This window comes from Streptomyces spinosus (genome assembly GCF_020400655.1).
Taxonomy (GTDB): Bacteria; Actinomycetota; Actinomycetes; order Streptomycetales; family Streptomycetaceae; genus Streptomyces; species Streptomyces argyrophylli.
Genome location: NZ_JAINRC010000009.1, coordinates 282,131 through 339,801 on the forward strand (window position 1 = coordinate 282,131; position 57,671 = coordinate 339,801).

A 57,671-nucleotide genomic window follows, 5' to 3' on the forward strand; every position below is an offset into this window, starting at 1 on the left:
CGCTGCCTCGGGGGAGTGACAGCGGGGTCCGCGCGGAGGGGCGCCGGGTCAGGAGGGTCCGGCGCCGGGGCTGAACACCGTCAGACGGACGGTGGAGGAGTTCCCGGAGACCGGTACCGGCCCGCCGTTCCAGGCCACCTTCAGCTGGTCCCGCTCGTCCGGCGGGGTCACCAGCAGCGCGGCCGGCGTGGCCGTCTTCGCCCCGCTGACCCCCGGGTTCGAGAAGGTCAGCCCGGCCCAGGCGCTCTGCCCGGGCCCGAGCCTGACGGTCACCGGGGTCCCCGGGGACCGCTTCGGGTCCGGACCGAGCTGGGCACCGGAGGCGCCCACGAAGGCAGCGCCCGGATAGCCGTGCACGGTGCAGGTCCGGGCAGAGGCGTTGGTGAGGACCACGGGGAAGTTCTCCTGGCCGGCGCCCGGGTCGTTACGGCCCACGGCTGCGCGCAGCTCGGAGGTGTGGCAGCGGGTGCCCGCCGCGGCCGGGGTGGTCGTGCCCGTGGCACCGCCCGGGGACGCCGTCGTCCGGGGGGTGTCCGGCAAGCCGGTGCCGGTACCGGTGGCGGAGGAGGGCGTGGCGGGCGGCGCCGGGCTCGTCGTGCCGTCCGTCGCGGGGGCGGCCGTACCCGAGACGGTGGCCGGGGCCTCGCCCTGCGCGCTCGTGCCGTTGCCGCAGGCGGTCAGCAGGCCCAGCACGGCGACCGTGCCCACGAGCAGGGCCCCGTGCCGCGCGGACCGGGGGGCGGACCGGGGGGTGTACACCATGTCGCTCAACACTCCTGGAGGTCACGGCACGCGACGGGAACGCGTGCCTGCGGCGCCGGGTGCGCCGTCCTCTCCGTCCGATGCACGGACCGCCGGAAAAGTTCGGGACGCGCCGGGTTCTGTCGGATTCATTTCCCCGCTCCGCTTCCCGGAAGCCCCCGTTCAGGCCACTCGCAGCGAACGGAGCACGCCGTCGGTCCCGTCGCCGTCGCCCCGCTCGCGCACCTGCACGTACACCTGCGGCCGCGCCGCCCCGCCCGCCGGGACCAGCGCGGACTCGGTGATCGAGCCGCCGTCCGGGCAGCGCCTCCAGGCCCGGACCAGTCCGTGCCAGTCGGCGTCCGTGAAGCTGTGGGCGCCCGCGTAGCGGCAGCCGGGGTGCGCGAGCGCCTTCACCTTCGCGGTGACGTCACCGTGCCCGCCGGCCCCGACGAACACCCCGTCCACGGCCGCCTTCGGATCGGACCAGCGGGACAGGTCGTCGGCCACCACCAGACCCGGCTCGTGCCCCGCCGCCAGCCCGAGCGCGCGCGGGTCCCAGCCGGAGTCGCGCAGCTCGCGGCCCCAGCCGGCGGGCACCCGGAGGGTCACCCGCCCACTGGCGTCCGCGATACGCACCCCGTCGTCCCCGCTGTCGTCCCGGTGCAGCGCCACGGTCACCGTGGCCGCGGCGGCGGTGGCGGCGAGGACCGCGGCCACGGTCAGCGTCACGGTGCTGAGCCGGCCGCGCACCCCGTCCAGGCGCCGCGCGGGCCGCACCGACGGACCCGCGGCCAGCCGGTCCAGCTCGTGGGCGAACGCCAGCGCGCCCGGCCAGCGCCGCGCCCGGTCCGGTTCCAGCGCGCGCAGCAGCACCCGCTCCACGTCCGCGCCGAGTTCCGGCCGCAGCCGCCGGGGCGGTAGCACCTTCCCCGGCGGTCCCGGCACGGTCCCGGTGAGCAGTTCGTAGCCGACCGCGCCCAGGCTGTAGACGTCGGCCCGCTCGTCGATGCCCCCGCCGGGTTCGGCCTGCTCCGGCGGCTGGTAGCCGGCCGAACCGGCCGCCAGGGTCAGCACCGACGCCTGCGCGAGGCTCTTGGCCAGCCCCAGGTCGGCCAGCAGCACCCGCCGGGTGCCGTCCGGGGCGGTGTGCAGCAGCACGTTGGTCGGCTTGATGTCGCGGTGCACTATGCCCGCCTCGTGCAGCGCGGCGGCACCGCGCGCCGCCTCGGCGGTCAGCGAGAGCGCCTCCCGCACCGGCAGCGGGCCGCCCGCCGGCAGATCGGCGAGGGTGCCCCCGGCGGCGTACTCCATCACGAAGTACGGCCTGCCGTCCGGGAGTTCACCGATGTCGTAGACCTGCACCACCCGGCTCGACCCGGCCCGGCGCAGCAACCGCGCCTCGGACAGGAAGCGCTCCCTGATGTCGAGCCGGTGCGACCAGTTCTCGGCGAGCACCTTCACCGCCACCGGGGCCTGGAGCTCGGGGTCGTGCGCGAGCCACACCGTGGCGAAGGCGCCGCTGCCCAGCGGCCGTTCGAGGTGGTGGCGGCCGATCCGCTCCAGGGGGTGCATACGACTATCATGCCTGGCCTGGGATCGACGTGGAGGGGAGCCCGTCCGTGCAGGACCAGGCGCCGATGGAAGACCTCGCCCGGCGCGCCGCGGCCGGCGACAGCGAGGCCCTGGACCGGCTGCTGACCGGCATCCGGCCCGAGGTCGTGCGCCGCTGCGCGCGCTTCCTGCCCTGCCGGGAGGACGCCGAGGAGGCCGCGCAGGACGTGCTGCTCCAGGTCGCCCGGCACATCACCGCCTTCCGGGGCCGCAGCCGCTTCGGCACCTGGCTGTACACCGTCGTCGCCAACTGCTGCCGGCAGAAGTACCGCGAGCTGAAACGGCGGGCCGCCGAACAGCCCGCGGCCATCGAGCCCGCACACGCCGTCGACCCGCGCACCACCAGCGTCATCGCCGGTTCCCGGGTGGACCTGCTGGAGGCCCTGGACCGGTTGGAGCGCGAGCACCCGCATCTGGTGGCGCCGCTGGTCTACCGGGACATCTGCCAGCTGGACTACGCCGAGGCCGCCGAGCGCGCGGGCATCCCGCTCGGCACCCTCAAGTCCCGTCTGCACGAGGCCCGCAAGCAGGTACGGCCCTGGCTGGCCGCATCCTGAGGCACCGCCCCGGGCCTACTGGTCCTCCTCGTACAGCGGCAGCTCCGCCCAGATCGTCTTGCCCTCCGGGGTGTGCCGGCTGCCCCAGCGCTGGGTGAGCTGGGCGACCAGCAGCAGTCCCCGGCCGCCCTCGTCGAACGTCTTCGCCCGGCGCAGGTGCGGCGCGGTGTGGCTGGTGTCGGAGACCTCACAGATCAGCGTGGTCGCGTCGTGGATCAGCCGGAGCCGGATCGGCCGCGCCCCGTAGCGGATGGCGTTGGTGACCAGCTCGCTGACCACCAGCTCCGCAGTGAACGTCGCCTCGCTCAGCGACCAGGCGTCCAGCTGGTCCACGACCTGCTTGCGGATCGGCGCGACCAGCGCCGGGTCGGCGGGGATGTCCCAGGTCGCCACCTGCGAGGCGGGCAGGCCCCGGGTGCGGGCCAGCAGCAGCGCCACGTCGTCCGGTGCGGCCCCGCCCGGGAGCAGGGCGTGCAGCACGCAGTCGCACGCCTCGTCCAGGGAGCCGGCGTCCTGCCCCAGCGCCCGGTACAGCAGCTCGCGGGCGGCGTCCAGGTCCCGCTCCCGCGACTGCATCAGACCGTCCGTGTACAGGGCGAGGACGGTGCCCTCGGGCAGGTCGACCTCGGTGGACTCGAACGGCAGCCCGCCGAGGCCCAGCGGGGGACCGGCGGGCAGGTCGAGCAGTTGCGGCCGGCCGCCCGGCCGCAGCAGCACGGGCGGCGGGTGCCCGGCGCGGGCCAGCGCGCAGCGCCGGGACACCGGGTCGTAGACGGCGTACAGGCAGGTCGCGCCGACCTCGCCGGGGCTGCCGTCCGTGCCGGCGTCCTCCGACAGCCGCAGCACCAGGTCGTCCAGGTGGGTGAGCAATTCGTCCGGGGCCAGGTCGATGTCGGCGAGGGTGCGCACGGCGGTGCGGAGCCGGCCCATGGTGGCCGAGGCCTGGATGCCGTGTCCGACGACGTCCCCGACGACCATGGCGACCCGCATCCCGGACAGCGGGATCACGTCGAACCAGTCCCCGCCCACGCCGGCGCGCGCCGCGGGCAGATAGCGGGAGGATGCCTCCAGCGCGGCCGTGCGCGGCAGCGAGCGGGGCAGCAGGCTGCGTTGGAGCGCGAGCGCCGTCTCCCGCTCGCGCGAGTAGCGGCGGGCGTTGTCGATGGAGACGGCCGCGCGCGCGGTGATCTCCTCGGCCAGCAGCACGTCGTCCGCGGTGAAGGGGTCCGGGCGGCGGTGCCGGGTGAGCACCGCGACCCCGAGGGTGAGTCCGCGTGCCTGGATCGGTACGGACATCGAGGAGTGGATGCGGAACCGCCGTACCCGCTCGCCGCGCTCCGGGTGCCAGGTCAGCCACCGGTCCATGTCGCCGGTGGAGACGCTGGCGGTGATCGTGCGGCCGACGGTCAGCGAGTCGGCCTGCGGGGAGAAGGGCGGGTACTCCTCCGTCGTCCCGGGCCGGACCACCACCTCCGGCAGGCCCGGCAGCACCGACTGGTGGGCGGCGCGGCGCAGCCGCACCGGCGCGGTGACACGGGCCGGCGGTTCACCGCCGTACTCCTGCGGGTCCAGCAGGTCGATGGTGACGAAGTCGGCGAGCGCGGGCACGCACACGTCGGCCAGTTCCTGCGCGGTACGGGTGACGTCGAGCGTGGTCCCGATGCGCACGCTCGCCTCGTTGAGCAGGTGCAGCCGCTGGCGGGCGCGGTGGTTGTCGGTGACGTCGTGCGCGGCCAGGCACACGCCCCGGACCCGGCCGGCCGGGTCCCGGACCGGCGCCATGCTGGCGAGCCAGGCGTGGGCCCGGTCCTCGCCGCCGGTCCGCATGAAGGTCTGCACGTCCAGGGGCCGGCCCGAGGTCAGCACCCGGAGCATGTCCTCCTCCAGCTCCTCGCTCTGCGGTCTGCCGCCGATCTCCGCGAGCCGCAGCCCCCGTACCCGCTCCTCGGGCAGCCCGACGACCTTGGCCATCGCCTCGTTCATCCGGCGCAGCCGCAGCCGGTCGTCGTACACGGCGACCGGGCACGGCGACTGGATCAGGCCCGCCCAGGTGAACGGGTCGTTCCCGCCGGGCGGACCGGTGCCGGTGAGCGGGGTGACCACGAGCCAGTCTCCCGGGTGTTCGCCGTGCGGCGGACGGTGGTGGGCGAGCAGCCAGACGGGGACGGTACGGCCGTCCCGGTGGCGCAATCCGACCGTTCCCGTCCAGCGGGGGCCGGTGGGCGGCACCGGGGTGCCGGCGTCGGCCAGCAGCTCGGCGGCGGGGCGGCCCAGGACGGCGTCGGCCGGGTGGCCGAGCAGGCGGCGGGCGCCCTCGTTCCACTCCACCAGCGTTCCGTCGGGGCCGATGACAGCCCGGGCCGTAGCCGCATCGTCGAACGGATAGACCCGGCTCATCGTCGCCGCTCCCAAGCGCACACTCACAGTGAACAGGTGGCACCACTCGCGTACCAGCCTAGTGCTTCGCGTCCGCCCATGAGCGCCGATCCGGGCCACCGGGCCGACCCGTCGAACACGTCGGGGGCACGGTCAAGGGCGAGATCCGGCCGATGTGCCATCGGCGGTACCCGTGCGGTACCCGACCCTTGACGGTCGCGTGTGGCAGGACGTCAGAATCTGTTTGTTCACGATCAGTTGTGAGTACTTCTGGGCCCTGATGAGGGAGAGCCGCCCATGTCGGTCACACGCAGATCGGTCCTGGCCGCCGCCACGGCGGCGCCCGCGGCCGGGACGCTCCTGAACATCTCCGCGGCTCCGGCCGCCCTCGCCGCCGGGGCGCCCGCCGCCGGGGGACGCCACACCGTGCCCCTCAGGGACGGCTGGCGCTTCGCCCTGGCCGACCCGGACGGCATCACCGACCCCGCCGGCGCCTACGCCCGGGCCGCCGAGCCGGGCTACGACGACTCGGCCTGGCGCCAGGTCGCCGTACCGCACGACTGGAGCATCGAGCAGACCCCCACGACCGACCACGGCACCACCGGCGGCACCGGCTTCCTCCCCGGCGGCCTCGGCTGGTACCGGCTCGCCCTCACCCTCCCGCGCGACTGGGCGGGCAAGCGGATCTCGGTCGAGTTCGACGGCGTCTACATGGACGCCCACGTGTACTGCAACGGCACCGAGGTGGGCCGCCACCCCTACGGCTACACCGGGTTCGCCTTCGACCTCACCGACCTCGTCCACACCGACGGCACCACCGCCGACGTGCTCGCGGTCGAGGTCCGCAACCAGCTGCCCAGCAGCCGCTGGTACTCCGGCAGCGGCATCTACCGCGAAGCCCGTCTGGTCGTCACCGAGCCAGTGCACGTGGCCCGCTGGGGCACGTACGTCACCACGCCGGAGGTCTCGGCCGACCGGGCGCTGGTCCGGGTGCGGACCACCGTGCGGAACGCCTCAGGCACCGGCGCGGACGTGGAGGTGCGCTCCCGCGTCGTCGCCCCGGACGGCCGGACCGTCGCCCGTGCGGCCACCACCGTCGCCGTCCCGGAGGAGGCCACCGAGACCCACGAACTGACCGTCTCCGAGCCCCTCCTGTGGGACTTCGCGAGCCCGGACCACCGCTACACCCTGCACACCGAGCTGCGGGTCGGGGGCCGCACCACCGACACGCACCGCACGTCCTTCGGCATCCGCGCCTTCCGCTTCGACCCCGACGAGGGCTTCTCCCTCAACGGCGCGTACACCAAGATCAAGGGAGTCGACCTCCACCACGACCAGGGCGCGCTCGGCGCCGCGATCAGCATCGACGCCGTGCGCCGGCAGATGCGGATCATGAAGTCGATGGGCGTCAACGCCTTCCGCACCTCCCACAACCCGCCCTCGCCGCAGATGATCCAGGTCTGCGAGGAGCTGGGCATCGTGATGATGGTGGAGGCCTTCGACTGCTGGCGCACCGGCAAGACGACGTACGACTACGGCCGGTTCTTCGACGAGTGGTGCGAACGGGACGCCACCGAGATGGTCCTGGCCGCCCGCAACTCGCCCGCCGTGGTGCTGTGGTCCATCGGCAACGAGATCCCCGACTCGACGTCCACCGCCGGACTCGCCATGGCGGACCGGATCATCGCCGCCGTCAGGGCCGCCGACGACACCCGGCCGCTCGTCATCGGCTCCGACAAGTACCGGCACGTACCGGCCAAGGGCTCGGCGGCCGACCTGATGCTCGCCAAGCTGGACGGCCTGGGCCTCAACTACAACACGGCCAGGTCGGTGGACGCCCTGCACGCGGCCTACCCGCACCTGTTCCTCTTCGAGTCCGAGTCCTCCTCGGAGACCTCGACCCGCGGCACCTACCAGGAGCCGGAGCACCTGAACACGGGGGAGAACCACACCCCCGGCAGGCGGGAGGTCTCCTCGTACGACAACAACCTCGCCTCCTGGACGATGAGCGGCGAGTACGGGCACAAGAAGGACCGGGACCGGAAGTGGTTCGCGGGCCAGTTCCTGTGGTCCGGCATCGACTACATCGGCGAACCGACGCCGTACGACGTCTTCCCGGTCAAGGCGTCCTTCTTCGGCGCCGTCGACACCGCCGGCTTCCCCAAGGACATGTACCACCTGTTCAGGAGCCAGTGGACGACCGAACCGATGGTCCATCTGCTGCCGATGACCTGGAACCACGAGGAGGGCGACACCGTCGAGGTCTGGGCGTACGCCAACGTGCCCACCGTCGAGCTGTTCCTCAACGGAGAGTCCCTGGGCGTCAGGGAGTTCGACGTCAAGCGGACCACCGACGGCCGCGGTTACCTGGAGACCACCGAACCCACCGGCGACGACAAGACCTTCACCGACGGCCCCTACCCGGGCAGTTACACCAGCCCCAACGGCAGCGCGGGCAAGCTGCACCTGACCTGGAAGGTGCCGTACCGGCCGGGCGAGCTGAAGGCGGTGGCCCGGCGCGGTGGCAAGGCCGTCGCCACCGACGTGCTGCGCACGGCCGCCGCCCCGCACGCCGTACGGCTCACCGTCGACCGCGCGTCCCTCGCCGCCGACGGCCGTTCGCTGGCCTTCGTCACCGCCGAGATCGTCGACGCGTACGGCGTGGTCGTGCCCGACGCGGACCACCTCATCGCCTTCGACGTCACCGGCGGCTCCCTGGCCGGTGTCGACAACGGCCGCCAGGAGAGCGCCGAGCGCTACCAGGCGAGCACCCGGACCGCCTTCCACGGAAAGGCCCTCGCGATCGTCCGTTCCGGCACCAGGCCCGGCACCCTGAAGGTCACCGCCCGGGTGGACGGCCTGCGCACGGGCACCGCCCGTCTGGTCACGAACCCGGCCCGCTCGGCCTCGACGACCGCACCCTCCCGCTTCCGGCCCGCTCACCCGGCGCCGCCCCGCCCCCCGCAGGCGGACGCCGGTTACTCCGGCCGTCCGGACACCCTGCCCGCCGCCATGCTCGACGGCGACCCGGCCACCGGCTGGTCCAACGCCTTCGTCAAGGCGGCCACCGCGCTGCTGCCCGCGTTCGGCGGGGCCCGGCCGAAGGACTGGGTGTCGGTCGACTTCGGACGCACCCGGACCTTCGACCGGGTGGCGGTCTCCTTCACCGTCGACACCGGCCACACCCTGCCCGAGCGGGCCGAGGTGGCGGTGTGGGACGGCCACGCGTGGGCCCCGGTGACCGGGACGAGGACGCAGTGGGCCACCGCCTCCGACAGCCCGACCGTCATCACCTTCGACGCGGTGCGCGGCTCCCGGCTGCGCCTGACGCTCACCAGCGCCTACCCGGGACAGCCGAAGGGAGCGGTGCGGATCAGCCGGCTGGACGTGTGACGGGTACGGCGTGCGCTTCCGCGCTCCCGCGCTCCCGCCACCGGGCCGGGGCGCGGGGCCGCGGTGGCGGGTCGGACAGCCCCTGCTGCCACCGCGGGGGTCGTGTGGATCAGCGTGTGCCGGTACGGCGTGTCTGTCCGCGTTCCGCCGCCGGACCGGGGCGAGCGGGGCCGCGGTGGCCGGTCACCCGACTCCTCGTGCCGCTGCGGGGTGCCGTGCCGTCGGGGCCGGGCGGTTGGTAGTGGGGCGGCCCGAGGGGCAGGCGGCGTCGTGGAGGACCGGGCCCAGGGTGCGTCGCCGTTTCGACCGCACCGTGCCGACCCCGTGCCGCGTCGCCCCGGCCGACCAGCCGCGGCGGATGCGCGCGGGGGCGCTCCCGGGTGGTGGACACCAGCCCGTGGCCCTGCCGCGGGACGCTCGCCGACGGCGGGAACCGGACATGGCTCCAAGCCCTGGCCGGTACCGCATGTAACCCATGGTGACCTGGGCATATTTACGGGGGAGTACCCGCGCGGTACCGTGAGCGGCATGCCAGCTCTCAACGTGGAGTTCAGCGAACGGGAACTTGAGGACCTGCGGCAGATCGCCAAGGAGCGCGGTACCTCGATGAAGGCCCTCGTGCGCGAGGCCGCCGCCGCCGACATCGCGCGCCACCGCGCCCTGCAGGAGGGCGCCGAGGCGTTCCGCCGTTTCTTCGCCGGCCATGCCGAGGAGTTCGCGGCGGCCTTCCCCGACGACGAGCGCCCCACCAGGGGCGAGGCCGCCTGAGAGATGCCCTCCGTCATCCATATCGACGTTCCCTGGCTGCTCCAGCGGCACGAGGAGGTCCTGCCCGACCAGCCCGCCGTGGACGACTTCTCCGTACTGGTCGCGGCCGTCGCCCGGCACCGGGTGGACCCGCCCCGGCTCGGTGTGGACTCCGACGCCGCGTGGCGTGCCGCCGCGCTGCTGCACACCCTCGCCGTGCTCAAGCCGCTGCCCGCGGCCAACGCCCGCTTCGCCTGCGCCACCGCGGTGGCCTACATGTTCGTCAGCGGCGTCGGCATCGACCCGCCCTACGGCGCCCTCGTCGACCTGGCCCGCGACCTGATCTCCGGCAAGAGCGACGTGTACGGTGCGGCCGACCGGCTCCGCTCCTGGCAGCTCTGAGGCCGGCGGGCCCGCCCCGTTCCCGGCCGGCGGGGGAAGCCGCCGGGAGCCGCCGGCCGGGAGCGGGGCCTTCCGGGGTGGACCGGTGCCCAGTCCACCACCGGGCCGCCCGCCGCGGGAGCGTGCGCGTCTCGTGGACGCGTGCGCGCGCTTCACACGGGGCGCATCAGAAATCCCGCCGCTTTGGCGACAACCACCGGCCGTGCCCGCGATTCTGACTGCTTTTCAACAAGGCCGATCTCCTCCGTGCGCCTTGTTGCCCCTGTGGCACTTGTGCAAGGGTTCGAGCGCGGTGAATTTCCCGCTCGCACACGCGCCAGAAGGAATCCGCTCCGTGCTCACCCCCCACCCCCCTCGTCCTCCCTATCCGCCGTCCGGCGCCGATCCCGGGGAATCCGACGAGTTCCTCGCCGGCCCGCTGCGGGCCGGCTCCGACGCGGAGGCATCCCGGTCGGCCGCCCTCCTGATGGCCCGGCACTGGCAGCCGGCCCAGGAGTACGCGGTCATCTGCCTGGCCGCCTCCGGCCCCCTCGCCCACATGGTCACCGCGACCGCCTTCCACCAGGTCCTCGGCCGGCTGGCACTCGGCGAGGCCGCCGACGCCCTGCGGCCCCGCCTGCTGGTGGCCGTCCGGGACACGGTCCTGAACTGGTCCGGCACCGACCGGATCACCGCCGTGCTCCCCGGGCTCGGCAAACCCGCCGGGGGCCCCGGGATGCGCGCCGCGCAACCGCTCGTACCCGAGAACCGCACCCTGTCCGACCGTTCCTTCCACGCCCTTTCCCGTCTGGAACAAGCCCTGTTGTGGCACGCCGAGGTCGAGGCCGAACCGGTGGACGTGCCCGCGGGACTGCTCGGCGTGGACATCCGGAACGCGACCGCCGCGCTCGAACAGGCCAGGGAGAAATTCCGTGAGGGCCTGGTACGCGCCCACCGGGAACTCGCACCGGGCAAGGAGTGCCGTTACTACAACCGCCTGCTCGACGTCCCGATCCGCCGGGGCGGCACGCTGCTGCCCGACGTCCAGGAGCATCTGGCCGGCTGCGCCTACTGCCGGCACGCGGCCGAGCAACTCGGACACACCGACGCCGCGTTGGGCGTGCTGCTCGCCGAGGCCGTGCTCGGCTGGGGCGCCCGCCGCTACCTCGCGTCGCGCCCCGGCCGCCACCCCGGCTCCGCCCGCGGCGGCTCACGGCGGGCGGGCGGACGCCGGCGCGGCGGCGGCCGGCGCGGCGCCGAGGAAGCCGGAAGGGGACTGCCGGCCCGCTTCCTCGCCGGCGTGTCCCCGCACCGCGCCTCCGGCACCGCCTGGTCGTCCAGGACGCTGCTCACCGGGGTCGGCGTGGCCTCGGCCGGGCTGCTCGCCACCGTCCTCGCGGTCGGCGGGTGGCCGGACCGCGACGACGGCACCACTCCCGTCGCCACCAGCGCCACCCCCGGCGCGCCGGCTCCGTCGGGCACCCTCGGCATGCCCGCCGCCGGCCGGCCCGGTCCGCTGCGCAACGCCGCCGGCCGGTGCCTGGACGTCAAGGGCACGCCGCAGCAGGGGGCGAGTGCCGTGCTCGCCGACTGTTCCGGCTCGGCCACGCAGCGGTGGACGTACGGCACGGACGGGCTGCTGCGCAGTGCCGCCGGCACCGGTCTGTGCCTGGACTCGCACGCCGACGCCGGCGTGGTGCTGCTCGGCCGCTGCGCCGGCGCCGGGTCGGAGCGGGGCGACGACGTGCGCTACGACCTGACTTCCCGGGGCGAGTTGCTGCCGCGGTGGGACCGGACGCTCGCGCTCGCCGCCGGCGGTGACCAGGCGGGGGCCGACCTCGTCGTCAAGGTTCGGGACGGGTCCCCCGGCCAACGGTGGCTCTCCGGCGGCTCGTCGTAGGGTCGCCGGGACGCCACGCCTGCTGCCGGTCCGTCGCGGACCAGCGACGGCACGGGGCGGCGGGACACGCGAGGTCCCGGCGCCGCGGTGCCCGCCGGGGGACCGGGTCCGCCGCGGCGGGCCTGCGTGGCCCCGAGGACGGCCCGCCCCGACTGCCGGGCGGTGTCCCGCGGCTGCCGGCCGGCCGTGACCGTCACGGCGCCCGGCGGGGCCCCGGTCCGGCGGGCAGGTCCGACGGGCCAACGCGCGAGGCGCGGTGCCAGGGCCCGCGAGCCCGGCATGATCCAAACGAGAGGCCCTGGCGGCGTGGAGCCGGCGGACGCAAGCCTCGCGCGGGGCAGCCGTGCCGCTCAAGCTGCCCCCCGGAGCCGGTCCCCGAAGGATTCGCGGAGCCGACCACTTGGCCCCGCGTCCCTCAACAGGCCGCGGTGCCGTCCGTTTCCAGGTCCGAGCGTGTCACCGTGCCCGGGCGTGCGTGGCCGGACAGAGCCAGGGTCAGGTCGAACTCCGCGAGGAGGCAGCGGATGACGTGCTCCACGCCCGCCTGGCCGTCCAGGCCCAGGCCGTAGACGTACGGGCGTCCCAGCAGGACCGCCCGCGCGCCCAGGGCCAGGGCCTTGAAGACGTCGTCGCCGGTGCGCACCCCGCTGTCGAACAGCACCGTCAGCCGGTCGCCCACCGCGTCCGCGACCCGGGGCAGCGCGTCGGCCGCCGCGACCGAACCGGCCACCTGCCGGCCGCCGTGGTTGGAGACCACCACGCCGTCCATCCCGGCGTCGGCGGCGAGCCGGGCGTCGTCCGGGTGCAGGACGCCCTTGAGGACGATCGGCCCGTCCCAGTGCTCCCGCAGGAAGGCCAGGTCGGGCCAGGTGTGGCTCGCGTCCCCGAACAGGCCGAGGAAGTGCAGCACCGCCGCGTTCGGGTCCTCGTGCACCGGCTTGGCAAGGCCCGCCTGGAACGCCGGGTCGGTGAAGTAGTTGGCGGTGCCCACGCCGTGCACGAACGGCAGGTAGGCCTGGTCCAGATCGCGGGGCCGCCACGCCAGCAGCGGGGTGTCCAGCGTGACGACCAGCACCGAGAAGCGGGCGGCACGGGCCCGGGCGAGGAAACTCCGGGTCACCTCGCGGTCCTTGCCCCAGTACAGCTGGAACCACCGCTCGGCGTCCCCCGTCGCCTCCGCCACCTGCTCCATCGGCGTGCTCGAAGCCGACGACAGGACGTACGGCACGCCCTGTGCGGCGGCGGCCCGGGCGGCGGCGGTCTCGGCGTCCGGGTGCATGATCGACAGCACTCCGACGGGAGCGAGGGCGAGCGGCGCGGGCAGGGTCCGCCCGAGCACCTCGGTGGTGAGGTCGCGCTCGTGCACGTCCCGCAGCACGCGCGGCACGATCCGGCGCCTGGCCAGGGCCGCCCGGTTGGCGCGGGCCGTGCCGCCGTCGCCCGCGCTGCCCGCCACATAGCCCACCGGGCCCGGGCCGAGCCGGTGTTCGGCCAGCTCCTCCAGCCGGGTCAGGTCGGTGGGGAGCCGGGGCACGGCCCCGGTCATCCCGTTCAGGTAGATCTCGTACTGGAAGTCCGCCCAGTGCTGTGCCATCCGTCAACTCCCGCGCGTCGTCGGCCGCGTGCGCCCCCGACGATACCGACCGGTACGTCGCACGGAGCGCCGCGGGACCGCGTCAGCCGGCCCCGCCCGCCGGCACGGGCGCGGGGGCGTCGGCTACGGCTCCCGGGCCGGTGATCGGCGGCACCGGGACCTCGACCGTGCGGACCAGCCGCGCGCCCTCGGGGCCGTACGCGGCACGGGGTTCGGGGAACAGCCACAGCAGGGCCAGGAAGAGCACCGCGGCCGTCGCCAGCGACAGCGGCAGGCTGATGTCGACGCCGTGCGCCAGATCGCCCAGCGGACCGACGAACTGGCCCGGGATGTTCGTGAACAGCACCCCGATGAGCGCCGACACCCACCACGCGGTCATGCCGCGCCAGTTCCAGCCGTGCGCGAACCAGTAACGGCCGCCGCGCTGACGGCGGTTGAAGACCTGGAGCGCGTCCGGGTCGTACCAGCCGCGGCGAGTCCAGAAGCCCAGCGTCATCACGACCATCCAGGGCGTGGTGCAGGTGACGATCATCGTGGCGAAGGTGGAGATGGACTGCACCAGGTCCAGGCCGAACCGGCCGACGAAGATGAACGCGATCGACAACACGCCGACCAGCAGTGTCGCCTGGACCCGCGACAGCCTCGGGAAGACCGAGGAGAAGTCGAGGCCGGTGCCGTACAGCGAGGTCGTGCCCGTGGACATGCCGCCGATCAGCGCCAGCAGGCACACCGGCAGGAAGAACCAGCTCGGCGAGATCGCCAGCAGGCCGCCCACGAAGTCCGGCGCGGCCGGGTCGACGTACCGCGGCGCCTTCGTCGCCACGATGCTGGCCGTCGCCAGACCGAACACGAACGGCAGCAGCGTCGCGAACTGGGACAGGAACGCGGCCCCGACCACCCGGCGGCGCGGGGTGGCGGCCGGGATGTAGCGCGACCAGTCGCCGAGGAACGCGCCGAAGGACACCGGGTTGGACAGCACGATCAGCGCCGCGCCGATGAAGGACGGCCAGAACATCGACCGCGTCGACGCGTCCGCCGAGGCGGTGAACACCCCGGCGTACGACGGGTCGAAGTCACCGGCGAACGCTACCGCGCCGAGCAGGAACAGCACGCTCGCCGAGGTCACCGCGATCTTGTTGACGAACAGCATGAACCGGAAGCCGTAGACGCACACCGCGAGCACCAGGCCGGCGAAGAGCGCGTACGCGACGACGTACGACAGGTCGCCGCGCTCCAGGCCGAACAGCCGGTGCGCGCCCCCGACCAGGGCGTCGCCGGAGCTCCACACCGACAGGGAGAAGAACGCGACGGCCGTCAGCAGGGACAGGAACGAACCGACCACCCGGCCGTGCACGCCGAGGTGGGCCGAGGACGACACGGCGTTGTTGGTGCCGTTGACCGGGCCGAACACCGCCATCGGGCACAGGATCAGCGCGCCCGCGAGGACGCCGAGCGCGGTCGCGGCGAGGCCCTGCCAGAACGAGAGCCCGAACAGGATCGGGAAGGCGCCGAGGACACAGGTGGAGAAGGTGTTGGCGCCGCCGAAGGCGAGCCGGAACAGGTCCAACGGGGTCGCGGTGCGGTCGGCGTCGGGGATGCGCTCCACGCCGTGCGCCTCGACCTCGGTGAGGGCTGGGCCGGGCGGGGAGGCGGAGGCGGTGGGTGGGGCGGGCTGTTCGGACACGGCTGCTCCAGCGGGGACGGCGGCGGGGTGCGCTGACGGTACGGCGGGCGCAGCCGTGTGATCCAGAGGACGGTTCGTCCAACTTTCGGGCCGCCGGTGGATGAATCGCCCATCGGTGGGGTGGCGGAGGCACCGGCATCCGGTGATCACTTCATGAACACGAGGAGTCATGAAGGGGCGCGGCACGGTCGGAGCCGGAATGTTTCAGGACGATTAACGAAGAGAGGTTTTTCGGCCATCCGACCGCTTCCGCAACCGGGGATCCGCCTGGTTCCGGGGGGACCACGTTCGAATTCCGTGACTTCGCGCCACTGATTCAACACGAAAGGTTACTGAAACCCATGGGTTCGATGTGAGTTTCGCCGGCGGAGTCGGCAGAGTGGCGCTCGCCGCTTCCGGCACCCGACCGGGCCGGAGCCGGCGACCCGAATGTTCGAGCGGAAGGATGCACACAATGCGGAACACCGCGCGCTGGGCAGCGGCCCTCGGCCTCACGGCCGCCGCCGTTTGCGGACCCCTGACCGGGGCCGCCGTCGCTGCACCGGGCGCCGCCCCGTCGTCGCTCTACGCCCCCTCGGCCCTGGTGCTCACCACCGGCCACGGCGACGACGCGGCCACGGCCACTCCGGAGCGCGCCGTCACCCTCACCTGCGCCCCCACCGCCTCCGGCACCCACCCGGCCGCCGCCCAGGCCTGTGCCGAACTGCGGCTCGTCGGCGGCGAACCGGAGGCCCTGAAGCCGGCCGACGACGTGATGTGCACGAAGGTCTACGACCCCGTCGTCGTCACCGTCCAGGGCGTCTGGCAGGGCAAGCGCGTCTCCTACGAGCGCACCTTCGGCAACGTGTGCATGAGGGATGCCGCCGGCGGCGCTCTGTTCGCCTTCTAGGACCGGGATCGCAGGGGTCCCCGTGGACGCCGGATCAGGCCCGCAACTGGGGAGTGCGGCCCCCTGGAGCGGGGAACCTGGGATCTCGCGCCGGGGCCGGCGGGCGGAGTGGGGCCGCCCGCCGGGCCCGGGCACACAGCCGCTCCCCGGGCCGGTCCGTGGGGGACCGCCCGGGGAGCGGCGAAAAACAATCTGTTTCAACCAGATGTTCAGGCCTTGCGCCGGTGACTCGTGTCGCACCAGGGGTAGCGGCGACTGCGGCGGCAGGTACACAGAGCGACGCGGAAGCGGTCCGAGCGGACCGTGGTCCCGTCCTCCAGTTCGATCTCCACGGGCCCTTCCACGAGGAGGGGCCCGCGCCGCTGCATGGTGATCCTCCGCGCCCGGTCCGCCGAAGCCCCGGCCGTGGGACCGGCAGGTGCGGTGTCCGCCGCGCAGTCCACGGCGTTCGCGGCGTCCACGGAGGCCGCGGCGTCCACGGAGTCAGCAGGGTCGTTCGGCACGGATCACCACCAGCTCTTCCCTGTCCTCGGCCGGCGCGAGCAGCCCGCGCCGGCGCAGCCAGTCCGCCCGGGAACGCAGCACCGGGCCGAAGGCGATCCAGCGGCGCCGGACCACCGACGCCTTCAGGCCCGCCGCCCGCAGCAGCTCCAGGGTGCGGTCGGGACCGCTCAGCGCCGAGTGCACCATCAGCAGCACCCCTCCGGGGCGCAGCAGCGCCGGCGCGTCCCGGCAGATCCGGTCCAGCAGCAGCCGCCCGTCGCACCCGGCGTCCCAGGCCCGGGCCCGGCCGTGCGGCCCGCGGCCGGCGTCGGGCGCCGGGACGTAGGGCGGGTTCGCCAGGATGAGGTCGTACGTCCGGCCCCGCACCGGTGTGAAGAGGTTGCCGCGCCGGATACGCACCGGCAGCCGCGTCAGCCACGCGTTCAGCCGGGCCGTCCACACCGCCCGCCGGGAGACGTCCACCGCGGTCACGACCGCTCCCCGGCGGGCCGCCTCCAGGGCCAGTGCACCGCTCCCGGTGCCGACGTCCAGCACCTGTGCGCCGGGCGGCGGCGCCTCCTCGTGAAGGGCCTCGGCCAGCAGCTCCGTGTCGTCCTGCGGGGCGTACACACCCGGAAGCACCATAGCGATCACGTCGCGCGGGTACCCCGGGAATCAGGATGTATGAGGAGCCCCCTGTTCCACGGGTGCCCCCACGAGGGACTCCGGGGCCGTGCGCACGGGGGAGGCCAGCGGGGTCCGCAGCGACGACCGTCCCGCGCGCCAGGCGTCCAGCAGCCGCCGGGCCAGCCGGTCCTCCAGGTACTCGGTCGCGTCGATCCCGAAGGCGACGTCCGGCGCCAGCTCCGGTTCCTCGTCGAGCAGTCCGCCGATCACCTCGTGCCGGACGACCTGCTCGTGCACCGCGTCCGCTTCCACGTGCTCGTCGTAGAAGAACTCGGCGGCCGGACCGGCGCCGGTGCGGCGCATCGCCTCGGCCAGCCGGCGGGAGCCGGGCGAGGAGGTGATCTCCACCTCGGCGAAGTGGCCCACCAGCGCGCCGCGCAGGTCGCGGTGCAGGCCGAACAGGGACATCAGGTTGACGACGGCCAGCATCTCGGCCGGGGCCGCGTCCAGGTGGCGGCCGTAGGTGGTGTCCAGGCCCAGGTCCGTCATCAGGTCGGCGAACAGGCGCGCGTGCACCCGGTCGGCCCGGCCGCCGCCGAACTCGTCGTACTCCACCGCGGCCATCGCCGCCTTCGCCCGGCCCCACAGCCGCGGCAGCACCCAGGCGTGCGGGTCGGCCTCCTTCAGGTGGTACAGCGAGCGCAGCGCCGCGTACTCCCGCAGCTGCCACAGCTCGCCCTCGGCACTGAGGAAGTGGGTGACCCCCGTGCCCTCGGCCGGCTCGACGAGGAGGGCGGCCAGCGCGTCGTCCAGGGTGTCGTGGACCGGGGTGTCGGCGCGCAGCGCGGCACCGAAGCGGTGTTCCAGCGCGGCCCGGACGCGCAGCAGCCCCGGGTCCCACTCGGTCTCCGGCGGGACACCGGCGAAGCCGCGGTAGTGCAGCTCGTAGCAGAGGTACAGGGCGAGCTGGAGGTCGTCGCCGTACGGATCGGCGGCCCCGGCGTCCGCGGGATCGGGAAGCGGGCCCGCACCGCGCAGGTACGCGGCGACCGCGGCGGAGAGCGGGCCTCGGGGCGGGGGCAGCAGGGGTCCTCGCACGTAGTGGTTCATGGCGTTCGGGTACCCGCCGCGCGGGAAAGCACCAGTGAGCGGAGAAGCACGGGTGATCGGCCGCACTCCGGCCCGCCAGCCCGGCCCGTGCGTCCCTCGTCCGCCCCGGTCCGGCTCGCCTGCGCCGCCACCGGTCGCACCGCACCGGCCGGGTCGCGCCCGCGCCTGCGTGCGGGGCGGCCCGGGTGCGGGCGGAGCGCCCCGCGGGCGCCCCGCCCGGCCGGCCTCAGTCGCCCTTCGCCTGCTCCTGCGCCGTGGGGCTCGGGGTGATGGTGTCCCCGGCCTCACCCGAGGCGGACGGGTCCTCGTCGCGCTCCTCGGCGTCCTCGACCTCCCGGAGGACTTCCTCCAGGGCCGTGTCCGGCCGGTCCTCGTGGTCGTCGTGGCCGTTCCCGCCAGGCATGCCGTCTCCTTCCGTCGGCGAGGTGATCTCCTTGGCGGGTTACCCGAGCGAGGCGTCCCAAGCGTCCCCCCGGACGGGGCGAGGGGCCGCCGTCTCCCTGCTGACGGCGGCCCCTCGGGCCCGGACTGCTACGGCTGTCACATGTGGACGACGGGTGCGGCGCCCGCGTCCTGCCGCGGCACCCCGCGCCGGTAGCAGAGGAAGGCGATGACCGCGCCGGCGCCGAAGAGGACCGCCGACCACCAGAAGGCGGTGGTGTAGCTCTCGATCGTTGCCTGCCCCTGCACCAGCTTGCTGGTGGCGTCCCGGCCGGCCAGGTAGTCGGTGGCCGCGCTCGCCGCGAGGGTGTTCAGCAGGGCCGTGCCGATCGAGCCGCCCACCTGCTGCATGGCGTTGACGGTCGCGGAGGCCACGCCCGCGTCCTCGGCCGCGACCCCGCCGGTGGCCAGCTGCATGGCCGTCGGCATGACGAGGCCGAGGCCCACGCCGATCACGATCAGCTGCGGGAGCACCGCGCCGAGGTAGTGGGAACCGAGGCCGATGCCGGTCAGCCAGGCCATGCCGGCCGTGGCGACCGCGAAGCCCAGCGGGATGACGACCTTCGGGCCGGTCCGGGGCAGCAGGACCGTGGTGCCCACCTGCGCGGTCACCATCAGCGCGCCGACCATCGGCAGGAACGCCACTCCGGTCTTCGTGGGGCTGAAGCCGAGGTTGAGCTGGAGGTAGTAGGTCAGGAAGAGGAACACGCCGAACATGCCGCCGGCGGCGATCAGCACCGCGAGGAAGGAGGCCGCGCGGTCGCGGTCGATCAGGATGCGCAGCGGCAGCAACGGGTGCGCGGTCCGCGTCTGCCACCAGGCGAAGGCCGTCAGCAGCACGGCACCCGCGATCAGGAAGCCCCAGGTCAGCGGCGAGTCCCAGTCGTGGGTCTCGGCGTTGGAGAAGCCGTAGACCAGGGAGAACAGGCCGGCGGCGACCAGGACCGTGCCCGGGACGTCGAGCTTGGCGTTCGCCGCGTCGCGGTGGTTGCCCAGCAGCAGCCAGCCGCCCGCGAAGGCGACGACCGCGATGGCCACGTTCACGTACAGCGTCCAGCGCCAGTCCAGCGCGTCGGTCAGCACACCGCCGAGCAGCAGACCGAACGCACCGCCCGCGCCGGCGATCGCGCCGTACACGCTGAACGCGCGCGCCCGCTCGCGGGCGTCGGTGAAGGTGGTGTTGAGCAGGGAGAGCGCGGCGGGCGCGAGCAGCGCGCCGAAGACACCCTGGAGGGCGCGGGCGACGACCAGCATGGTGAAGCCGTTCGCGGCGCCGCCGAGCGCGGAGACCGCGGCGAAGCCGACGACGCCGATGAGGAAGGCGGTCTTGCGGCCGAACATGTCGGCGATCCGGCCGCCGAGCAGCAGCAGGGAGGCGAAGGCCAGGGCGTAGGCGGTGACGATCCACTGCCGGTTGCCGTCGGAGAAGCCGAGGTCGCTCTGGGCGGACGGCAGGGCGATGTTCACGATCGTGGCGTCGAGCACCACCATCAGCTGGGCCGTCGCGATGACCGCGAGGATCCACCACCGCTTGGGCGAGGCCTCGGTGTGCTCCGGCGCCGCGGCTGCCGCGCGGGAGGTCTCGGCCAGGGTCTTCTCGGGCATGCGGAACCACTCCAGGGAAGTCGTTCGGGTACGGGACGGCACAGGGGTACGAGAAGGCGAACAGCTCGTAAACGAAACTGTTTCGTACACCGAGAGCTTAGGTCACCCCGAGCGAAACGGCAACGTTTCTTTATCGCGGCGCGCTTCGCCGTGCGCGGTGTTTCAGTGTGTGGCGCCCTGGATACACCGCGAAGGTTCGGCCCCGGAGTTCGCGAGCCCGTGCAACGCCGTCGCAGTGAGGTCGTCACCATGTCCCATGCCCCGTCCCCCGCAGGACCGTCGAACGAGACCCGGCCGCTCCGGGCCCCGGCCGTAAGGGCGAAGACCGCTGCCCGCCCCGGCCGGGGCGGTGCCGCCCTGGTGACCGGCGCCTCCTCGGGCATCGGCGCGGCCGTGGCCCGCCGGCTGGCCGCCGAGGGCGGCTGGCGGCTGGCCCTGAACGGACGCGACGTCACCCGACTGGAGCAGGTGGCCGCACAGGCCGGTGCGGTCGCGCTGCCCGGCGACCTGACCCGGCCCGGCGCCGACCGCCGGCTCGCCGGACTCGCGCTGGACCACCTCGGGCGGCTGGACCTGCTCGTCGCGGGCGCCGGCCTCGGCTGGGCCGGGGACTTCACCGGCATGCCGGCCGCGCGGATCGACGAGATCGTGGGGGTCGACCTGCTGGCCACCGTGCACCTGGTGCGGACCGTGCTGCCGCACATGGTCGCCGCCGGATCCGGACGCGTCGTGCTCATCGGATCCCTCGCGGGCAGCGTGGGCGTGCGCGGCGAGGCCGTCTACTCCGCCGCGAAGGCCGCGCTGGCCACCTTCGCCGACTGCCTGCGCTACGAGCTCGGCGGCACCGGGGTGGGCGTCAGCCACGTCATCCCCGGCGTGGTCGCCACCCCCTTCTTCGACCGGCGGGGCACCCCGTACGCGCGGTCCTGGCCGAGGCCCGTGTCCGCCGAACGCGTGGCCGACGCGGTCTGCGCCGCCGTCCTGCACGGCCGGGACGAGGTGTACGTCCCCGGGTGGCTGCGGCTGCCCGCCCGGGTGCGCGGCGCCGCGCCCGGACTCTACCGGCGGCTCGCCGCCCGCTTCGGGTGAGCGGTCATGATGGCGCTGACGGTCCTGCTCGCCCTGCTCGCGGCCCTGTCCAACGCGTCCGCGTCGGTGCTGCAGCGCCGGGCCGCCGTGCAGGAGGAGCCGGACCAGGACGGCAGGGCCTCCGCGCTGCGCCGGTTCGCCCACCTGCTGCGCAGGCCCTCCTGGCTGGCGGGCGCCGGGCTGCTGGGGCTGTCCAGCCTGTTGCAGGCCGGGGCGCTGGCCGTGGGCAGCCTGTCCCTGGTCCAGCCCCTGCTCACCGCCGAACTGCTGTTCACGCTGGCCGTGGGCAGTGTCGTCTTCCGGCGCCGCCCCAAGGCCCGCACCTGGCTCGCGTTCGTCGCCCTCGCCGGCGGACTGGCCCTGTTCCTCCTGGCGGCGGCGCCCTCCGCCGGCCGGCCCACCGCGCGCCCGGGGGACTGGCTGCTGGGCGGCGGCGGGGCGCTCGGCGTCGTCGTCCTGCTGGTCCTGCTCGCGCGCCCGGCCCGGGGCGCGTCCCGGGCCGCGCTGCTCGGCCTCGCCTCCGCCGTGTCCTTCGCCACGACCGCGGCGCTGCTGAAGGAGGCCGTGGGACGGCTCGGGCAGGGACCGGCGGAGATGTTCGGACACTGGTCGCTGTACGCCACGGGGGTCGCCGGACTCGTCGCGTTCCTGCTGCTCCAGGGCGCGCTCGGCGCCGGCTCGCTGACGGCTTCCCAGCCCGCCCTCACCCTCGGCGACGCGCTCACCAGCGTCGTGCTCGGCTGGGTGCTGTTCGGCGAATCGATCCATCTGGGCCTCAGCCTGCTGCCGGAGGCGATCGGCGTCGCCCTCATCGGCGCGGGCAGCATCGGCCTGGTCCACTCGCCGTCCGTCGGCGGGGAGTGGGACGCCACGGACCCGAAGGAGTCCCCCGGCTCCACCACCGCTCTCCCGCGCACCCCCAGGAGGTAGGTCACCCATGTCCCTCGTGTCCGGCCGCGCCGTACGCACGGCCGCCGTGCTGCTGCCCGCCGCGGTCGCCGCGGCCCACGTCGGCCCGGCGGCCACCTGGCTCCCGGGCGTACGGCTGCCGCTCTTCCCCGGGCTCGCCGGTACCGGCCCCGGCAGGCACATCGCGCTCACCTTCGACGACGGACCGGACCCGGCGTCGACCCCGCGGTTCCTCGAAGCGCTGGACGAGCTCGGGGCGCGGGCCACGTTCTTCGTCCTCGGCGAGCAGGCGGTCCGCCATCCGGCGCTGGTCCGGGAGACCGTACGGCGCGGGCACGAGCTCGGGGTGCACGGCTGGACCCACGACCGGCCCTGGTGGCCGGCGTTCGCCCGTGACGCCGAGGAGGTCGCCCGGACCGTCCGCGCGGTGCACGACCTCACCGGCCACCGGCCCCGGTGGTACCGCCCGCCGTACGGCATCCTCACCACGAGCCGCTGGCTGGCCGCCCGGCGGGCCGGACTGCGCACGGTGCTGTGGTCGGCATGGGGCAGGGACTGGACCGCCGACGCGACGGCCGCGTCCGTACGGGCCCGGGTCGCCGCGGACCTGCGCGGCGGCGGCACCGTCCTGCTCCACGACTCCGACCGCCACGCGGCCCCCGGCTGCTGGCAGGCGACGCTGGCCGCGCTGCCAACGGTCGTCCGGGACTGCCGGGAGGCGGGGTGGACGGTGGGGCCCTTGCGCGACCACGGGGTGGTTCCGGTCCCGGTTCACGGCGGGGCGGTGGTGCCGGCCGAGCTGGTGGGGGAGTGACGGGGGCCTCTCACGCACCCGTCGCCAGGTCCGTCACGCGGTCCAGCGCGTCCGCCCGGAACACGGCACGTCCACGGGCCACCCGGTCCGTGCGTTCCCGGGTGTGCTCGCCGAGCCGCCCGAGTGCCGCCAGCAGCGCGGGGGCGTCCGGGGCCAGTTCGGACAGGCCCAGCTCGCTCATGCGGCACACGCCGTCGGCGCCGTGGCCGGGGAGCGGGCGGTGGGCGATCACGGGCAGGCCCGCGGCGAGGGCCTGGACGGCGGTCTGGCCGGCCGCGTTGTCCACCAGGGCGTAGCACGCGGCCAGCAGGCCGGGCATGTCGTCGACCCAGCCCAGGACCAGCGCCGCCGGCTCCCGGGAGACACGGGCGCGCAGCCGCTCGTTGCGGCCGCACAGCACCACCGGCAGATAGCCGGCCGCCGCCAGCAGCCGGGCGGTGGCGGCCGGGCGGGACGCCGCGCCCCAGGCACCTGCGGACAGCAGCACCGGGGGCCGGCCGGGCGCCCGCCGGGCGAACCGCTCCCGCCAGCGGGTCTCCCCGGCGGCCGGCGCGCGGAAGGCGGGCGCGACCACCGGGCCGGTCGTGACGGCCGGCACGGCCAGGAACCGGCGTACGTCCGCCGCCGCCGCGTCCGTGAGGCACAGATAGCGGTCGTTGCCCGGATGCAGCCACTGCCGGTGCACCGCGAAGTCCAGCAGGAACACGGCGCTCGGCACCCGCAGCCCGCCCCGCTCCCGCAGATGCCCGGTCAGCTGCGCGGCCAGGTGGAAGACGGACACCACCACGTCGGCGCCCGTGCGGTCCACGAGCTCCGTCAGCCGGTCCCCGGCCAGCCGGGCGAGCGGGACCCCGCTGGGCCGCCGGCCGGGCCCGCCGCGCAGGAAAGCGCCGTAGACCCCGCCGTACAGCCAGGGCAGGTGCCGTACCGAGGCCTGGTAGCCGCGGCGCAGCCCCGTGCCCAGGCCGTACGGCAGCAGCGCCAGCACGTCGGCCACGCGGGTCTCGTGGCCGCGGCCGGCCGCCCGCCGCGCCAGCTCGGCGGCCACGGTGTCGTGACCGGCTCCCATGCTCGCGCTCAGGATCAGCATGCGCCGCCGGCCGTCCGGCGCGTCCTCGGTGGTAGGCACGGAGCCCGATTCTCCGCCGCCGCGCCCCGCAAACCGGACCCGCCGGCCGTGTCGCCGGCCCGGCGGTCACCCGTGCGCAGCAGTGTGCCGGGCCGGTGCCCGCCCTCCGGCTGCGAGTCGCGCGGCGCGTGCCAGGCTGGATGGATCGGCACGACAGAGCGTGCGGTGGGCGGCGAGCGGCGGGAGGTGCCGTGAGGCGGTTGCGGCGCGGCCTGCACCGCGCGTGGCGGTGGCTGCGGGTCCAGGCCTTGTTCGAGCACGGCCGGGAGCTGGAGCTGATGCACCGGGCCATGGGCTTCGCCACCCTGGCGCTGGTCACGCTGGCCCCGCTGCTGATCGTGGTCGCCGCGGCCGACCCGCTGGTACGCGGCGGCTTCGCCTCCTGGCTCACCGACGGCATGGGCCTGTCCGGCCGGTCCGCCCACGTCGTCACCGATGCCATCAGCCCCCCGCGCAAGGTCATCGGCACCACCAGCGTGTGGAGCGGCGTCCTGCTCGCCGTGTTCGGCGTCTCCTTCGGCGGGAGTGTGCAGAACGCCTACGAGCGGATCTGGGGACTGGCCTCGGGGCCCTGGCACCGGGTGTGGCGGCAGGCGACCTGGCTGGTGGTGCTGACGGCGTACCTCTACCAGGAGGTCGCGACGAAGTCGACGCTGTACGGGACGCAGCGGATCGTGTTCTCCGCGCTGATCGGAGTGCTGTTCTTCTGGTGGGGACAGCGTTTCCTGCTCGGCGGGCAGATCCACTGGCGTTCACTGCTGCCCGGCGCGGTGGCCACGGTCGTCGGCCTGGCCGGCCTGCGCGCCTTCTCCTACCTCGTCTTCACCCCGCTCATCGTCACCAACGCCCTGAGCTACGGCGCCGTCGGCACCGTGCTCGTCGTCGAGTCCTGGCTCATCGGCGTCGGCTTCGTCATCTACGGCGGGGCCCTCTTCGGCCGCTGGTTCACCCAGCACCACTGGGTGCCGTCCCACCACGAGGACGAGCCGGCCCCGCGTGAGCCGAACGAGCGGCACTAGGGTCTTTCGTTTGGATCAGGCCGGATCAGGGAGCGGGGTCTGGTGCCGTGCGTCGCAAGGCGGAGGAGGGCGCCATGGCGGAGCCATGGCAACCGACGACAACGCGGCGAGGCGCGGTGCCAGGGCCCGCGAGCCCGGCCTGATCCAAACGAGAGGCACTAGGCCAGCTGCCGGCGGACCAGTTCGTGCAGCCGGCCCCCGGTGTCCGCGAGCAGTTCGGCCGGGGTGCCCTGCTGGACGACCTTGCCGTCCTCCATCACGATCACCCGGTCGGCGTCCATGACGGTCGACAACCGGTGGGCGATGACGATCCGGGTGGCGTTCAGCTTGCGGGTGCTGTCGATGACGACGCGCTGGGTGTCGTTGTCCAGGGCGCTGGTCGCCTCGTCGAAGAAGAGGATGCGCGGGCGCCTGATGAGCGCCTGGGCGATCATCAGGCGCTGCCGCTGACCGCCGGAGATCGCCCCGCTGCCCGCGACGATCGTGTGCAGCCCCATCGGCATCCGCTGGATGTCCTCGGCCAGCCCGGCCAGCTCCGCCGCCGCCATCACCTCCTCGGGTGTGTACGGCTCGGTGCCGCAGATGACGTCCATGATCGAGCCGCTGAACGGCTGGGCGTGCTGCAGGACGACGCCGCACTGGCGGCGTACCGCGGACTGGTCGAGCGCCGCCAGGTCCTGCCCGTCGTACAGGACGCTGCCGGAGACCGGCCGGTCGAAGCCGATGAGCAGGCGCAGCAGCGTGGACTTGCCGCAGCCGCTCGGGCCGACGACTGCCACGAACTCGCCCGGCCGAACGGCGAAGGTCACGTCGTCCAGCACCAGCGGACCGTCGTCGGCGTAGCGGAAGGACAGCCGGCGGGCCTCCACCGCGCCGGACAGCGGGCCGGGGCGGGTGCTCGCCGTGCGCACCTCGGGGGTGGCCTCCAGCACCGGCTTGATCTCCTCGAACAGCGGCAGTGCCGCCACCGCCGACACGAACGCGCCGGTCAGCTGGGTGACCGAGGTCAGCACCATGGTCACCGACGTGCTGAAGGCGAGGAAGTCCGCGGCCGACATCGCCCCCCTGGCCGGGCCCGCCAGCAGCATGAACATCAGCAGGGTGCACACCGGCAGGTAGACCGCGCCGAGGACCGTGGTGAGGTTCTTGATCCGGCCGGCCTTCTGCTGGAGCTCCCGGCTGTGCGCGAACTGGCGCGCCCAGGCCGCGTAGGCGTAGTTCTCGGCCGCCGCCACCCGCAGCTTCGGCAGCCCGCGCAGGGTCTGGAACGCCTGGTTGTTCAGCTTGTTGCCGAGCACCACCAGGCGCCGCTGCCAGCGCACCTGCCACAGCCCGAGCCCGCCGAACACCGCCGCGATGACGACGAGCATGCCGATCGCGGCCGTCGCCATCGCCGGGCTGTACCAGAACAGCAGGGCGAGGTTCATCGCGCCGACGGTCACCGACTGGGCGACGACCGGGCCGACGCCCGCCAGCAGCCGGCGGATCGTGCTGACGCCCATCGCGGCACTGGCCAGCTCACCCGTCGAGCGCTGGGTGAAGAAACGGGTCGGCAGCCGCAGCAGCCGGTCCCAGACGGCGGGCTGCAGCGCCGCCTCGATCCGGCCCTCCAGACGGAGGATGGACAGGTTCTCCAGCAGCGTGAACGCCGCCGCGACCACCCCGCTCACCATGACCGCCAGGCACACCTGGACGATCAGGTCCTCCTGCGCCTTCGGCACGTACTCGCCGAGCACCTTGCCGGTCGCGATCGGCACCAGCGCGCCGACCGCCACCGTCACCAGCCCCGCGAGGAGCAGGTTCAGCAGGTCGGCGCGGGTGCCGCGCAGGCTGAACCGCAGCAGCCCGAGCGGCCCGAGCGGTCTGTCGGGCAACGGCCGGTAGAACATCACCGCGCGCGGCTCGAACTCCTCCGCGTTCGCTTTCTCGACGGGCGTCTCGCGCCCCGTCCCGGGGTGCACGGCGACGTAGCCGCCGCGCCGCCACAGCAGTGCGACCGGCGCCCCGGACAGCGCCCGGTGGCCGACGAGCGGGCCCACGTTCTCCCGCCACCAGCGCCCGTCCAGCCGGACGGCCCGCGTCCGCACCCGGGAGGCCAGCGCCACCCGCTCCACCGGGTCCAGCCGGTCGCTCCCCGTGCCGTTCTGCGCGGGCTCGGCGAGCCGGATGCCGGCCGCCTCGGCGACCAGCTTGCAGGCCGCGTACGTGGCGTCGGCGTCGGCGGCGGTCGTACGGCGCGAGGAGCGCTTGCCGATGGAGGCCAGCAGGGTCCGGTCGGCCTGGGCGCGCACGGCCTCACCGGCCTTGATCCCGGCGGCCGTCCGGGTCTCGTGGGTGCGCTCCAGCTGCTCGATCCACCGGTCGAGCGCGGTCAGCAGCCGGTACTGCTGGTCCACCATGCTCTGCCACAGCGCCGGGTCCACCAGCAGGTCGGCGGCGGCCTCCGCGCCGTACAGCGAGCCGTACTGCACACTGCCCGGCGGCACCTGCATCCAGAACACGTCGTCGTCCGCGGGGGCCGTCGCCCGTTCCTCGGCCAGCGGGGCCTGGAAGAGGACGGACAGGCCGCGGCCGACACCGAGGGCGAGCGCGTACTCCAGCGGGCTCGACGTCGGCGGCACGTACTGCGGGTTGCCGTACTCGTCGTACGACCAGGTCTGGGTCTGCGCCGGCTGGTACAGCTCGCGCAGGCCGACGCGGTGCACCACGCAGTCCCGGACCGGCCGGGCCACCAGGGTGTGCTGGGGGCCGGCGACCGGGCCGAGCAGCAGCGTGCCCGCCTCCAGCCTTCCCAGGTGGTGCCAGTGGCCCTGCTGGGCGGCGTCCACCGCGTACAGGTCCAGGGCGCCGGCCGCGACCAGCCACAGCACCTGCGGACCCTCCAGGTCCAGGCGGCCGAGACCGGCGCAGTCGAACCGCGTGCCAAGCGAGCCGAGCGCGCCCAGGACGAGGTCGCCTTCGTGTACGGAGGTCATCTCACCGCTCCCTGACCAGCGCCGCGTACGCGCCGCCGCGCGCCACCAGCTCCCCGTGCCGCCCGCGTTCCACGACCGTGCCGTGCTGGAGGACGACGATCTCGTCGCTGTCGCGGACCGTGCTCAGCCGGTGCGCGATCACCACGCAGGCACAGCCGCGCCGCCGCAGGTTGTCCATCACGACCTGCTCGGTCTCCGCGTCCAGCGCGCTGGTCACCTCGTCCAGCACGAGGATGCTCGGCCGGCGCACCAGCGCCCGCGCGATCTCCAGGCGCTGGCGCTGCCCGCCGGAGAAGTTCCGGCCGTCCTGCTCGACCCTGCTGTGGATGCCGCCGGGCCGGCGCATCACCACGTCGTACAGCGCCGCGTCCTTCAGCGCCTCCACCACCGCCTCGTCCGGGATCGACGGGTCCCACAGGGCCACGTTGTCGCGCACCGAGCCCTCGAAGAGGAAGACGTCCTGGTCGACGAAGGAGACGGAGGCGGCGAGCGCGCCGCGCGGGATGTCCTCCAGCCGGCGGCCGTCGATGCGGATCACCCCGTCCCACGGCGTGTACAACCCCGAGATCAGCCGGGAGACCGTGGACTTGCCGCTGCCCGAGCCGCCCACCAGCGCCACCTGCTGCCCGGGGCCGACGGTCAGGTCGAACCCGGTCAGCAGCGGCTGGTCCAGCGGGCTGTAGCCGAAGGTGACGTTCTCCAGCTCGACGTGCCCGTGCAGCCGCCGGGTCGAGTCGCCGCCGCCGGGGCGGGCGTAGAGCGGGTCGGCCTGGAAGTTCTCCACGTCCTTCAGCCGGGCCACGTCGGCCGCGAAGTCCTGGATCCGGCCCGCCACGCCGTTGAGCCGGGTCAGCGGCGCGGTGAAGCGGGTGACCAGCGCCTGGAACGCGACCAGCAGACCGACCGAGATGTGCCCCTCGACCGCGCGCATCCCGCCGATCCACAGGATGAGCGCGCTGTTGAAGGTGGCGAGCGTCGGCGCGACCACGCCGAGCCAGGCGCTCGGCACACCGAGCCGCTGCTGCTCCTCCAGCGTGGTGGCGTGCTGCCCGGCCCACTTGCGGAAGTAGCCGTCCTCGCCGCCGGTCGCCTTCAGCGTCTCGATCAGCTGCAGGCCGGTGTACGACGTGTTGGTGAGCCGCGCGGTGTCCGCGCGCAGTTTCGCCGTCCGGGTCGCGCGCAGCCGTACGACGAGCCGCATGGCGACCACGTTCAGCAGGGCCACGCCGATGCCGACGAAGGTCAGCTGCGGGTCGTAGGTGTAGAGCAGGACCGCGTAGAGGACGACCACGATCGCGTCGACGCCGGCCGCCGCGAGGTCGCGGGCCAGGGTCTCGGCGACCTGGTCGTTGGACTGCAGGCGCTGCACCAGGTCGGCGGGGGAGCGCTGGGCGAAGAACGTCACCGGCAGCCGCAGCAGATGGCGCAGGAAGCGGGCGCTGGAGAGGGTGGAGGAGATGATCCGGCCGTGCAGCAGGTTGGCCTGCTGGAGCCAGGTCAGCACCAGTGTGAGCAGCACACAGGCGGCCATCGAGGCGAACAGGACGCCCAGCAGCGAGGTCTGCCCGCCGATGAGGAACGTGTCGATGTAGGTGCGGCTGAGCGCGGGCACGGCCGCGCCGACCGCCACCAGCAGCAGGCTGGCCAGCACGGCGGCGGGCAGTGTGCCCGCGGTGCCGCGCAGCCGGGCCGGCATCGCGCCGAGCACACCGGGCTTGCGCCCGCCCCTGGTGAAGCCCTCGCCGGGTTCCAGCACCAGCACCACACCGGTGAAGCTGCCGTCGAACTCCTCCATGGGCACGAAACGGCGGCCCTTGGCGGGGTCGTTGACGTACACCCCGCGCCGGCCGAAGCGGCGGCCCATGCCGTCGTAGACGACGTAGTGGTTGAACTCCCAGAAGAGGATGGCCGGGGCCCGCACCTCGGCGAGGGCCGCCAGGTCCATCTGCATGCCCTTGGCCGTCAGGCCGTAACCGCGGGCCGCCTTGAGCAGGTTGGAGGCGCGGGAGCCGTCGCGGGAGACACCGCAGGCGATGCGCAGCTCCTCCAGCGGGACGTGCCGGCCGTAGTGGCCGAGCACCATCGCCAGGGAGGCGGCGCCGCACTCGACGGCCTCCATCTGGAGCACGGTGGGCGTACGGACCGTGCCGGTACGGGACTTGGGGACCGGCCGCTTGGCGGGGGCCGCGCGTCTGCGGCCTCGGGTCTCCTGGGCGGTGGTCACGGGAGCAGCCAATCGACGGGGTGCTGGTCGGCGAGCCGGACGGAGCCGGTGGCGAGCGTCATGGAGTCGAGCCGGAACGGCGGTCCGTCCTTGGAGGACCAGCGGTAACCGCTCCTGGTCGACGAGGACGCGGCGAGTTCCACCAGGACGGCCACCGGGCGGCCCTTGCGGGTGAACTGCTCGCCGAGCTGGCTGTCGCCGAGGAACGCGGAGATCGACTGGGCGGACTGCGCCGTGCGGTCCACCGACTTCACCTCGCCGCGCAGCACGCCGTACCGCTGCGTCGGTACGGAGGACACGGTCAGGTCGACCGCGGCGTGCGCCGGGATGGCGGCGGCGTTCTCGGCCGGCACGTACACGGTCGCGTACAGCGGGTCGGAGGCGTGGGCGACCTTCTCGACCGCGGCGACGTCGGTGCCGGTCCGGACGATCTGGCCGAGGGTGGCGGCGAGCGTGGTGACGCGTCCGGCGGCGACCGTCCGCACCACACTCTCGCCGTTGTCCGTACGCACCTTGAGCAGGGGCGCGTTCGCGGGCAGCCGCTGGCCCTGCCGGGCGAGGACGGCCGTCACCTGTCCGGCCACCGGGCTCTGCAGCACGTAGCTGCCCTGGGCGTGGGTGAGGACGGCGGGCGCGCTCACGGTGGAGGTGACCGAGCCGGTCACCGCCCAGACGGAGGCGGCGGCCATGACGACGACGGTGACCCCGAGCGCGAGCCAGCCCTGCGGGCGGGCCAGCCGCACCGGGAGGTCCAGCTCCTCCGGTGACTGGAGCTTGGCGAGGGCCTGTTGGCGGAACTGCACGGGTCTTCCCTCACCTGTGGGAGAGATGCGGGTGTTTCAGGGCACCGATGAGCCCCGGAGCCGTGGGACGGCTCCGGGACGTCGGTCACACCGGGGGTGCGATCAGAGACCGGCGACCAGGCCGTTGACCGGGGCGACGTTCAGGCCGGAGACGCCCTCGACGGTGCCGACGACCGTGTTGACCAGGCCGGTGACGCCCGGGGCCACCGCGTTCACGGTGCCCAGGGTGCTGTTGAGGGTGTTCACGGACAGACCGCCGGAGACGTTGTCCAGCTCGGCGTCCGAGATCTCGACGGTCTCGACCTGGGGGGTGGAGTTCATGATGGAACTTCCCTTCATATGGATATCTCACAAGGGGGGAGCGGCCCCCTCTGGGGACAGACGGACGGCCGCGACCACGGGCGCCGGGCCCCCGTCTCCGGGAGCCCGCCGGACCCCCGCGGTGCGATGGATCAAAGCACGCACGCGGGGCCCGCTTCCAATCAACCAGGGCTCCCACCTGGGCATTTGGTGCCTCAGCGGGGTCCAACCGTGCAGGTGTGCGCACGGCATGTCGGCGACTCCTTCACATGCCGCACGGCATCGCCGCGCCGGGTGCCTTGCCCCTCGGATCGCGAATCCGGCACTCCTCGCCAAAGACGTGCCGGGGGGCGCGCGGATGTGCAGATCTCCGTACGGCCGTGACGCGCCTGGGTATTCGATGTGCAGATTCCCTGAAGGGTGGATTCCGCTTCGTGTCCGCAGCTGAGCGTGTCTGACCGGTTGCCGAGCGTGTCGGCACGGAGTTGTGTCAGTCGACGTAGCGTCAGTCGACGTAGCGTCAGTCGACGTGGCGTCAGCCGACGTGGCGTCAGCCGAGAATCGCGTAGACCGTGCTCGCCCGGGCCGCCAGCGCACCCGAGGCGGCGTCGCTCAACGTGACGTCCGCGAACGCCATCCGGCGGCCCAGCTTGGTGAGCACCGCCTCGATCAGGACGTCCGCGCCGCTCACCGCCCGCTGGAACGAGGTCGACTGCTGCACCGTCGTCATCGGCACGAACCCGCCCCGGGCGGCCGAGACCGCGATCACCGTCGCCGTGTCGGCCGCCGCCATCAGCGCCTGTCCGGACAGTCCGCCGCCCTCCCGCGCCAGCCGGTCCGACCAGGGCAGACGCAGCACGGCCCGGTCCTCGCCCACCGCTTCGACGGTCAGGCCCAGCTCGAGCACCCAGGGGGCGAAGTTACCGGAGAGGATCTTGTCGGCTTCGGCGGTGGTCATCGTCATATGGGGGATTGTTCCCGGCCGCCCGCCACGACACGCGGAGCATGGCCGGTTCCCCGCGCCGGTGCGAGCCGCGCGGAAGCGGAATTGAACACACCGCGCGGCCGGTGCGTACGTACGGCCATCCAGGCGCCCCGGTACGAACCCGATACGCACTGCCCGTCAGCGGCAGACCCCGTGGAGGTCGAGAAGTTTGAGTCACAAGCGAATGCCCAAGCGCAAGGCGGCGATAGCGGTGGGCGGTGTCGCGGCGCTCGGGGCGGCGGCCCTGCTGCTGCCCAACGCCAACGCCTCCCAGGACGAGGACAACGCGACCGCGGGCGGCACGGCGGACGTGAAGACCCTGAAGGCCACGGACGCCTCCGACCTCGCCGGCCGGCTGCAGAAGATCCTCGGCGACGCCTTCGCCGGCTCCTACTACGACAGCGGCAGGCAGCAGCTCGTCGTCAACGTGGTCAGCGGCGACAACAACGTCGTCGTGCAGGCGAAGAAGGCCGGTGCGGTGGTCCGGCAGGTCGACAACAGCACCGCCGAACTCCAGGCCGCCGCGCGGACCCTGAAGGCCAGGGCGACCATTCCCGGCACCTCCTGGGCCGTCGACCCCCGCACCGACAAGGTCCTCGTCACCGCCGACTCCACCGTGACCGGCGCCAAGTGGGACAGGTTGCAGTCGGCCGTGCGCGGGCTCGGTTCCGGCACGGCGACCCTGAAGAAGTCCTCCGGCACGTTCAAGACCTTCGTCTCCGGCGGCGACGCCATCTTCTCCCAGGTGCAGGGCGGCAGCGTCCGCTGCTCCCTCGGCTTCAACGTCACCGCCTCCGACGGCAGCCCCGCCTTCCTGACGGCCGGTCACTGCGGGGTCGCCGCCAAGCAGTGGTCGGATTCCGCGACCGGGCAGCCCATCGCCACCGTCGATCAGGCGACCTTCCCCGGCGAGGGCGACTTCTCCCTCGTCAAGTACGACGACCCGAACACCCAGGCGCCCAGCGAGGTCAACGCCGGCAACGGCCAGACCGTCCAGATCAAGCAGGCGGCGGACGCCACCGTCGGCGAGACCGTGTTCCGGATGGGCTCCACCACCGGGCTGCACGACGGCCAGGTCACCGGTCTCGACGCCACCGTCAACTTCCAGAGCGAGACCGACCCGAACGGCGTCGACACCGTCACCGGCCTCATCCAGACCAACGTCTGCGCCGAGGCCGGCGACAGCGGCGGCTCCCTGTTCACCCAGGACGGCAGCGCCCTCGGCCTCACCTCCGGCGGCAGCGGCGACTGCACCAACGGCGGCGAGACCTTCTTCCAGCCGGTCACCACCGCCCTCCAGGCCACGGGCGCGACGCTCGGCGACGGCGGCGGGGGCGGCGGCAACGGAGCGGGCGACCAGGCCGGCGCCGGTGACCAGGCGGGCGCGGGCGACCAGTCCGGGGCCGGTGCCGGTGATCAGGCGGGCGCGGGCGACCAGTCCGGGGCCGGTGCCGGTGATCAGGCGGGCGCGGGCGACCAGTCCGGTGCGGGTGCCGGTGATCAGGCGGGCGCGGGGGACCAGGCAGGCGCCGGCGGTCACCAGGCCGGTGCCGGCGGTGACCAAATCGGGGGCGGCGCCGATCCGTCCGGTGCCGGCGCGGCGGACGACGGGTCGTCGTCCCTCACCGGCTCCCACTGACCGGCCGCACTCCCGCTGACCGGTCCTCCCACCGGCCGGCCCGGCCCTCCGGCGGGAGGGCCGGGCCGGCCGGGCGTCACCCGTCGTCCCGTGCGCGCAGCAGCAGCACCGCCACGTCGTCCGCCCGCCCCCGGGCCCCCGCACTGTGCCGGACCACCTCGTCCGCGAGGGTCTCCAGCGGCTGGTCGCCGATCTCCGCGAGCAGCCCGCCGAGGTCGGCCAGCGCGTCCTCGATGTCGATGCCCCGGGACTCCACCAGGCCGTCGGTGTACAGGACGAGCACCGAGCCGGGGACCAGGGCGACCTCGGTCGTCGGATACCGGGCCGAGGCGTCGATCCCGAGGAGCGGGCCCCCGGCCAGGTCCAGCACCCGCACCCGCCCGTCCGGCCGGCGCAGCAGCGGCGGCGGATGACCCGCCCGCGCCATGACGGCCCGCCCGCGCGCCGGGTCCAGCCGCAGATACAGACAGCTGGCGAACAGTTCGGAACCGAGGTCGATGAGCAGCCGGTTGGTGCTGCTCATCACCTCGTGCGGCGCCTGCCCCACCGTGGTGTACGCGCGGACCCCGGTGCGGATCTGGCCCATCAGGCCGGCCGCGGTCACGTTGTGCCCCTGGACGTCCCCGATCACCGCCGCCGCCTGCGGCCGGGTCGGCACCAGGTCGTAGAAGTCGCCGCCGATCTCCATGCCGTGGGTGGCGGGCAGATAGCGGGCCGCCGCCTCGATGCCGGGCGGGGGCGCCAGCGAGTGCGGCAGCAGCGCCTGTTGCAGGCCGTGCGCGAGGCGGTGCTTGGCGTCGTAGAGCAGGGCCCGCTCCAGGGCCTGTGCGATCAGCCCGCCGAGCGAGGTCAGCACCGCCCGCTCGTCGGCGGGGAACACGTGCGGCTCCGCGTAGGCCAGCACACACGTGCCGACCGGCCGCCCGGACGCGATCAGCGGCAGGTACGCCCAGGCCGCGAAGCCGTCAGGGGTGTCGTGCCGGCTCGGATACAGCCGTTCCAGCTGCTCCCGGGAGTCGAAGAAGGCGGGCACCCCGTTGCTCAGGACGTGCGTGCCCGGGGTGCGCTCGGACAGCGCCAGCCCGTCGAACCGCTCCACGACGTGCGGGTCCGGGTAGCCCCGGTGCCCCAGCACGTGCAGCCGCCCGCCCTGCGCCCGCAGCAGCGCCAGCGCCTGACTGCCGACGGCCGGGGCCACCTCGTCCCACACCAGCTGCACCACGTCCCGCACCCCGACCGCCTCGGTCAGCGCGCCCGCCAGGCTGAGCAGCTGGGAGATCGTCACGAGCCGGGACGGGCCCGGGCCCGCCCGCGGGGCCGCGCCGGTCATCTCCGCCACCGCCCGGGCGCGGGTGACGCGCACGCTCAGCCCGGTGGTGCTCGGATACATCCGGAACGACAGCCACTCGCCCGGCGGGCGCAGCGCCACGAACGACGTGACCCGCTGGCTCACCAGCGCCGCCCGGTAACGGTCCTCGTACATCGGGTCGTTCAGCCAGGGCACCGACACCCAGGGCACCGTGCCCAGCAGTTCCGCGGCGGGCCGGCCGAGCAGTTCGGCGGCGGCCGCGTTCAGGAAGCCGATACGGCCGCGCAGATCCATCGAGATCAGTCCGTACGGCAGCCGGGACACCATCCGCGCGGCCTCGACCGAGCCCAGCGTTTCCGCCACGAACGACGCCGGCGCCGCGAGCACGTCCGGCTCGTTGCCGAGCGGGCGGTCCTTCCGCGCGGCCCGTTCCAGCAGCAGCGCCAGCCTCGCGCAGGTCGCCGTCAGATGCTCCCGCTCCCGGTCCGACAGCTCGGCGCGCGTGCCCGGCCAGGTCACGAACACCGCGCCGTACACCGTGTGCTCCGTCGCCACGGGCGCGGCGGCCAGCGCGAACGGGTACGGCAGCACCACCGAGATCCTCGGGTAGCGGCGGGCCATCTCCGCCTCGCCGCCCACCCACACGAGCCGTCTCTCCCGCGCGGCGTCCGCGACCGGGATCGGCGCGCTCAGCCCGACCCGCTCCCACGGTGCCGCGAAGGCGCGGGGCATGCCGGCCATGACCGCCATCTCCAGGACGGGCTCGTCGGGCCTGAGCAGGTAGACCGCGCCGGAGTGCGCCTGCACGTCCTCCAGCAGGGTGGCCAGCGCCAGCGACAGCACCGGCCGCCGGGCCGGCGCCGTGCCGGCCGCCGGTGCCCGCCCCGGCTCCGGCCCGTCGGACACGCCGACCACCTCCTCGTACGGCCGCGCGTCGCATCCCCGTCCCAAGACTTCCTCGCGGCGGCGCCCCGCGCACGGTGAATGTCCACGGGGCTCCGTTCGCGCCCGCGCGTGCCGGATGGCTCCGAATACCCCGCCCGGCCGTCTCCATGCGCCGGCGCGGAAGGGGAGGGCCTGACGCGGACGGAGAGGAGGGTCTGACGCGGACGAGACCACGGCGGACGAGCGGGCCGTACCCCGGGGACCGGCCGGCGTCCCGGGGCGGCGCCCGGCGGCGGACGGGAAGCACGAGTGGTGTTCGGGCTTCTTGTGTGCGCCCCCGCCGCGCCCGGATGGCCGAAACCATGCGCATCGGCGCCCGTTCCCGGCCCCGTGCGGCGCCTGAGCGGTCGAGTGCGAGGCGGCGGGACAGGTGGCCGCCGGGCGTGTCGGCGGTGGACCGGTGCGGCGCGCCGCGCGTGTCGTCGCCGTCGGCCGACGGTGCCCGAGGTCTCCGCTGGCCGAATCATCACCCCAGATCAGGGGCAGTCCGGCCACCGGGTGTCACAGCGGGGCGGCACACCGGCCCAGGGACAGGCGCGGCCCGTACGACCTGGCGTCCGGCGATCGATGACAGATTTTCTGCGTGTGCTCGGTTTGCGGAGGAGACACCGGGGCACACGCGGGGGCGACGATCCGGCCGGGGGTCTCGTGTGCGCGGGGGCCCGGCGCAGTGGCCGGACAGTGACGCAAAAGCACCGCCAGAGTACTCTCCGTTCAACTTCAGGGGGTTGCTTGTGTGTGACTCGCCGTGAAGACTGTGGCCGAGTTCCATCGAAACGAAGGTGTCTCGGGGTACGCATCATGCCAATCGTGGGGCGGCACGCGCTGCGACTGCGTATTCTCACACCTCACTAGCCGGGAGGGTCCCGCGTGAGCCGTGCGCGGGAGCTATCGCCGAGGGGGATCTGTTATGTCGGATCGGCGCGCCGCACGACAGCGCTCGCTACGGGGCCGTGGCCGGCCGCGCGGCGGCCACGTCCTACGCCGGATGTGCTGAGGACGCGCCACATGCCGGGGGGCCGCACCGCACGCGCGGAGACCTCGTCGCCTGAGCCGGGGCTCCCTCGCACGGGCTGAGGCCCGTCGCACGGATCGCAGGGGCCGGGTCCCGCCACGCGGGCCGGGACCTCGTCGCGGACGCGGAGGGTCCCCGGCCCATTCGGACACCGGTCCGGCGGCGGCCGATGCCGCCGCGCCCGAGGGGGACACGGGGGTCACGTCCTTCCCGTCTTCCCGTCCGGAAGTCCCGGCAGCGGGGGCGCAGCCGTGCCCGGAACCCGCCCGGTCTCCCGGCCGGCGGCGGTCCACGGCCTTCCCCGCACGCATGACTCCTCCATGCCCTGCCATGCCCGCACGCGCCAGCAAGGAGACAAGGTGATCAGCAAGCAACCGACGGGCGAACGGCTCCTCCTGGAGGAGTTACCCGACCGCTGGCGTGACATACGCGAGGCCGGGCCGGTGCGGTACGACGAGACGCAGGGCGTCTTCCAGGTGCTGGACCACGAGGCCGTCGCCACCGTGCTCGCCGACCCGGCGACGTACTCCTCCGACATGTCCTCCCTCGCGCCCACCCAGTCCGACTTCGAGACCTTCCGCCAGGGCAACTTCGTCGGCATGGACCCGCCGGAGCACCGCAAGCTCCGCACCCTGGTGAGCCAGGCGTTCACCCCGCGGGTGGTCCAGGGGCTCGGCCCCCGCATCGAGGCCGTCTGCGCCCGGCTGCTGGACGCCGTCGCCGACCGCGACCGGTTCGACCTGGTCGACGCGCTGGCCTATCCGCTGCCGATCATCGTCATCGCCGAGCTGCTCGGCATTCCGGCGGAGGAACACCGTCTCTTCCAGGAGTGGGCGAGCGTCCTGTTCGGCGGCGACCAGCTCGGCGAGGCGCCCGACATGGCCGACCTGGAACGGGCGCTGGAGGCCATCGCGCCCACCGTGCGCGAGATGAACGGCTACATGCTCGACCACATCCGCGCCCGGCGCGCCGCCCCCGGTGACGACCTGACCAGCAGACTCATCGCCGCCGAGGTGGACGGCGTGCGCCTCGCCGACCAGGAGATGGTCGGCTTCGTGGCCCTGTTGCTGGTCGCCGGGCACATCACCACCACCGCGCTGCTGGGCAACGCCGTCGTCACCTTCGACCGGCACCCCGGCACGAGCGCCGCGCTGCGCGCCGACCCCGCGCGGATCCCGGCCGCCGTCGAGGAGGTGCTGCGCTGGCTGCCCCCGTTCCCCGAGCTGGGCCGCCGCGTCACCCGGCCCGTGGTCCTCGCCGGCCACGAGATCGCGGCCGACACCCTGCTCATGGCCCATCTGGGCGTCGCCAACCGGGACCCGGCCCGCTTCCAGGCACCCGACGTCTTCGACGTGACCCGGCACCCCAACCCGCATCTGACCTTCGGGCACGGCATCCACTTCTGTTTCGGCGCGCCCCTGGCCCGGCTGGAGGCACGGATCGCCCTGCGCATGTTGCATGAACGATTCCGCATGCTGGCGATCCCCTCCTACGAGGACATCGCCTACCAGAATCCGGCCGTGATCATCGGCGTACGGCAGCTGCCCGTCGAGGTCCGCAGACCGTAGCCCGAGCGCGCCGGCGCACCGGCCGGCCCCACCACCGCTCGGACAGGGGCCCGGACCGGCACACCCGCACATGAGACCCATCCAACGGGAGTCCCCTTCTCATGCCGTACACCATCCCCACCGCTCCGGCCGCCTCCCGGACGCCGTCCCTGTTACGCCGGGAGATACAGGACCGCCTCGACGCCCTCGCCCGTACCCACCGGGTGCCCGGCGCCCAGCTGGCCCTGGACACCGGCACGGACGTCATCGCCGTGCACACCGGTATCGCCGACGTCACGACCGGCAGCCCCTTCACCGAGGACACGGCGGTCCCGCAGGGCTCGCTCACGAAGCCCTGCACCGCGGCGCTCGTCATGCTCCTGGCCGACGACGGCGACCTGGACCTGGACGAACCCGCCGCCGCCCACCTCCCCGAGCTCGGCGCGGTCCCCGAAGTGACGATACGTCAGCTCCTGAGTCACACCGGCGGGTTGCCGACCGGACCGGACTCGGACACCGCCGCCACGACCACCGCCCCCCGCTATCTCGCCGCCGTGTGCACCGCCCGCGACGCGCTGTTCCCGCCGGGGACCGACTTCTCCTACTCCAACGCCGGCTACGTCGCCGCCGGACGCCTGGTGGAGACGGTCACCGGCATGTCCTGGCACGAGGCGGCAGGGGCGCTGCTCCTCGAACCCCTCGGCGTCACACCCGCGTTCATCGGCGACGCCGCGCCCGGTCGTCACACGGCCACCGGACACGCCGTCAACTCCGCGACCGGACGGATCCGTCCGGCCCTGCAGAACCTGGCACCACTGGAGGCGCCGGCCGGAGCGCTGCTCGCGAGCGCCCGCGACCTCCTCGCGTTCGGCAACGCGCTGATCGGCCGCGCGGACCTGCTGCCGCCCGCCGTCGCCAAGGAGATGCGCCGCCCCGAGACCGCCGCCCGGCCGGGCACCCTCGCAGACGGCTGGAGCCCCGGGCTCGCCCTCTACGAGCGGGACGAGCGCGTCTGGTGCGGGCACGACGGCAACGCCCAGGGAACGTCCTGCCATCTGCGGGCCGACCCGGAGAGCGGGGTGGTGGTCGCCTTCACGGGCAACGCCGGAGGTGCCACCGCGCTGTGGCGCGACCTCACGGAGGAACTGGGCCGGCTGACCGGCGTACGGGTGCCCGCCGGCAGCCCGGCCGCGGACCGGGGGCGTCCCGTCGCCCTGCCCGAGTGCGTCGGCACCTACCGCAACGGCACCACGGCCTATCGCATCGCACCCGGCCCCGACGGCTCGCCCGCCCTGTCGGTGGACGGTGACCTGCCCCTGCCGCTGGTCTGCTACGCCGACCTCTCCTGCGACCTGGTCGATCCCGCCACCGGGCGCCTCGAACCCGGAGGCCGTTTCCACCGCGATCCGGCCACCGGGAGGATCGAACGGGTGCAGATCTCCGGCCGCACGGCCCGCCGCACCGACCCCGACTGACCACGGGTGCCCGCTGGTCCGGGGCCGTCGCGCCGGTGCCTCGGCCGACACGTGCCCCGGACCGTGCGGCGGCGGTGCCGGTTCCGGTCCGACCGCTGATCCGGTGGCCGGCTCGGGCCCGCCTTCGCCCGCGCCGGAGTTCCCCCGGGTAGCCGCGGTGCCGGCCGCCGGGACCGGTGGTCCTCACCGGCCGGGCGGCACCCCAGAGCGCGCCCTCCGCTCGCCCCGGCGCGCCGTACCGCACCGAACACCGCACCGCCCCGCCCGCACCCCCGGTGTGTCACCCCGAGCCCACGCACAGCCCCCACGGCCGGGGCCGGAATCGTCCGCGCCGCATCGTCCCGCTCTCCAAAGGACTTCACCCATGACGGACCTGCACGACAAGCCCGCACCGGCGTCCTCCCGGCCGCCGCAGGCCGGCCCCGCCGCCGACGCCTCGGAGAGCGCGGCCGCCGTGGCACACCCGACGCTCGGCGAGCTGTTCGGCGCGTGGGTGGCCCGCACCCCGGACGCCCCGGCGCTCACCGACGGCCGTCGGACCTGGAGCTACCGCGAACTGGCCGACCGCGCCGACCGGTTGGCCGTACACCTCGCCCGGCGAGGAGCCGGTCCGGAACGGATCGTCGCCCTGGTCCTGCCGCGTTCCATGGAGCTGATCGCGGCCGAGCTGGCCGTCGCCCGGGCGGGTGCCGCGTTCCTGCCCGTGGACCCGGCCTATCCCGCCGAGCGCCGCGCGCTGATGCTCACCGACGCCGCGCCCGCCGTCACCCTCGACGACCCGCGTCTGGTCCGCGAGGTGCTGGACACCGGCGACGGCCCGGGACACGAGGCCGGTGCGGTCGCCCCCGTCGGCGCCGACCACGCCGCCTACGTCATCTACACCTCCGGCTCCACCGGTACCCCCAAGGGCGTGACCGTCACCCACCGCGGCATCGGCGGCTTCACCGCGGCCGCCGCCGAACGGTACGCGGTGGGCCCCGGCGACCGCGTGCTCCAGTTCTCCTCGCCGAGCTTCGACGCCTCCGTGCTCGAGCTGTTCGTCTCCGTGCTGTGCGGCGCCACCCTCGTCGTACCGCCGCACGGCCCCTGGCTCGGTGACGAACTCGCCGCGGTCCTGGACGAGCACCGCATCACCCACGCCCTCATCCCGCCGGCCGCGCTGGCCACCCTGCCGGACCCCGCGCGGGGCACCGGCCGCCATCTGCGCACGCTGATCGTGGGAGCGGAGGCGTGCCCCGCCACGCTGGTCGACCGCTGGGCCCCCGGACGCCGCATGATCAACTCGTACGGTCCGACCGAGGCCACCATCGTCGCCACCTGGACCGGGCCGCTCACGGCCGGCCAGGGCACGCCGACGATCGGCGGCGCCCTGCCGCACACCCGGGTGCACGTCCTCGACGCCGCGCTGCGCCCCGTGCCGGCCGGCGCCGACGGCGAGCTGTTCATCGGCGGCGACGCGGTGGCCCGCGGTTACCTGGGCCGCCCGGGCCTGACCGCGGCCCGGTTCGTCCCCGACCCCTTCGGCCCGCCCGGCGCCCGTCTGTACCGCACGGGGGACCGGGCGCGCTGGACCGCCGACGGTGAACTGGACTTCCTGGGGCGGCTGGACCGGCAGGTCAAGGTCCGCGGCTTCCGCATCGAACCCGGCGAGATCGAGGCGGCGTTGCGCCGCGCCGGCGCCGGGAGCGTCGGCGAGGCCGTGGTCGTGGTCCGGGAGGACGAACCGGGCCACCAGCGCCTCGTCGGCTACGTCACCCCGGCCGGACAGGGCGCCGCCGGCCCTGCCGGCCCCGCCGGGCAGGGCGCCACCGGCGAAACCGCCCCCGCCGGGCAGGGCGCCACCGGCGAAACCGCCCCCGCCGGGCAGGGCGCCACCGGCGAAACCGCCCCCGCCCCTTCCGGTCCCTCGCGCCCGCTGGACCCCGCGGCCCTCCGCTCGGCCGTGGCCGCCGTCCTGCCCGCCCACATGGTGCCGTCCGCCGTCGTGGTGCTCGACCGGATGCCGCTCACCCCGCAGCACAAGATCGACCGGCGGGCCCTGCCCGCGCCGGGGCGGACCGTCACGGAGGACCGGGTCGCGCCGCGGTCGGCGGGCGAGCGCGCCCTCGCCCGGATCTGGGCGGAGGTGCTGGGCGTCGACGCGGTCGGGGTGACGGACGACTTCCTCGACCTGGGCGGTGAATCGATCCTCGCCGCCCGCGCGCTGGCCCGGATCCGGGACGAGCTCGGTGTCCGGCTGACCGTCCGGGACGTCTTCACCGCGCGGACGGTCGGCGCGCTGGCCCCCCTGCTGGGCGACCCGTCGGCCGCCGCACCGGCGGAGCCGATACCGCCGGCGCCGCGCGAGGGCGCCCTGCCCCTGTCCAGCGCGCAGCGGCGGCTCTGGTACCTCGACGACCTCACCGAGGGCGGCACCGAGTACAACACCGGCGTGTCCCTGCGGCTGCGCGGACCCCTGGACCCCGGCGCGCTGGGCCGCTCCCTGCACCGCCTCGCCGCCCGCCACGCCTCCCTGCGCACCACGTTCACCACGGCCGACGGACAGGGCGCCCAGCGTGTCGCACCGGAGCCGGACCTGCCCCTGCGCACGGCCGACCTCACCGGCGTACCCGGGTCGCGCCGTGCGGACGCGGCGCAGGCGCTGCTCACCGAGGAGCTGGGCCGCCCCTTCGACCTGGCGGCCGGCCCGCTGACCCGGGCGCTGCTCGTCCGGCTCGCCGCCGAGGACCACCTGCTGCTCCTGGCCCAGCACCACATCGTCACCGACGGCTGGTCGGTGGGCATCCTCACCCGCGAACTCGCCGCCCTGTACCACGCGGAGACCACCGGCGAACCCGACGGCCTGCCGCGACCCGCCGTGCAGTACCCGGACTTCGCCGTCTGGGAGCGCCGGCAGCGCTCCACCGGGGCCGACACGGAGGATCTGGCCTACTGGAGACGCCACCTGGCGGGCATGCAGCAGTTGGAGCTGCCCACCGACCGGCCGCGTCCCGCCGTGCGCACCACCGCCGGAGCGGCCCACCGGCACCCGCTCCCCGCCGAACTGGTGACCCGGCTGCGGCACCTGGCCGCAGGACGCGGCACCACGGTGTTCACGCTCTTCGCCGGCGCCTCCGCGCTGCTGTTCTCCCGCTACTCGGGCCAGCGGGACGTCGCGTTCGGCACCGTCACCACCGGGCGCGGGCGGCGTGACCTGGAGGACGTGCCGGGCTTCTTCGCCAACACGGTGGTGCTGCGGAGCGAGATCGACGAACGGGCCACCGTGGACCGGTTCGTGGAGAGCGTGCGGACGACCGTGCTGGACGCCTTCGCCCACGACGGGGTGCCCTTCGACCGGGTGGTCGAGGAGCTGGCCCCGCCCCGCGACCCGAGCCGCACCCCGCTGGTGCAGGCCCTCGTTGTGCAGCAGACCGCGCTGCCCGTGCCGCCCCGGTCCGGCGGGCTGCGGCTCACCGAGCACCCGCTGCCCCGCCCCGCCGCCCGCTTCGACCTGGTCCTCGAGTTCTCACCGGACCAGGACGGCGGCTGCGTGCTGACCGCCGAGTTCAACACGGACCTGTTCGACGCCGCCACCGTGGCCCGCCTGACCAGCCACCTGCACCGCCTGCTGGAAGGCATGGCGGACGGACCGGGCCGCACGCTCGCCGAGCTGCCCATGCTCTCGGCCGGGGAACAGCGCACCCTGGTCGACGCCTGGAACCCGCCCGCCCGCCGCTCCCGGGACACGCGCCACGGCACACTGCCCGACCTGTTCCGCGCCCAGGCGGCCAGAACCCCCGGCCGTACCGCGGTGATCTGCGGCCCGGACCGGCTGGACTACGCCGAGGTGGCCCGGCGCGCCAACCGGCTGGCCCGGCTGCTCCTCGCGCGCGGCGCGGGCCCGGAGACCCTGGTCGCGCTGTGCCTGCCGCGCACCGCCGACCTCGTGCCCGTGCTGTGGGCCGTGCTCGCCTCGGGCGCGGGCTACCTCCCCGTCGACCCCGCCTATCCGGCCGAACGCGTCCGGCTCATGCTCGACGACGCCCGGCCCGCCCTCGTCCTCGCCACCCGGGAGACGGCCTCCGCCCTGCCCGCCGACAGCACCCCCCTGCTCCTGGAGGACTGCGCCGACCCGGCCGTGCCCGACACGGACCTCACCGACGCCGACCGGCCCCGGCCGCCGCTGCCGGACCATCCCGCGTACGTCATCTACACCTCCGGCTCCACCGGCCGTCCCAAGGGCGTCGTGGTCACGCACCGCACGGTCGCCGCGCTGGCCGCGTGGACGAAGCAGCGGTTCGGGACCGCCGGGCTGGACCACGTGATCGCCTCCACCTCCCTCAACTTCGACGTCTCCGTCTTCGAGCTGCTGTGCCCGCTGACGGCCGGCGGCACCGTCGAGGTGGTCCCCGACCTGCCGGCCCTCGCCGACGGCACCGGACCCCGGCGTGCCGGGCTGCTCAGCGCAGTGCCCTCCGTCGTCTCCCGCCTGATCGCGGGCGGCACGGCACCCGTCACCGCGGACACCGTCGTGCTGGCCGGTGAGGCCCTGCCCGAGCAGACGCTGCGAGACCTGCGCGCCGCCCTTCCGGAGTGCCGTGTCGCCAACCTCTACGGGCCCACCGAGGCCACCGTGTACGCCACCGCCTGGTTCGCCGGTGACCGGCTGCCCGCGCAGGCCCCGCCCATCGGCGGACCCGTCGCGCTCACCCGGGCCTACGTCCTCGACGGCTCCCTGCGCCCCCAGCCGGTCGGCGTCACCGGCGAGTTGTACCTCGGGGGCGGCGGCCTGGCCCGCGGCTACCTGCACCGGCCCGGACTGACCGCCGCCCGGTTCGTCGCCGACCCGTTCGGCGCGCCGGGGGAGCGCATGTACCGCACGGGCGACCTGGTGCGCCGCCGTGCCGACGGCGCCCTGGAGTACGTCGGCCGCATCGACCAGCAGGTCAAGGTGCGCGGCTTCCGGATCGAACTGGGCGAGGTCGAGGAGGCGCTGCGCCGCTGCGCGGGCGTCGCCGAGGCGGCGGCCACCGTCACCACCGACGCCGACGGCCACCGGCGGCTGGCCGGATACGTCGTCCCGGCCGCCGGGCAGCGCGTCGAACCGGAGGCCGTACGCCGGGAGCTCGGGCGTACCCTGCCCGCCTCCATGGTGCCCTCGGCCGTCGTCGTGCTCGACACCCTGCCGCTCAACCCGAACGGCAAGCTCGACCGCGCCCGGCTCCCCGACCCGGGCCCCGCCGTGCGCGCGGTACGGCACGTCACGCCCCGCACGCCCACCGAACGGACGCTCACCGCGATCTGGGCCGAGGTGCTGCGCGTGGAACGCGTCGGCGTCGACGACAACTTCTTCGAACTCGGCGGCGACTCCATCCTCAGCATCCAGGTGGTGGCCCGCGCCCGGCAGGAGGGGCTGTCGCTGACCTCCCGGGACGTCTACCGGCACCAGACGGTCGCCGCCCTCGCCCGCTGCGCGGACGCGGCCCGGGGCCCCCGTGAGGCCGCCCCCGCCCCGGAGGCGGCCACCGGCACGGCACCCCTGACACCCATCCAGCACTGGCTGTTCGAGACCGCCGCCGAACGCGCCGGCCACTACGCCCAGGCGCTGTCCGTCCGCGTGCCGGACGACCTCGACCCGGCGGCGCTGGAAGACGCGCTGAACGACCTGGCCGCCCACCACGACGCCCTGCGCTCCCGTTTCGTCGCCGACGGCAACGGCCCCGGCGTCCGCTGGCACATCGAGGACCGGGCGCCCCGGATCCGCCTCGTCCGCCACACCGGCCCGGACACGGACACCCCGCACTTCGGCCCCTTCGACCTCGCACGGGGCCCGCTGCTGCGGGCCGTGCTGCACGACGACGGAACCGGCCGCCCCCGAGCCCTGCACCTCGCCGTCCACCACCTGGTGGTCGACGGGGTGTCCTGGCGGGTGCTGCTGGAGGACCTGGACCGTGCCTACCGGGCCCGCCGGGCCGGCGACGACGGCGCGGCGGCCCTGCCCGCGAAGTCCTCGGCGCTGCGGGAGTGGGCCCGCCGGCTGGCCGCGCACGCGGCGGACGGCGGCTTCGACGACGAACGGGAGTACTGGAGCCGGGCCGTCCCGCGGACCGGTCCCGTCGTGCCGCCGAGCGACCCCGGCGCGGACGGCTCCCCGCGCGCGAACACCTACGCCTCCCAGCGCGCCGTCACCGTGCGCCTGAGCCCCGAGGACACCTCCGCCCTGCTGCGCACCCTGCCCGACACCTACCGCACCCAGGCCAACGACGTCCTGCTCGGCGCCCTCGGCCGGGCCCTGTGCGCCTGGAGCGGACGGGACCGGGTGCTGGTCGACGTCGAGGGGCACGGCCGCGAGGAACTCTTCCCCGAACTGGACATCAGCCGCACGGTCGGCTGGTTCACCACCCGGTACCCCGTCGCGCTCGCCGTGCCCGGGGACGCCGGCTGGGACGCCGTACTGAAGGGGGTCAAGGAGCAGCTGCGCGCCGTACCCCGGCACGGCCTGGGCCATGACGCCCTGCGCCGCCTGACGGATCCCGCCACGGCTCCGCGCACCCCCGAGGCGCAGATCAGCTTCAACTACCTCGGCCGGATGGGGCTGCCGGAGGACCCCGACGGCCTCTACCGGGGCACCGTGCGGCCCCTGGAGCTGGACGCCGACCCGGCGGCCGAGCGCCCGCACGCCCTGGAGGTCGTCGGCCACCTCACCGGGGACGCGCTGGAGTTCACGTGGTTCTACTCCGACCGGCTGCACCGGCGGGACACGGTCGCCGACCTGGCGGGCCGCTTCGCCGACGCGCTCGCCGACCTGGCCCGGTACGCCGCCCGGCCCGGAGCCGCCGGGCGCACGCCGTCCGACTTCCCGCTGGCCCGGCTCGACCAGGCCGCCGTGGACCGGATCACCGGCGCGGACCCGGCGGCGGTCGCGGACGTGTACCCGCTCACGCCCACCCAGGCGGGCATGCTCTTCCACGGCCTGTCCCAGGACGACCGCGGTGTCTACTTCCAGCAGCTCACCTTCGTCCTGGACGGCGTGCCCGACCCACGCGCCCTCGCCGCCGCCTGGCAGCACGTCACCGACCGCACCGAGGTGCTGCGCGCCGGGGTCGTCTGGCAGGACGTGCCCGAGCCGCTGCTGGTGGTGCGGCGCCACGCGGCCGTACCGGTCACCCACCTGGACTGGCGCGACCTGACCGACGGCGAGCGCCGCGCCCGGCTGGACGACGTCCTCGCCCGGGACCGTGCCGACGGCATCGACCTCGGCCGCGCCCCGCTCCAGCGGCTGCTCCTCGCCCGCCTCTCCGACACCGAGGTGCGCGTGGTGTGGTCCTTCCACCACCTGCTCCTGGACGGCTGGAGCCTGTTCCAGGTGCTCTCGGACGTCTTCGCCCACCACGCCGGCGGCGACCCCGGCGCCCTCCCGGGCCGCCCGCCCCACCGCGACTACGTCGGCTGGCTGCGCGGGCGGGACCCGGGCGCCGCCGAACGGCACTGGCAGCGCCGCCTGTCCGGTCTGACCGAGGCCACCGCGCTGCCGTACGACCGTGAACCGCGCGAGGCTCACCGCGCCGAGTCCACGCACGCCGTCCGGGCGACGCTGCCCGCGGCCACCAGCCGGGCGCTGGAGGAGCTGGCCCGCACCTCCGGCCTGACCCTGAACACCCTGGTGCAGGGCGCCTGGGCGCTGCTGCTGGCCCGGCAGTCGGGCCGGGACGAGGTGGTGTTCGGCACCACCGTGTCCGGACGGCCGCCCGAGCTGCCCGGCGCCGAGGCCATGACCGGCCTGTTCATCACCACCCTGCCCACCCGCGTCGCCGTCCCGGAGACCGGCACCCTGCTCGGCTGGCTGCGCGCGCTGCAACAGGACCAGAGCGAGGACCGGCGCTTCGACCACCTGCCGCTGACCCGGATGCGCGCCTTCACCGGACTCCCCGAGCGGGTCGGCCTGTTCGACAGCATCGTCGTCTTCGAGAACTACCCGGTGGACGACGACCTCGCCGCCGCCCACGGACTGCGCCTGAGCGGCCTGGAGGGCATCGAGACCACCAACTACCCGCTGAGCCTCACCGCCTACCCAGGCACCGAGCTGACCCTGCGCCTCGGTTACGACCCCGAGCTGTTCGACGCCGCAACCGCCGAGCGGATGGCCGAGTACCTGACCGTCCTGCTCGCCGGGATGCCCACCGGCCCGGCCCGCCCGCCCGCCCGGCTGCCGCTGCTCACCGCGGACCGCCGCGCACAGGTGCTGCGCGCCTGGAACGTCACCGCCACCCCGCTGCCCGACGCCACCGTCGCGGACCTCTTCGCCGCGCAGGTGCGCCGTACCCCCGGCGCGGTCGCCGTGGAGGCCGGCGCCGAGCGCCTGACGTACCGCGAACTCGACGCGCGGGCCGCGGAGCTGGCGGCCCGGCTGGCGGGGCTGGGCGTACGCCCGGAGTACCCGGTCGGGGTGCTCATGGACCGCCGCGTGGAGCTGATCGTCACCCAGCTGGCGCTCGTCCGCACCGGCGGGGTGTACGTGCCGCTGGACGGCCGGGCCCCCGTCGAGCGGCTGCGCGGGACGCTCACCGAGGCCGGGGCCGGGCTGCTGCTCACCGACGCCGGGTGGGAGGACACGGCCCGGGAGGCGCTGCCCGGCGACCGCGTCCTGCGCGTGGACGGCACCTTCGGCACCGACGTCCCCGCGGCCCCCGCCCACGCCGTGCACCCCGACAACGTCCAGTACCTGATGTTCACCTCGGGCTCCACCGGTACCCCCAAAGGCGTCGCGGTGCGGCAGCGGGACGTCGCCGCGCTCGCCCTTGACCGGGCGTTCGCCGGGCACGACCGGGTCCTCGTGCACTCGCCGCACGCCTTCGACGCCGCCACCTACGAGGTCTGGGTGCCGCTGCTGCGCGGCGGTACGGCCGTGCTCGCCCCGCCCACCGACCTGGACGCCACCGTGGTCCGCCGTGCCGTCGGGGAACAGGGCGTCACCTGCCTGTGGCTGACGGCGGGACTGTTCCGCCTGCTGGCCCAGGAGGACCCCGGCTGCCTGCGCGGCGCCCGCGAGGTGTGGACCGGCGGCGAGGCCGTGCCGGGCGCGGTCGTGCGCCGGGTGCTGGACGCCTGCCCCGGACTGACCGTCGTGGACGGCTACGGCCCCACCGAGACCACCACCTTCGCCACCCGCCGCGCCTTCCGCTCCGGCGACCCGCTGCCCGCCGTCCTGCCCATCGGACGCCCGCTGGACAACACCCGCGTGTACGTCCTCGACGCCGCCCTCCAGCCGCAACCGCCCGGCATCCCCGGTGAGTTGTACGTCACGGGCGCCGGACTGGCGCGGGGCTACGCGGGCCGGCCCGGGGCGACCGCCGCCCGCTATGTCGCCGACCCCTTCGGCCCGCCCGGCACCCGGATGTACCGCACCGGCGACATCGTGCGCTGGAGCGCCGACGGTGAGCTGCACTTCGTCGGCCGCGCGGACGACCAGATCAAGATCCGCGGCTTCCGCGTCGAACCCGCCGAGATCGAGGCCCGGCTCACCGCCCACCCCGGCGTCGCCGAGGCCGTCGTCTCCCTGTACGAGGACGCCGGGCGCAAGCGGCTGGCCGCCCACCTCGTGCCGGCCGGGGGCGCCGAGGTGCCGTCCGCGGCCGAGCTGCGCGCCCACCTCGCGGCCGCACTGCCCGACTACATGCTGCCCGCCGCGTTCGTCACCGTGCCCGAGCTGCCGCTGACCGCCAACGGCAAGGTCGACCGGCGACGGCTGCCCGCACCCGACTGGTCGGCGGGCGGCGAACGGTCCCACCGGGCACCGCGCACCGAGCCCGAGCGCGTCCTCGCCGGGATCTGGGCCGACCTGCTCGGCCTCGAACAGGTCGGCGTCGACGACAACTTCTTCATGCTGGGCGGCGACTCCATCCTCAGCATCCAGGTGGTCTCCCGGGCCCGGGCCGCGGGGCTCACGCTCAGCCCGCGCGATCTCTTCCGGCACCCCACGGTGGCCGAACTGGCCGCCGCCGGCGGCGGTGCCGCGCCCGCCGTCGCCGGTACCGGGCCGGTCGCCGGTCCGGCGGACCTCACCCCCATCCAGCACTGGTTCCTCGACCCCCGCCCCGCGCACCCCGACTTCTTCAACCAGTCCGTCGTCATCGAGACGGCGGGCCCGGTCGACGAGGACGCCCTGCGCCGCGCCCTGACCGCGCTGTGGACCCACCACGACGCCCTGCGCGCCCGGTTCGTGCCCGACGGCGGCACCTCCTCCGTTCCCGACGGCGGCCGGCGCCAGGACGTCGCCGCCGCCGACAGCCCGGTCCCCGACCTGCTCCAGGTCCACGACGCCCGCGCCGAGGAACTCGTCACGGCGGCGGCCCACGCCGGACTCCGCCTGGACACCGGCCCGTTGTTCACCGCCCGCCTCTTCACCGCCGACGCCTCCCGCCCCGCCCGGCTGCTGCTGATCGCCCACCACCTGGTGGTCGACGGAGTCTCCTGGCGGATCCTGCTGGAGGACCTGGAGACCGCCTACCGGCAGGCCGCGTCCGGACAGCCCGTACGGCTGCCCGCCCGCACCACCTCCGCACGGGAGTGGGCCCGCCGGCTGCGCGCGCACGCCGACGTCTTCGCCGCCGGCCGCGCCTACTGGGAGGAGGCCGCCCGGGCCTGCGCCGACCCGCTGCCCGTGGACGGCGACGGCGGCACCACCACGGCCGGGACCCGGGAGGTGACCGTACGGCTGGACCGCGACCGCACCGACGCCCTCCTGCGCCGCGTCCCCGGCGTCTACCGCACCCGCGTCGACGACGTCCTGCTCACCGCGCTGGGCCGGGTCCTCGCCGACTGGACCGGACGCGACACCGTCGCCGTAGGCCTGGAGGGACACGGCCGCGAGGACCAGCTGTTCGAGGACGTCGACCTGTCCCGCACCGTCGGCTGGTTCACCTCGCTCCACCCGGTCGCCCTCACCGTCCCGGCCGGGGACTGGGGCACCGCCCTGAAGTCGGTGAAGGAACAGCTGCGGGCCGTACCCGACCGCGGACTCGGCTACGGCGTCCTGCGCCACCTGGCCCGCGACGCACGGCTCACCGGCACGCCCACGCCCGGCGTCAGCTTCAACTACCTGGGCCGCTTCGACTGGTCCGCCGACGGCGGCACCCTGATCGGGGCCGTGCCCGGCGGCCTCGGCGGCGCGGAGGCGCCCGGCACCGAGCGGCCGCACCTGCTGGACGTCGTGGCCCGGGTCGAGGACGACCGGCTGGAGATCACCTGGTACTACAGCGCCGGACGGCACCGCGAGGAGACCGTCACCGCGCTCGCCGAGGGCATGCTGCGGGCCCTCGGCGGCATCGTCGCCCACTGCGCCCGCCCGGACGCCGGCGGCCGTACCCCGTCGGACTTCCCCCTGGCCCGCCTCGGACAGGCCGCCGTGGACCGGATCGCCGGGGACGGCCGGGACGTCGCCGACATCTACCCGCTGACGCCGATGCAGGCGGGCATGCTCTTCCACAGCCTGCTCGAACCGGCCGGCCGCACCTACGTCAACCAGGTGCAGCTGGTGCTGTCCGGCGTCACCGACCCGCACGCGCTCGCCGAGGCGTGGCAGCACACCGCCGACGCCAACCCGGTGCTGCGCACCCGTCTGGTGTGGCAGGAGACCCCGCAACCGCTCCAGGTCGTCCGGCACCGGGCCACCGTGCCCGTCACCCACCTCGACTGGTCCGGGTGGCCCGCCGACCGCGAGGCGCGCGAGCTGGACCGGCTGGTCGCCGAGGACCGGCGGGCCGGCATCGACCTGGGCACCGCGCCCCTGATGCGGCTGACGCTGATCCGGCTGGCACCGGACCGGGTCCGCCTGCTGTGGACGTTCCACCACGTCCTGCTCGACGGCTGGAGCGCGGCCCAGGTCTTCGACGAGGTGTGCGAGCGGTACGCGGCCCTCGTCGCGGGGCGCCGCCCGCAGGTGCCCGAGCGCCGGCCCTTCGCCGACCACGTGCGCCGGCTGGCCGGGCAGGACACCGGCCGGGCCGAACAGTACTGGCGGCAGGCCCTCGCCGGGTTCCAGGCCCCCACCGAGCTGCCCCGCGACCGGCGGCCCGCCGAGGCCCACCGCGCCTCCTCCTCCGGGTCGGTGCGGACGACCCTCTCCCCGGACGTCTCGGCGCGCCTGCGGGACACCGCACAGCGGGCCGGGCTGACCCTGAACACGGTCCTCCAGGGCGCCTGGGCGCTGCTGCTGTCCCGCTACGGGGGCGGCGACGACGTCGTGTTCGGCACCACCGTCTCCGGGCGGCCCGCCGACCTGCCGGGCGTCACCACGATGGTCGGCCTGTTCATCAACACCCTGCCCACCCGGGCCCGCGTCGACGGGCGGCGCCCGCTGCTGGACTGGCTGCGCGACCTGCAGTCCGCCCAGTCCGAGGCCAGGCGCCACGACTTCGTCTCGCTGGCCCAGGTGCAGTCGTGGAGCGACGTGCCCGGCGGCACCGGCCTGTTCGACTCCATCGTCGTCTTCGAGAACTACCCCTTCGACGAGGGCGCGCTGGCCCGGCACGGCCTGACCATGGAGCAGGAGCGGGACCTGGAGCCGACCAGCTACCCGCTCAGCGTGGTCGTCGAGCCCGGGGACACCCTGACCGTGCACCTGGACTACGACCCGGCCGCGTTCGACACCCCGACGGTGGAAGGGCTCGGCGAGAGCCTGCGCACCCTGCTGACCGGCATGGCCACCGACCCCGAACGCCGCCTGGCCGACCTTCCCCTGCTGGACCCGGCCGCGGGGCGGGCGCTGGCCGGCCGGTTCGGCGGCCGGGCCGCCGAGGCACCGCGCGACACGCTGCCCGCGGCGTTCCGGCGCCAGGCCGAGCGCACCCCGGACGCCCCGGCCGTCCGCCACGGCGACACCTGCCTCACCTACCGTGAACTCGACGCGCGCTCCAGCCGGCTGGCCCGGCTGCTCATCGCCGCCGGTGCCGGACCCGAGCGCTTCGTCGCCCTGTGCCTGCCCCGCACCGCCGACCTGGTCGTGGCGCTCCTCGCCGTGCTGAAGAGCGGCGCGGCGTACCTGCCGGTCGACCCCCAGTACCCGGCCGAGCGCGTCGCGTTCCTCTTCGAGGACGTACGGCCCGACGCCGTCGTCACGGCCACGCAGACCGCCGGCCGGCTGCCCGAGGGCCCGTTCGCCCGCATCCTGCTGGACGCGGGCCCGGGCGCCGACGTGCCGGACACCCCGGTCGGTGCCGGCGAACGGCACGGCCCGCTGCTGCCCGGTCACCCCGCCTACGTCATCCACACCTCCGGTTCCACCGGCCGGCCCAAGGGCGTCGTCGTCAGCCACGCGTCCGTGCTCGCCCTGACCGACTGGGCGGCGCGGGAGTTCACCGGCCGGGGCCTGGCGCACGTGGTGGCCTCCACCTCGCTCAACTTCGACGTGTCGGTGTTCGAGATCTTCTCGCCCCTGCTGTCCGGCGGCTGCGTGGAGATCGTCCGCGACCTGCTGGCCCTCGCCGAGCGTCCCGGACCCTGGCGGGCCGGACTGCTCAGCGCGGTGCCGTCGGCCCTGGACCGGCTGCTCGCCGAGGACGCCGTGCGCGTCACCGCGGACACCGTCGTCCTCGCGGGGGAGGGGCTGCCCGCCCGGACCGTGCGCCGGGTCCGCGACGCCGTCCCCGGCAGCCAGGTGCGCAACATCTACGGCCCCACCGAGGCCACCGTCTACGCCACCGCCTTCACCTGCGACCCGGCCGACCCCGACCGCGACCCGCCGATTGGCCGGCCGCTCGGCGGCGCCCGCGCCTACGTCCTGGACGAGCGGATGCGCCCGGTGCCCGTCGGGGCCCCCGGCGAGCTGTTCCTGGCCGGAACCGGCGTCGCCCGCGGCTACCTGCGCCGGCCGGGTCTGACCGCGAGCCGCTTCCTGCCCGACCCGTTCGGGCCGTCCGGCAGCCGCATGTACCGCACCGGCGACCTGGTGCGCTGGACGGCCGACGGCGACCTCGTCTACCTCGGCCGCGGCGACGACCAGGTCAAGGTGCGGGGCTTCCGCATCGAACTCGGCGAGGTGGAGGCCGCGCTGGCCCGCCACCCGGCCGTGGCGGCGGCAGCGGCCCGGGTCGTGGAGGACGCGGGCCACCGCCGCCTGGTCGGTTACGCGGTCCCCCGCGGGGACGCCCTGCCGGACCCCGCCGAACTGCGGGCCTTCCTCGCCCGCGGCCTGCCCGACCACCTGGTGCCCGCCCTCGTCGTCCCGCTGGAGCGGCTGCCCCTCGGGGCCACCGGCAAGCTCGACCGGCGGGCGCTGCCCGCGCCCCGGTGGGCCGCCACGGCCACCGGTGAGACGGGCCGGCCGCCGCGCACCGAGGCCGAGCGCGTCCTCGCGGACATCTGGTCGAAGGTGCTCGGCGTGCCCGAAGTCGGCGCCGATGACAACTACTTCACGCTCGGGGGCGACTCCGTCCTCGGCATCCAGGTCGTCTCCGCCGCCCGCCGGGCCGGGCTCCTGCTGACCCCCCGGCACCTGTTCACCCACCAGACCCTCGCCGGCCTGGCCGCCGTCGCCGAACGGGCGCCGGACGGACAGGGCCCCGGCGCCGCGGCCACTGTCGCCGAGCAGGGCCCGGTGACCGGCGACGCCCCGCTCACCCCCGTACAGCACTGGCTCCTCGACACCCTCACCGGCGACCCCGCCCACTTCAGCCAGACGGTCGGCTTCGAGCTGGCCACGGACCCGGACGAGGACCTGCTGCGGGCCGCCCTGGCCGCCGTACTGGAGCACCACGACGCGCTGCGGCTGCGCTTCGAGCCGGGCGGCGACGGGCGGTGGCGGCAGCACGGCACCGCGCCGGGGGAGGAGGTCCACCTGGAGGTGCACCGGGGGACCGCGCCGCAGGACGTGGCCGACGCGCTCGGCGCCGGGTTCGACCTGGCCGGCGGGCCGCTGCTGCGGGCCGCGCTGTGCCGGCCGGACGACGGCGGCCGGCCGGTGCTGCTGCTGGCCGCCCACCACCTGGTCGTGGACGCCGTGTCCTGGCGGCTGGTCCTGGAGGACCTGGAGCACGCCCACCGCGCCCTGCGGGACGGCGAGCGGCCCGCCCTCGGCGCCAAGAGCACCTCGTTCCGGGACTGGGCCCGGCGGCTCGCCGCGCACACCGAGGCGGGCGGCTTCGACGGCGAACTCGCCCACTGGCAGGGCCTGGACGCCCCGGCCGCGCTGCCCGCCGACCACCCCGGCGGCGCGAACACCGTCGCCGACGAGGACAGCGTGACCGCCGGACTGGACGCCGAGGAGACACGCCGGCTGCTCCAGGACGTGCCGGATGTGTACCGCACCCGCGTCAACGACGTCCTGCTGTGCGCGCTGGGCCGGGTCCTGGCCCGCTGGACCGGCCGGGACCGGGTGGCGGTGACGCTGGAGGGACACGGCCGCGAGGAGCTGTTCGAGGACGCCGACCTCGCCCGGACCGTCGGCTGGTTCACCGCGATGTACCCGGTCGCCCTGGACGTGCCCCGGGACGCCGGCACCGGCACCGCGCTGAAGACCGTCAAGGAGAACCTGCGGGCCGTACCGCACGGCGGACTCGGCTACGGCGCCCTGCGCCACCTGCGCCCCACGGCCGCAGCCGGGCTGCCCGACCTGCCCCCGGTCTGCTTCAACTACCTGGGCCGGCAGGACGGCACCCCCGTCACCGGCGGCCTGCTGCACGCGCCCCACGGCGGCCTCACCGGCGGCATGGACCGCTCGGCGCGGCGCCCGTACCTCCTCGACGTCCTCGGCCGGGTCGCCGGCGAGCGGCTGGAGTTCACCTGGTCGTACTCACGGAAGGTGCACCGGCGCGAGACCGTCGCCCGGCTGGCGGCCGAACTGGCCGACGAACTGCGCGCGATCGTCCGCCACTGCGCCGAACCCGGCGCCGGCGGCCGCACCCCCTCCGACTTCCCGCTCGCACCGCTGGACCAGACGGCCGTCGACCGGCTCGTCGGCAACGGAGCCGACGTCACGGACGTGTATCCGCTCACGCCCACCCAGACCGGCATGGTGATGCACGGCCTCGACGACACCGAACACGGCCTGTACGTCGAGCAGATCACCTTCGTGGCGGACGGCGCCCGCGACCCGGGCACCCTGGCCGCGGCCTGGCGCCACGTCGTCGACCGCACCCCCGTGCTGCGCACGTCCGTCGCCCTGCACGGCGTTCCCGTGCCGCTCCAGGTCGTCCACCGGAGCGTGACCCTGCCGGTCACCGAACTCGACTGGAGCGGGCTCCCGGCGGACCGGCGGGAGGCGGAGCTGGAGCGCCTGCTCGCCGACGAGCGGGCCCGGGGCGTCGCCCTGGACCGGGCCCCGCTGCTGCGGCTCGCCCTGGTCCGGCTCGGCCCCGACGCGGTACGCGTCGTGTGGACCTTCCACCACGTCCTGCTGGACGGCTGGAGCGTCTTCCACGTCCTGTCCGACGTCATGAACGCGCACGCCGCCCTGACCCGGGGCGAGCCGCCCCGGCTGCCCGAGCGCAGGCCGTTCGCGGACTACGCGGGCTGGCTGGCCGCCCGCGACACCGGCCCGGCGCTGGACCACTGGCGCGGTGTCCTGGCCGGCTTCGGCACGCCGACCCCGCTGCCCTACGACCGCAGGCCCGCCCCGGGCACCACGGCCCGCTCCGGGACCTGGCTTTCGCAGCGGCTCGACGCCGAACGGACCCGGCTGCTGAAGGAGTTCGCCCGCCGGCACCGGCTCACCCTCAACACCGTGGTGCAGGGCGCCTGGGCGCTGCTGCTGGCCCGGTGGAGCGGGGAACGGGAGGTGTGCTTCGGCACGACCGTCTCCGGGCGGCCCGCCGACCTGCCGGGCGCCGACGGCATCACCGGCCTGTTCATCACCACGCTGCCCGCCCGGACCGCGGTCGACGGCGCCGCCGACTGCGCCGGCTGGCTGCGCGCGGTGCAGGAGGCCCGGGCCGAGGACCGCCGCCACGACCACCTGCCCCTCAACACACTGCACACCCTCGGTGAACTGCCGCCCGGTACCGCGCTGTTCGACAGCCTGGTGGTCTTCGAGAACTACCCGGTCGGCGACGCGACCGCCGGTGCGCACGGGCTCGCCCTGCGGGACCTGGACGCCCGGGAGGCCACCAACTACCCGCTCACCGTGGTCGTCTCGCCCGGCGACCGGCTGGCCGTCGAACTCGGTTACGACCCCCGCTGCTTCGACACGGTCACCGCCGAGTCCCTGGCCGGACAGCTGCTGCACACCCTCCACGCCCTGGCCGCCTCGGACGGCACCGCCCGCCTGGACGACATCGACGTACTGCCGCCCGAGCAGCGCGACCGGCTGCTGCGCGGCCCGGCCCGGCCGGCGCTCGGCCCGGTGCCCGCCGCCACCCTGCCCGCGCTCGTGGAAGCCGC

Annotated in this window: 31 protein-coding genes (1 of these 31 cut by a window edge); 14 read left to right on the top strand and 17 right to left on the bottom strand. The window is 74.9% G+C overall.

Features of this window, described 5'->3' with window-relative positions; all coding sequences use genetic code 11:
* Nucleotides 1–48: 48 nt before the first annotated feature.
* A complete protein-coding gene (locus tag LG395_RS19285; RefSeq protein ID WP_225810612.1) occupies nucleotides 49–762 on the bottom strand; it encodes a DUF4232 domain-containing protein in 714 nt (237 codons plus the stop codon).
* 162 nt (nucleotides 763–924) lie between these two features.
* Entirely contained in the window at nucleotides 925–2,316 is a 1,392-nt protein-coding gene (locus tag LG395_RS19290; protein WP_225810613.1) for a serine/threonine-protein kinase, read from the bottom strand.
* A 47-nt stretch (nucleotides 2,317–2,363) separates the two neighbouring features.
* On the opposite strand from LG395_RS19290, the gene LG395_RS19295 reads away from it, so the two are divergent.
* Nucleotides 2,364–2,912 (top strand): RNA polymerase sigma factor, encoded by a 549-nt coding sequence (locus tag LG395_RS19295; protein WP_171150479.1) that lies wholly within the window; start codon nucleotides 2,364–2,366, stop codon nucleotides 2,910–2,912.
* A gap of 15 nt (nucleotides 2,913–2,927) precedes the next feature.
* Here the strand turns inward: LG395_RS19295 and LG395_RS19300 are convergent, their stop codons facing one another.
* Nucleotides 2,928–5,309: a SpoIIE family protein phosphatase gene (locus tag LG395_RS19300; RefSeq protein WP_225810614.1), complete on the bottom strand. Its 2,382-nt coding sequence runs from the start codon at nucleotides 5,307–5,309 to the stop codon at nucleotides 2,928–2,930.
* Between the two features lie 276 nt (nucleotides 5,310–5,585).
* Between LG395_RS19300 and LG395_RS19305 the strand changes: the two genes are divergently transcribed.
* From LG395_RS19305 to LG395_RS19325, 4 genes are all read left to right on the top strand, one after another.
* Entirely contained in the window at nucleotides 5,586–8,681 is a 3,096-nt protein-coding gene (locus LG395_RS19305) for a glycoside hydrolase family 2 TIM barrel-domain containing protein (RefSeq protein WP_225810615.1), read from the top strand.
* A 528-nt stretch (nucleotides 8,682–9,209) separates the two neighbouring features.
* Nucleotides 9,210–9,449, top strand: coding sequence for a hypothetical protein (locus tag LG395_RS19315; protein ID WP_171150476.1), 240 nt, complete (start codon nucleotides 9,210–9,212; stop codon nucleotides 9,447–9,449).
* 3 nt (nucleotides 9,450–9,452) lie between these two features.
* Nucleotides 9,453–9,830: a toxin Doc gene (locus tag LG395_RS19320; RefSeq protein ID WP_225810616.1), complete on the top strand. Its 378-nt coding sequence runs from the start codon at nucleotides 9,453–9,455 to the stop codon at nucleotides 9,828–9,830.
* Between the two features lie 334 nt (nucleotides 9,831–10,164).
* Nucleotides 10,165–11,709 (top strand): RICIN domain-containing protein, encoded by a 1,545-nt coding sequence (locus LG395_RS19325; RefSeq protein WP_225810617.1) that lies wholly within the window; start codon nucleotides 10,165–10,167, stop codon nucleotides 11,707–11,709.
* Between the two features lie 415 nt (nucleotides 11,710–12,124).
* Here LG395_RS19325 and LG395_RS19330 read toward each other — a convergent pair whose 3' ends face one another.
* Together LG395_RS19330 and LG395_RS19335 are read right to left on the bottom strand one after the other, a co-directional pair.
* Nucleotides 12,125–13,303: a lactate 2-monooxygenase gene (locus LG395_RS19330; RefSeq protein WP_225810618.1), complete on the bottom strand. Its 1,179-nt coding sequence runs from the start codon at nucleotides 13,301–13,303 to the stop codon at nucleotides 12,125–12,127.
* Between the two features lie 82 nt (nucleotides 13,304–13,385).
* Nucleotides 13,386–14,987, bottom strand: coding sequence for a purine-cytosine permease family protein (locus LG395_RS19335; protein ID WP_225810619.1), 1,602 nt, complete (start codon nucleotides 14,985–14,987; stop codon nucleotides 13,386–13,388).
* A 454-nt stretch (nucleotides 14,988–15,441) separates the two neighbouring features.
* Between LG395_RS19335 and LG395_RS19340 the strand changes: the two genes are divergently transcribed.
* Nucleotides 15,442–15,876, top strand: coding sequence for a protease inhibitor (locus tag LG395_RS19340; RefSeq protein ID WP_225810620.1), 435 nt, complete (start codon nucleotides 15,442–15,444; stop codon nucleotides 15,874–15,876).
* 209 nt (nucleotides 15,877–16,085) lie between these two features.
* Here the strand turns inward: LG395_RS19340 and LG395_RS19345 are convergent, their stop codons facing one another.
* From LG395_RS19345 to LG395_RS19365, 5 genes are all read right to left on the bottom strand, one after another.
* Nucleotides 16,086–16,244: a CDGSH iron-sulfur domain-containing protein gene (locus tag LG395_RS19345; protein ID WP_171159506.1), complete on the bottom strand. Its 159-nt coding sequence runs from the start codon at nucleotides 16,242–16,244 to the stop codon at nucleotides 16,086–16,088.
* Nucleotides 16,245–16,359: 115 nt separating this feature from the next.
* Nucleotides 16,360–17,004, bottom strand: coding sequence for a HemK2/MTQ2 family protein methyltransferase (locus LG395_RS19350; protein WP_171159505.1), 645 nt, complete (start codon nucleotides 17,002–17,004; stop codon nucleotides 16,360–16,362).
* 30 nt (nucleotides 17,005–17,034) lie between these two features.
* Complete coding sequence (locus tag LG395_RS19355) at nucleotides 17,035–18,096, bottom strand: iron-containing redox enzyme family protein (protein WP_225810621.1); 1,062 nt, start codon at nucleotides 18,094–18,096, stop codon at nucleotides 17,035–17,037.
* 226 nt (nucleotides 18,097–18,322) lie between these two features.
* Complete coding sequence (locus LG395_RS19360; protein WP_225810622.1) at nucleotides 18,323–18,499, bottom strand: hypothetical protein; 177 nt, start codon at nucleotides 18,497–18,499, stop codon at nucleotides 18,323–18,325.
* A 137-nt stretch (nucleotides 18,500–18,636) separates the two neighbouring features.
* A complete protein-coding gene (locus tag LG395_RS19365) occupies nucleotides 18,637–20,142 on the bottom strand; it encodes an MFS transporter (RefSeq protein ID WP_225810623.1) in 1,506 nt (501 codons plus the stop codon).
* Between the two features lie 249 nt (nucleotides 20,143–20,391).
* Between LG395_RS19365 and LG395_RS19370 the strand changes: the two genes are divergently transcribed.
* From LG395_RS19370 to LG395_RS19380, 3 genes are read left to right on the top strand one after another with little or no spacing between them, the layout of a single operon-like run.
* Nucleotides 20,392–21,231 carry an SDR family NAD(P)-dependent oxidoreductase gene (locus LG395_RS19370; RefSeq protein WP_171150468.1) on the top strand — a complete coding sequence of 280 codons (840 nt, stop codon included), beginning with the start codon at nucleotides 20,392–20,394 and terminating at the stop codon, nucleotides 21,229–21,231.
* Nucleotides 21,232–21,237: 6 nt separating this feature from the next.
* Nucleotides 21,238–22,161 carry a DMT family transporter gene (locus tag LG395_RS19375; protein WP_225810624.1) on the top strand — a complete coding sequence of 308 codons (924 nt, stop codon included), beginning with the start codon at nucleotides 21,238–21,240 and terminating at the stop codon, nucleotides 22,159–22,161.
* A gap of 7 nt (nucleotides 22,162–22,168) precedes the next feature.
* A complete protein-coding gene (locus LG395_RS19380; RefSeq protein WP_225810625.1) occupies nucleotides 22,169–22,954 on the top strand; it encodes a polysaccharide deacetylase family protein in 786 nt (261 codons plus the stop codon).
* Nucleotides 22,955–22,964: 10 nt separating this feature from the next.
* Here the strand turns inward: LG395_RS19380 and LG395_RS19385 are convergent, their stop codons facing one another.
* On the bottom strand, nucleotides 22,965–24,083 hold the full coding sequence (locus tag LG395_RS19385; protein WP_225810626.1) for an MGDG synthase family glycosyltransferase: 1,119 nt from the start codon (nucleotides 24,081–24,083) through the stop codon (nucleotides 22,965–22,967).
* A gap of 191 nt (nucleotides 24,084–24,274) precedes the next feature.
* Here LG395_RS19385 and LG395_RS19390 point away from each other — a divergent pair, with 191 nt between their 5' ends.
* Entirely contained in the window at nucleotides 24,275–25,102 is an 828-nt protein-coding gene (locus LG395_RS19390) for a YhjD/YihY/BrkB family envelope integrity protein (protein ID WP_372463439.1), read from the top strand.
* A gap of 158 nt (nucleotides 25,103–25,260) precedes the next feature.
* On the opposite strand, the gene LG395_RS19395 is transcribed toward LG395_RS19390, so the two are convergent.
* The 5 genes from LG395_RS19395 to LG395_RS19415 form a co-directional block, all read right to left on the bottom strand.
* Complete coding sequence (locus tag LG395_RS19395) at nucleotides 25,261–28,077, bottom strand: NHLP bacteriocin export ABC transporter permease/ATPase subunit (RefSeq protein ID WP_171150463.1); 2,817 nt, start codon at nucleotides 28,075–28,077, stop codon at nucleotides 25,261–25,263.
* Nucleotide 28,078: 1 nt separating this feature from the next.
* A complete protein-coding gene (locus tag LG395_RS19400; RefSeq protein ID WP_171150462.1) occupies nucleotides 28,079–30,301 on the bottom strand; it encodes an NHLP family bacteriocin export ABC transporter peptidase/permease/ATPase subunit in 2,223 nt (740 codons plus the stop codon).
* Nucleotides 30,298–31,104 carry an HlyD family efflux transporter periplasmic adaptor subunit gene (locus tag LG395_RS19405; protein WP_225810627.1) on the bottom strand — a complete coding sequence of 269 codons (807 nt, stop codon included), beginning with the start codon at nucleotides 31,102–31,104 and terminating at the stop codon, nucleotides 30,298–30,300. Before LG395_RS19405 ends, LG395_RS19400 begins: the two co-directional genes overlap by 4 nt.
* A 102-nt stretch (nucleotides 31,105–31,206) precedes the next feature.
* Nucleotides 31,207–31,425, bottom strand: coding sequence for a hypothetical protein (locus tag LG395_RS19410; RefSeq protein WP_014676668.1), 219 nt, complete (start codon nucleotides 31,423–31,425; stop codon nucleotides 31,207–31,209).
* 529 nt (nucleotides 31,426–31,954) lie between these two features.
* Nucleotides 31,955–32,368, bottom strand: coding sequence for a PaaI family thioesterase (locus LG395_RS19415; protein ID WP_225810628.1), 414 nt, complete (start codon nucleotides 32,366–32,368; stop codon nucleotides 31,955–31,957).
* Nucleotides 32,369–32,573: 205 nt separating this feature from the next.
* Here LG395_RS19415 and LG395_RS19420 point away from each other — a divergent pair, with 205 nt between their 5' ends.
* Complete coding sequence (locus LG395_RS19420) at nucleotides 32,574–34,028, top strand: S1 family peptidase (RefSeq protein WP_225810655.1); 1,455 nt, start codon at nucleotides 32,574–32,576, stop codon at nucleotides 34,026–34,028.
* Nucleotides 34,029–34,104: 76 nt separating this feature from the next.
* Here LG395_RS19420 and LG395_RS19425 read toward each other — a convergent pair whose 3' ends face one another.
* A complete protein-coding gene (locus tag LG395_RS19425) occupies nucleotides 34,105–36,243 on the bottom strand; it encodes a SpoIIE family protein phosphatase (RefSeq protein WP_225810629.1) in 2,139 nt (712 codons plus the stop codon).
* 1,413 nt (nucleotides 36,244–37,656) lie between these two features.
* On the opposite strand from LG395_RS19425, the gene LG395_RS19430 reads away from it, so the two are divergent.
* The 3 genes from LG395_RS19430 to LG395_RS19440 all read left to right on the top strand — a co-directional run.
* Nucleotides 37,657–38,865 (top strand): cytochrome P450, encoded by a 1,209-nt coding sequence (locus tag LG395_RS19430; RefSeq protein WP_225810630.1) that lies wholly within the window; start codon nucleotides 37,657–37,659, stop codon nucleotides 38,863–38,865.
* A 101-nt stretch (nucleotides 38,866–38,966) separates the two neighbouring features.
* A complete protein-coding gene (locus LG395_RS19435; RefSeq protein ID WP_225810631.1) occupies nucleotides 38,967–40,319 on the top strand; it encodes a serine hydrolase domain-containing protein in 1,353 nt (450 codons plus the stop codon).
* 364 nt (nucleotides 40,320–40,683) lie between these two features.
* Nucleotides 40,684–57,671, top strand: partial view of a non-ribosomal peptide synthetase gene (locus LG395_RS19440; RefSeq protein WP_225810632.1) — the 5' portion only. 1,792 nt of this gene lie beyond the right edge of the window; 16,988 of the gene's 18,780 nt are visible here — the first part of the coding sequence; it begins with the start codon at nucleotides 40,684–40,686; the stop codon falls past the right edge of the window.

Excerpts from the sequence above, each read along its gene's own strand:
- LG395_RS19365 (WP_225810623.1), bottom strand. The coding sequence starts at position 20,142 with ATGCCCGAGAAGACCCTGGCCGAGACCTCCCGCGCGGCAGCCGCGGCG.
- LG395_RS19380 (WP_225810625.1), top strand. The coding sequence starts at position 22,169 with ATGTCCCTCGTGTCCGGCCGCGCCGTACGCACGGCCGCCGTGCTGCTG.
- LG395_RS19370 (WP_171150468.1), top strand. The coding sequence starts at position 20,392 with ATGTCCCATGCCCCGTCCCCCGCAGGACCGTCGAACGAGACCCGGCCG.
- LG395_RS19355 (WP_225810621.1), bottom strand. The coding sequence starts at position 18,096 with ATGAACCACTACGTGCGAGGACCCCTGCTGCCCCCGCCCCGAGGCCCG.
- LG395_RS19285 (WP_225810612.1), bottom strand. The coding sequence starts at position 762 with ATGGTGTACACCCCCCGGTCCGCCCCCCGGTCCGCGCGGCACGGGGCC.
- LG395_RS19415 (WP_225810628.1), bottom strand. The coding sequence starts at position 32,368 with ATGACGATGACCACCGCCGAAGCCGACAAGATCCTCTCCGGTAACTTC.
- LG395_RS19420 (WP_225810655.1), top strand. The coding sequence starts at position 32,574 with ATGCCCAAGCGCAAGGCGGCGATAGCGGTGGGCGGTGTCGCGGCGCTC.
- LG395_RS19375 (WP_225810624.1), top strand. The coding sequence starts at position 21,238 with ATGATGGCGCTGACGGTCCTGCTCGCCCTGCTCGCGGCCCTGTCCAAC.
- LG395_RS19435 (WP_225810631.1), top strand. The coding sequence starts at position 38,967 with ATGCCGTACACCATCCCCACCGCTCCGGCCGCCTCCCGGACGCCGTCC.
- LG395_RS19290 (WP_225810613.1), bottom strand. The coding sequence starts at position 2,316 with ATGCACCCCCTGGAGCGGATCGGCCGCCACCACCTCGAACGGCCGCTG.
- LG395_RS19300 (WP_225810614.1), bottom strand. The coding sequence starts at position 5,309 with ATGAGCCGGGTCTATCCGTTCGACGATGCGGCTACGGCCCGGGCTGTC.
- LG395_RS19410 (WP_014676668.1), bottom strand. The coding sequence starts at position 31,425 with ATGAACTCCACCCCCCAGGTCGAGACCGTCGAGATCTCGGACGCCGAG.
- LG395_RS19305 (WP_225810615.1), top strand. The coding sequence starts at position 5,586 with ATGTCGGTCACACGCAGATCGGTCCTGGCCGCCGCCACGGCGGCGCCC.
- LG395_RS19395 (WP_171150463.1), bottom strand. The coding sequence starts at position 28,077 with ATGACCTCCGTACACGAAGGCGACCTCGTCCTGGGCGCGCTCGGCTCG.
- LG395_RS19360 (WP_225810622.1), bottom strand. The coding sequence starts at position 18,499 with ATGCCTGGCGGGAACGGCCACGACGACCACGAGGACCGGCCGGACACG.
- LG395_RS19320 (WP_225810616.1), top strand. The coding sequence starts at position 9,453 with ATGCCCTCCGTCATCCATATCGACGTTCCCTGGCTGCTCCAGCGGCAC.
- LG395_RS19315 (WP_171150476.1), top strand. The coding sequence starts at position 9,210 with ATGCCAGCTCTCAACGTGGAGTTCAGCGAACGGGAACTTGAGGACCTG.
- LG395_RS19350 (WP_171159505.1), bottom strand. The coding sequence starts at position 17,004 with ATGGTGCTTCCGGGTGTGTACGCCCCGCAGGACGACACGGAGCTGCTG.
- LG395_RS19330 (WP_225810618.1), bottom strand. The coding sequence starts at position 13,303 with ATGGCACAGCACTGGGCGGACTTCCAGTACGAGATCTACCTGAACGGG.
- LG395_RS19340 (WP_225810620.1), top strand. The coding sequence starts at position 15,442 with ATGCGGAACACCGCGCGCTGGGCAGCGGCCCTCGGCCTCACGGCCGCC.
- LG395_RS19345 (WP_171159506.1), bottom strand. The coding sequence starts at position 16,244 with ATGCAGCGGCGCGGGCCCCTCCTCGTGGAAGGGCCCGTGGAGATCGAA.